This window comes from Marinobacter maritimus, assembly GCF_007671675.1.
In the GTDB taxonomy this organism is placed as follows: Bacteria; Pseudomonadota; Gammaproteobacteria; order Pseudomonadales; family Oleiphilaceae; genus Marinobacter; species Marinobacter maritimus.
The window spans coordinates 57672-114102 of sequence record NZ_VCGW01000001.1 but is presented as its reverse complement, the minus strand read 5'-3'; the positions used below and the strand labels follow the sequence as shown (position 1 = coordinate 114102).

The following is a 56431-nucleotide window of genomic DNA, read 5'->3' as shown; positions in this document are numbered from 1 at the left end:
ACCAGATATATGATCGAGTAGAGCCGCTTCTGAGAATTTTTGACCGACGCATGGCTGCGACGCCGCGCGAAGATGCTCCATCAAGCTCGCAGGGACACGATGTGATCCTGTTCGGGCTCGGGCGCTACGGCCTTGGTATTGCGGGCGTGCTGCGGGAGGCCGGACTGAGAGTGCTTGGCGTCGACTTCAGCCCCACGGCGGTTCGCCATGCCCGAATGGATGGATACGATGTGATTTTTGGCGATGCAACGGACCCGGAGTTTCTTGCACACCTGCCGCTTGGTGCGGCCAAATGGCTAGTGCTGGCAGTGCCCGAACATGAAACCGGGCTGACCCATGACGACCCGCGCCGTGCGCTGCTCAGGTCGGTGCAGGACCTTGGCTATCATGGCAAGGTCGCCGTTGCCGCACACAGTGAGAAGACGGCGGCAGCGCTTGCGCGCGCCAAGGCAGACATTGTGCTAATGCCCTACCGCGATGCGGCCATTGCTGCAGCGCGTATGATCCTGAATGGAGAAGCCGTAGCGGACACGCCTATGAAAGACCCGACCGGCCAAAAAGAATTCATTGAATGACAGACCAGCCGTTGCCTATAAACGCCTGAGTGAGGCCTCCAGGGCCTCCCCTATTCGTGCATTCAGTTTAAGGTCCGCCAGCTCTTCCGCCCGGGTCCGGCCCAGGTTAAGGGTGGCGACAGGTTTGCCGAATTCTTTGGCATACCGGCAGAAACGAAAACCCGAGTACACCATCAGCGATGATCCAATCACCAGTAAACCATCACTGGCGTTAAGCGCCTCTATGGCTGACTGTACTCGCTGCTTCGGGACATAATCCCCGAAAAACACCACATCCGGCTTCAGTATGCCGCTGCACCTGGGGCAATCTGCCAACTGAAATCCTGAAAAATCCACATCCAGATCCGCATCTCCGTCCGGTGCGGTGTCGGCTTTGTACTGTCCGAAATCCGGATTGAGACCGGCACAACGTGCGTGCACATCATCCCGGGGGCAGCGATAGCCACAGCTCATACACACTACTTCATCCGCTCGGCCATGCAGATCACACACACCGCGCGTACCTGCTTTTTGATGCAGGCGATCTACATTCTGGGTGACCACCAGGCTGGCATGATTACGCAGTTCGAGGTCGGCGATGTAGTAGTGAGAGGGGTTTGGGGTGGCATTGCGCATGACAGGCCAGCCAATCAAGCTGCGCCCCCAGTAACGCTGACGGGTTTCAAAGCTTTCCATGAAATCCCGATGCTGTACCGGTTGTTTGCGCTTCCAGGCGCCGTCGCCATCGCGATAATCCGGAATGCCGGAATCGGTGCTGACGCCCGCGCCGGTCAGAATCATGAGTTTGGGATAGCGGTGGATAAATTCTGCCAGCAACTCACCTGCCTGTTCCGGCCCGTGCAGAACCAGCGCCTCACTCAACTCCGGGAGGCGCTGGTTCGAACTGAAGGGACGAGTTCGGTGGGTTGTCTCTGGCATACAAACTCCGGCTGATTCAGCCCGGTTTGCGGGCCACATAAACGGTGTTGAAAGACTCTCTGTTCTGGAATGGGTTATAAAAGCTTACAACATGGCAGACTACTTCGGTGAACACATCCCGCAGTATATCCATGAATACGGCATCTTCGCTTTCATTGGACCACATGGCAAAAATACCCCGTGGTTTGAGTTGACGGGCCATGCGGCTGATATTTTCGGTGGTGTAGAAGCTGGCGTTGGAATCATTCAACAAGGCACGAGGCGAGTGGTCTATATCGAGGAGAATGGCATCGAACTCTTTGCCCGGGGTTTCGGGATCAAAACCGCCGTTTTCGGGATCGGTGACGGCCAGATCAAAGAAACTTCCGTGAATGTAGCGGCTGCGAGCATCTGCGTTGATGTCTTTACCAAGGGGCACATATTCTTGCTGATGCCAGCGGATAACCGGCTCCAGATACTCGACAATCAGCAACTCTCCGACCCGTTCGTGCTTGAGCGCGGCCACGGCGGTATAGCCAAGCCCAAGGCCACCAACGACAACGCTAAGGTTGTCGCCTTCGGTTTCACTCAATCCTAGATCGGAGAGCGCGACTTCGGCGTCCACAAACATGCTGGACATGAGAAATTCTTCGCCGAGCTTTACTTCGAAAATGTCTCTGTCGCCCAGTGCCGGTATGCGTCGGCGGCGGAGTGTGATTTCGCCGATTTCGGAGGGTTGGCTATCAATCTGCTCGAAAAGACGTCCCACTTTGGTTTACTCCCCTGTGTTCTCTACTGCCTTCAAGCACCCGGCCAAGATATCTCGCATTTTGTCGGCGCCAAGTTTGTTCATCAGTTCAATATTGCGCTGAGGTACGCCGTCTACGTCTGGGTGGCTATCAATCGCGGCTTCCAGACTGGCTTCCCGTAACAGATGGAGCATAGGGAACGGGGAACGGTTGGTGTAGTTCTCCGCTGCATCCGCTTCAGCGTTCGCAAACTGGTAATCCGGGTGGAAGCTGGCGATCTGGTATACACCTTCCAGATCCAGATAGGTTAACAATCCGTCCGCAGCACCCAGAAACTGATTGTAGTCCGCAAAACTCTGCAATACGTGAGGATGAATCAGGAGCGTGGTTTCGGTTTCCGGTTCATCGTCCAGGCGCAAGAGTTCAGTTTGCAAGGCTTGAAGCAATGAATCTTCGTTATCAGCCTCGGAAACAACAAACCGAACCCGGTCCCTGACCAGTTCCCGTTTGGCAAACGGGCACAGGTTGTATCCGACGACAACGTCTTCGACCCATTCTCTGGTTGCTTCAATTACTGATTGTTCTTCCAAAGCAGTTTCCTTCACTGAGTCACGGCCACCCCAAAGTTCGGGAGGGGGCGCGGGTGGGGCGCTCCAAAAATGTGCGGAGCCATGGATGGCGGAGCCAAGCGTACACGGACGTATTCACAGCGGTTTTTGGAGCGCCCCACCCGCGCCCCCGCTTCTCACAAGTAGCCTTGGCTGCGCAAATAGTCGTCGTAAGTCCCACTGAAGTCAGTAATACCATCAGACTTAAGCTCAATAACCCGGGTCGCCAGTGACGAAACAAACTCACGGTCGTGGCTGACAAAAATCAGCGTGCCGGGATAGTTCTCAAGTGCCAGGTTCAGCGCCTCAATGGACTCCATATCCAAGTGGTTGGTGGGCTCATCCATCAGCATCACGTTTGGCTTCTGCAGAATCAGCTTGCCAAACAGCATGCGTCCCTGCTCACCACCGGAGATTACCCGCACCGATTTCCCAATGTCGTCACCAGAGAACAGCATACGGCCGAGCGTGCCTCTTATCAGTTGCTCGCCTCCTGTTGTCCACTGCGCCATCCACTCAGTCAGCGTATCGTCATCTGCAAAATCCGCCGTGTGGTCCTGGGCGTAGTAGCCCACTTCGGCGCTGTCGGTCCACTTCACCTCACCGCTGTCAGGCTCATAAGCACCGGCCAGGCACTGCAGCAACGTGGTTTTACCAATACCATTGGGGCCGATGATGGCTACGCGCTCGCCGGCTTCAACCTGCAGGTTCAGCTTGTTGAACAGCGGCTTTCCATCGAAACCCTTGGTCAAGTCCCGGATCGTTACGGCCTGACGATGCAGCTTTTTGCCTTGCTCAAATCGGATGAACGGGCTGATACGGCTGGACGGCTTTACTTCATCCAGCTGGATTTTGTCGATCTGTCGCGCACGAGAGGTGGCCTGCTTCGCTTTGGAGGCGTTTGCAGAGAAGCGGCTGACGAACTGCTGCAGCTCCGCAATCTGGACTTTTTTCTTTGCGTTGTCTGAAAGCAGGCGCTCGCGGGCCTGGGTGGCAGCCGTCATATACTCATCGTAGTTGCCCGGGAACAGCTTCAGCTCACGGTAGTCCAGATCCGCCATGTGGGTGCACACGCTGTTCAGGAAGTGCCGGTCGTGAGAAATGATGATCATGGTACTGCTGCGGGCTACCAGAATGTTTTCCAGCCAGCGAATGGTGTTGATGTCCAAGTGGTTGGTGGGCTCATCCAGCAACAGCACGTCCGGATCGGAGAACAGAGCCTGGGCCAGCAGTACCCGGAGTTTCCAGCCCGGAGCCAGGCTGCTCATGGGCCCCTCGTGTTGTTCCAGGGGAATATCCAGACCAAGAAGCAATTCACCGGCACGGGATTCGGCGGTGTAGCCGTCCATCTCCGCAAACTGTACTTCCAGGTCGGCGACTGCCATACCATCTTCTTCACTCATTTCCGCCAGCGAATAAATGCGATCACGCTCTTTTTTAACGTTCCACAGCTCTTCATGGCCCATGATCACGGTGTCCATGACCGAGCAGGTCTCGTAGGCGAACTGATCCTGGCGCAACTTACCCAGGCGAACGTTCGGCTCCAGCATAACCTGGCCAGCAGACGGCTCAAGGTCGCCACCAAGGATCTTCATCAGAGTGGATTTGCCGCTGCCGTTAGCCCCGATAAGGCCGTAGCGATTGCCGTTACCAAACTTGGCGGAAACATTTTCAAACAGGGGTTTAGCCCCGAATTGCATGGTGATATTGGCAGTAGAGATCAAGAAACAAACCTGTATATGTGAGGGCCAGCGCCGCGCTGGCTAAATAAAGCCGGCATTGTACAGGTTTGCAGGGATAACCGTGAGGCCGCAGAAACACCGATAAAAAGGCTTGCCTCAGGCGAAGGGTACGGGCAGCATTCTTTCTCTGAAGTACCCATTCATTTTATGTAAGGACAGTTACCATGGCACAGGCAACCGCACGCCACATTCTGGTAGACAGCGAAGCAAAGTGTGAAGAGCTGAAGAAAGAAATTGAAGGTGGCAAGGATTTCGCGGAAGTAGCGAAGCAGCACTCTTCCTGCCCGTCCGGCCGTAACGGCGGTGATCTGGGCTCATTCGGACCCGGCCAGATGGTGCCAGAGTTCGATCAAGTGGTCTTCAGCGGCGAAGTTAACAAGGTTCTCGGGCCGGTAAAAACCCAGTTCGGCTATCACCTTCTGGAAGTAACCAGCCGCAGCTAAGGGGTCTTCGACCACAGGCGGGGGGCTCTCCTGCTGCGGATTGTTGATTGGCTCCTGATCGCATCAGGAGCCAATTCATCCAGCGCAGTATGCTCGTGCTGCACCCGCCCTATTTTTGCGGAGAGAGGAAACGCGCCATCTGGTTGCCGATGGATTCAATCGGATCGGTAATGGCTTGTTGAATGCTCCGGGTAACGGTTTTTGTAAACGCAGTCCCAGGGCCGCTCTCCAGAAAGTCGATATACAACCCCATTTCCTGCGAACTGATTTTTTCATAGGTGTGCAGGTAGCTGTCATACACCTGCTGCTCAACAATGCCGCGGATTTTTCCGCGCTGGTTTTCTATGCTCTGCTTGAGCTCATCGTAATTCGCTGAATCACTGCTGAATGCAGCCATGGCGGTTGCCAACCCGAGCTGCACTGCAATGGTGGTATCCACAGCGCTTTCCGTGGCGCGGGATGCACGATCAAACCGCTCAAAAGCCCGGGCGCGGTCTGTACCTTTATACTTCTCGTTCAACTCCGCCGCCCTGGCCTGAATCTGCTTCCAGGCGCTCGGATCGGAGGCCGCAATTTCCGCCGCCGAAATTTTCCGGGCAACCGGGGTGTCATACCAGTCCTGTACCGCTTCCAGCTGCTTTCCGGAAAGCTCACTCTCCAGATTTTTAACAATCTGCTGCTCTATATCCGCCGCACGAAAGCTGTTGGTAACGACGTATCCAATAGTATCAGCAACCATGGGGGGCAGCTGCGGGCTGCGCTTCAGACCCTCGCGGATGCCCTCGCTCATCATGGCGGGGTATCGATCAACAATGTCGTCAATAGGCGACGCAGTCAAAACCTGCTGAGCAGTGGGTGCAGCCATAACGGGGCCAGCCAGAAACAGGCCGGCGATTAAAAGAGGTTTAACTAGGGTGCCAAGCTTCATTTAATTATCATCCTGTTTGGTGGGTGATGCGTTTATGACACGCGCACCCTCCCCTGAGCAAGCAATCCATGGGTTCCGGAGATGACAGTTTGGTAGGAAAATTCTGGAAGCCGGCACGACCGCGCAGGCGACGCCGCCAAACGCGCCGTGATCAATGGCGATCCCGCGTTAAATGGTACGGGCTTCCGGTTCTGGGTTTGATTATCGGAACCTGGGCGACGCTGCGCTTCAGCTTACTGGCTCCGGATCCACCCGTTAACCCCGAGAATCTGTGCGAAATTTTCCGAGAGCACACCGTCTGGTATGACTACGCGAGCAACTCCCAGAAACGCTGGGGAACGCCCATTGCCACGCAGATGGCTTTCGTTTACTACGAGTCTTCGTTTCGCAGCCACGCCCAGCCACCCAGAACTCGGCTATGGGGCTTTATACCCTGGCGCCGGCCAACAACCGCCTATGGCTACGCCCAGGCTCTGGACCCTGCCTGGGGGGAATATCTTGCGGCTAATGGTGACGGTTTGTTTACGGTTCGTACCGATATGGAATACGCGCTGGATTTTGTGGGCTGGTATAACCATCTCACTCATCGAGAGCTCGATATCGCCTTCCACAAGCCTCGCGAGCTCTACCTGGCATACCACGAGGGTCGCGGCGGCTACGCTCGAAAATCCTTTACCCGTAAGCCGGCAGTAACGGCTCTAGCGACAAGAGTTCAGAACCGGGCCTTCCGGTACGACAATCAGCTCATGTCCTGCGAGCAGGAATTCCAGTGCTGGCGCTGGTATCAGTTCTGGCCATTCTGCGGCTGAGCCAGGTTCATCTCAGGCTGCCGGGCTGAACTCGATGGCCGCCGCCTGGGACCGCAGGCGGTCCACCAGGAACTCCATCACAATACGAACTCTCGCCATTTGGTGCGTGTCCTGACTGACATGCACCCACAGGTCGACACTTTCACCCTCAAGGGGGTCTGACAGGCGGCGCAGTTCTTTGGTGCCCTCACCCAGGTAACAAGGCAGTACTGCCAGACCGGTTCCGGAGCGAGCCAGCGCGTGCATCGCGTGCAGGCTGTTGCAACGGATGACTGACGTAGCGTTTTTCAGGTGCTTGCGATACCAGCGACCCGTCGCCAGATGGCTGAAGGTGTCGTCCGGGATAATCCAGATACAGTCCTCGGGGTGGTTTTCAATATCCATATTGCGGTGGCGCCGGCAGTAGCTGGCAGAGCCATAAACAGCCGATTCAATCGCGGCGATCCTCTCACCTTCCAACGTTGCCTGAGGTTTGTTTTCAGGGCGCAACGTAAGGTCCGCCTCCCGGTGCGTGAGGTTGGTCACGTCGTTATCCGTGAGCACTTCCAGTTCAATATCCGGAAACTCGCGTACCAGATCCGCCAGCACCGATCCGAGCAGTTCGCTCATCATCGTGTCCTCTGCAGCCAGGCGTACCTTACCCACGGGCGCCGCATCCTGCCCTACCAGCTTGCGCTCGAGGTTCTCCATCTCAACAGCGAGCTTCTCCGCGTTCCGAAAAGCAGTCTCACCCACCGGCGTCAGCTGCAATCCGTCCCGATTGCGCTCAAAAAACTGCACGCCCAGAGATTCTTCCATCTGGTCCAGCCGGCGCAAAACCGTGGTTTGGTGAACGCCCAGTATTTCTCCGGCTTTTGCGAGGGTTCCACCTATTGCCAGAGCGTGTATATATCGAAGATAATCCCAGTCCATAGTTACTGCATATTTGCAACGTGAGTAAGGAGTTTAACGTATTTACGCTGCAAAAAAATACCCCTATAATTTGTGTATATTCGGGCCAACCCTTTTATTCATTTTTAAATAGCAACTCACCAGACAAGGAGGAAGTCGCTATGACACAAAGACATATGGCAACCGTTCAACCGCTACCATCCAGTATCCTCCACAACAGTACTGCGGTGAGAAGCCAGCACACCCGTGCGGCTGCAAAGATGGCAATGCAATTCATGAGCAGCAAACTGCGCTCCTTTAATCGCAAAGCTGCCGCAGTAACTGATATCACCCAAATGCAGGGTGGCCACTGATTCCAGCCGGGCATACGTAAAGAGCTGCGCCAATAGCGCAGCTCTGAAACCAAAAGCCAGACTGAAAGCGCCGACGATTCTCAAGAGGATCCGTCGGCGTTTTGCATTAGACGTTCAGAACTCCCAGATCACCTTCTTTTTCTGCTCGAACCAGTCGTCCATTTTACGGTTGTAGACGTCTTCGATCACATTGCGCTTGATCTTCATGGTGGGCGTAAGCATTCCGTTCTCCATGGTCCAGGGCTCCTTCACTGCAACCACGAACGCAATTTTTTCGTGGGCCTCACAGGTTTCGTTCACTGCTTTCAGTTCGTTCGCCAGCTCCTGTTCCAGCTCATCCCGGCTCTTGCCGGTCGCAAGCGCAGCTCGTGTCTCTTCCGAGAGCAATAACATCAGGCACGGTTGAGGCTGGTTGGCACCAGCAACACAGACAACTTCTACCGCAGGGTGGTTAAACCGATTCTCAATAGGCACAGGCACCACATATTTGCCTTTGGAAGTTTTGAACAGGTCTTTCACCCGTCCTGTAATCCGCAGATAGCCGTCGGCATTGATTTCGCCCATATCGCCGGTCTTGAGAAAGCCGTCAGCGGTAACGTCTTCCCGGGTTTTCTCTTCGTTTTGATAGTAGCCCAGCATCATGCCAGGGCTTCTTACCTGGAGCTCGCCGCCGTCACCAATGCGATGCTCAACGCCAGGATTCGTAACGCCCACAAATCCGATTCTGGCCTGTCCTGGCCGACTGGCATGAGAGTAGCCAAAGTTTTCCGTCATGCCGTAAACCTCAAGCAACTCCAACCCAAGGCTGCGATACCAGCTGATGATTTCCTCAGACAAAGGCGCCGCTCCGGTAAGTGCGGCACGGCAATGATCCAGACCCAGTTGCCTGAGCACCTTCTTCTTCACCATGGAACTGACAAACGGAATACTGAACAGTAATTTCTGTTTTTTGGGCGGTAGTTTGGCGTTAACACCGAGGTAAAACTTCATCCACAGTCGGGGAACAGAGAAAAACAGCGTGGGTCGGGCACGCTGCAAATCCTGCTGAAACGTGTCCAGCGTATTGGCAAAGTAAATATGAAAACCGAAATACAACGTCTGGGTTTCTACCGCCGCCCGTTCTGCCACGTGAGCCAATGGCAGGTACGAAAGCATCCGGTCGTCTGATGAGGCGGTGAACATCTGCTGCAAACCGTCCGCGACCGACATCATGGCCCGAAAACTGTGCATAACCCCTTTGGGGCGACCGGTGCTACCAGAGGTATAAGCAATCGTCGCGAGCGTGTCCGGATCGGGTAACTCAGGAGAAACTGGCTGATGTTCAGCAATAATGTCCAGCCACTTGGGCGTATCATTTCGCGGCGACATCGGTAGAGAGACAATTGGAAGGTCCGAAGGGATATGTCCTTTTATATCGTTCCAGCCATCCGCCGTTCCATCGAGCTTGCCCAGAAACAGCAGCTTTACTCCGCTGTGCTCAAGTATATAGGCAGCGGTTTCACCGTTGAGTGTGGGATACAACGGCACAGATACATGCCCTGCGGCCCAGATGGCCAGGTCCGACAGGATCCAGTGCGCGCTGTTCTTGCCCAGCACTGCAATATTGCTGCGCTCCGGCAATGCCAGGCTGTTGATGTGGGCAGCCATGCGCGAAACCTGATCAGCTGCCTGCTTCCAGGTAATGTCTTCCACTGTGCCATCAGGATACGGCTGGGTAAGGTATAAATTGTCCGGGCTTAGCTCTGCCCAGTAATACAGACAGTGCAAGGAAGTCTGCCTACGGGAATCCACTGCCATGAAAAGCTCCTTATTATTGTTAAGGCTTGCGAAACTGAAACCGCGATACAGGAATCAAAATCCGAATTGGTTTTATAGTAGCGTGATTCATAAAGACCTCAATGACATTAAATGCCCTACCTGATGGCAAAACCCATCGCATGACAAACAGTCGAGGTGAAAACCATTTATTTTTTGTGACATTAATCAAGATTGGTCTAGAGTAGTAAATGCAGCGTACCGCATTCCATAACTCATAGGAGATCACCATGAGACAGTCGAGTCGCTCTTTCCTGATTTTCCCAGCCTGGGGACTTATCCTGCTCGGCTCCGTGGCTTTCTTGTATAGTGCTTTCTCGGGCATGCTGGGCTCCTGATATTGCACGTATAAAATTAGCTAAGGAAAGGCGCCTAACGCCGAAAGCGGGTTTCCAGCACCACGGCCGAGTTAGTGCGCTCAACGCCTTCCAGATTTCCAATCTCATCTAATACGGTGCTCAGTTCCTCCAGGGATTGAGCCTGCACAATGGCTATAAGGTCGTACTCACCACTTACCGAAAATAATTGCGACACCTGACTGATGCCCTTAAGTGCCGAGTTTGTTCTAGCCGTCAGTTTCTGAGCAACTTTTATCGAGACATGAGCCTCCACCTGGCTGGATGAAAACGCCCCTCCCAACTGTACGGCATACCCTGCAATGACTCCGCTCGCTTCCAGCTTGGCTATGCGGTTCTGTACGGTTGAGCGAGACAAATGCAAAGCCCTCGCCAAATCCGAAATGCTGGCACGCGCGTTCTGTCGCAACAGCATAAGCAGCTTCTGGTCTCTATTTCCGATCATTTTGGTCACTCTCTTGGTTATTATGAGAGAAGCTTAGCCCATTTTGCTCAAATTGAATCTGCAATATGACAGAGCATCCCTTCATACTGTCCCGAAATAAAGTCAGGTTGCAGCCCATGATCATTCGACCGATTGCCGACAGGGATCTGGACGCTCTTTTCCTCATAGCGATGGAGTCCGGCCCCGGGTTTACTTCCCTGATGCCAGACAGAGATGCTCTGGCACGAAAAATCTCCCACTCCATGGCCAGTTTTGAGCGCCGGGTTACCAACCCAAGTGACGAGCACTACCTTTTCGTACTGGAAGATGAAGCGACCGGAGCCATTATGGGTACCACGGGCATTGAGGCGAATGCCGGCCATACCCGTCCGCTTTATCACTTTCGACGCAACACGGTTACCCGTCACGCCCGCGATCTCGACCTTCGCAGAAGTGTGGAAACCCTCACCCGTTGTAACCATTACGCCGGCTACTCCGAGATCTGCTCGCTTTATTTGCGCCCGGAATTCCGCCGGGCCAACGCCGGAAAACTGCTCTCCCGAGTGCGTTTCCTGTTTATGGCACTTCACCCGGAACGCTTTTCAGACCATGTCATTGCCGAAATGCGCGGTGTTTCCGATGCTGCAGGACAGTCGCCTTTCTGGGACTGGCTAAAAGCTCATTTCGTTGACATGGAGTTTTGCCAGGCAACCCATCTGGTTGGCACCGGCTATACTGATTTCATTGATGAGCTGATGCCCTCTCATCCTCTATACACTTGCATGATGAGCCCTGAGGCCAGGGCGGTCATCAGCCAGGTACATGAACACACCCGGCCGGCCCTGCAAATACTGGAAGCAGAGGGGTTTCAGCATAAAGGTTTCATAGATCTGCTTGATGCGGGTCCAACGGTTGAGTGTGCCCTGGCCGATATTCATAGCGTAAGAGCCTCCTCTGCGTGCCGGGTCGTAATAGAGGGAACAGATAAATGTAGGGGCGTTCACAGCAGCCACGAACACGCACGCTATCAGCAAAATGAGCCAAGTCTGATTACCAACACAGGCCTGGTGGACTTTCGGGCAACCATCACATCCGAAGTCTTTGACCGGCCTGAGACTGGCAGCGCAGGTGGCTCGCAGCCAGGTACGCTGATTGTTCCCTCAGCACTCGCTGCAAAGTTGAACCTGGCAGAAGGTCATCTCGCACGCATTCTGCCTTTAAACCGGGCCGCACCCGCACGAACCCACAAGACAGCTACGGAGTTAAGTTATGCATACTGATCGCAACGCCCTCTTCGAGAAGCTCTGGCAGAATTATCGCAGCGTTACCCCGTCGGCGGCGAAAATCCACCGCATTCTGGGAGCCGAGGAAGGCCACGCCATCATTAACGATCACATTGCCCTGCGAACCTTCAACCTGTCACCCGTAGGCCTGGATGCGCTTGCGGAGCATTTTCTTGCTCTCGGATATCGCGAGGGGGGGGAATATCATTTCAAAGGCAAGAAACTCTATGCCCGGCACTATGAGCATGCGGACCCGGAAGCGCCCAGAGTGTTCATTTCAGAGCTGCTCACAGAACAGTGCTCACCGGAACTTCAGGCGACCGTAAAAACACTGGTAGCCGGGATGATGAAAGAGCAGGTTGCAGCGGACGACTTTCTGTATTCAGGCAGACACTGGGATCTGGATTACGACACCTATCGCAAGCTACTCGAAGAGAGCGAGTATGCAGCCTGGCTGGCAGCCTGGGGCTACCGGGCTAACCATTTCACAGTCAGCGTTAATCGCTTGCAGAACTATGAAACAGTTGCCGATATCAATCAGCTTCTGAAAGACAACGGCTTTACCGTGAATGCGTCCGGTGGAGAAGTGAAAGGCTCTCCCGAAGACCTTCTTGAGCAGTCATCCACCATGGCAGACCGGGTTCCCGTGCAATTTCGTGACCGTGAAACCACTATTCCCAGCTGCTTCTATGAGTTCGCTCTGCGCTACAGAAACCCCGACGGGCATCTCTACAATGGTTTTGTAGCAGCCTCCGCAGACAAGATTTTCGAGAGTACTAACGCGGGCATGTAGGGCCCGTGCAAACTGGCTGACAGACGGCTTACCTGCAGTTACAAAAACCTCACCTTTTTACAACGGCGCGGACAGTGAACCTTGTCTACTTTTTAGGCATCTGGGCATTTCATAGGCGGCCGATCAAGCACCGTCGTGAACTGCGTAATAACAAAAACATGGCGGTGAAGCCAGAGAGAGCCCTGCCTCCGCCAAGGAGAAAATATGTCTGCATCCGCCAATCACCTCGACGAGCGCACCCGGGATTCCGGCGAACTGCTTGAGGACATCATGCCTTCGGCCATCACACTTGCCATGATGTTACGCCACAAAAAAATGGCTGCCTGGCTACGCTCTGAATTCGATGGTTATCAGGATCGTGACGCCGCCCCTTCTTTTCGCCTGGACTTACCGGGACACATAGTCGCGAAATCCCCGCAATATGGATGGATTCCAGCGCCCGTAACGGATCAACATAAACTTGAGTTTGGCCACATTGATCTCATAGAGGGCACAAAGGTGCTGGAGAAAATCTGCGTCAACAGCAAAAAAGGTGACGGCAACCGGTTGCTGCTGGATACCGACGATATGGCGGTTCTGCAGAAACAGATCAACCTGAGTGCAGAGCTGGCCATCAACCTCAGCCGCGATGTTTACTCACGCCTGTTAAAGACCGTAAGAGGTGCCGTTTATCTTTGGGTACAGGCGCTAATGGAAAAAGGGCTGGAAGGAGAGCACAATCACTACAGCCCCGAAGAGCGCGCGCTGGTTGCAGAGCTGGACACCCCGGAGCACTTCTGGCGCAAAGCCATGGATGAGATAGACAGCCTGCCTATGCCAGATGTTCGTTCCGCGGGCTTTTTCGAGCGGATGTTCGGCCGGGCAAGCTAAGCGACGCTGCGCTAAACTAACTCCTTGTTCCCGAACAGCACGACGCCCAACGAAACCCGGATGACAAGGAGCACACCCATGCGTTATCTCGTTCTCGCCCTCTCGCTCGTCGCCTGCTCCGCCACCGCCAGCCCCGCTGAGCGCGAAGGCTGGGCGGTGATCGAAACGAACCGTACCTATCAGAATCTGATCGACAGGGTGAAAACGGCGGCGAAGGCCAACAAGATGGGCATCGTCACTGAAGCTGGCCCGACCGAGGCCGCGGCCAATCGCGGTGTCACCATCCCCGGCAACCGGGTGATCGGTGTCTACAACAACGACTTCGCGGTCCGGATGCTGGAAGCCTCCGAAGCCGCAATGATCGAAGCCCCGATCAGGTTCTACGTCACCGAGCAGGAGGATGGAACCGCGACACTGAGCTACAAGACGCCGAGCCTCGTCTTCTCCCCCTACGCCGAAGACAGCCCCGAAGTGATGATAATCGCAAAGGAGCTTGACACAGTCTTCGGGAAGATCGCCGAAGACGCGGTGAAATAGGCGGCGATCGCCGAGAGGTGACAGCGACATTTTTTGTTCAGCCAATTCACCTCCTTTAATACCCGAACGGGTACCCAGGCATCCCGAATCTGATCTAAACTGACGCCTTGTTCCCGAACAGTCCCATTTTGTTCAATGCGACAAGGAGTAACGATGAAGCCTGTCGTCACGATTCTGCTGGCCTGCCTCCTGATACTGACGGGCTGCCAGTCGTTATCAGACAAAAAGCCGGTCAGTGAGCCAGACAGCCGAAATCCGCCCGCAAGCACTGAAGCCAGTGGCCGCAATACCGTCCTCCTCAGCGCGCAACACTGCCTGAGCGAATACCTGCGTGAGCAACAAAAAGTTCATTATGGCCCGTGTCTCAAAATCATAAGCGTAGACGGCGACACTCCGCAGGTTCGGGGTGATGACTTCATAGAGCTACCTATAGGCACTTCTGTGACTCTTGGCACCAGTTGTGTTTACCGCCATGCCGACGGCTCGCCCATTCCCGCAACAATGGAAACAAAAGATTTCCGTGTCACTCCGCAAACGTTTGCCCAGCCCGGAAAGCGCTGGTACTTGCACGCGCAAACTCAAGCCAGACAGGTAATTGGATGCGAGCCTATACTCTCGCGCTCGAAAAACCCGACTCAGGCAACCGATTGAAACACCTGATTCTGCGCGATGGTCGCACAATGGCCTATACCGATCTTGGCCACCCGCAAGGCTACCCGCTTATTTTTGGCCATGGCATGCCCGGTTCCCGGCTACAAGGCAGGCTTTTCCATAATCAGGCGCTGCGCCATGGCTTCAGGTTTCTTACGCCTGACCGCCCTGGCATCGGAAGCTCTAGCGATCAACCCGAGCGCCGATTGCAGGATTACCCTCAGGATATTCTGCAACTGGCTGACGCCCTTGGCCTGGAGAGATTCACTCATATCGGCTGGTCCAGCGGCGGCTCGCGCGCCCTTGCCTGCTGCCATAGCCTGAGCGACAGGATGGATCTGGGCGTGTGCCTTTCCGGTTATACAAACTTTTCAGAGTATGACGGGCGCCATACATTACTTGAAAAAACCCGCTGGCCAGGCCCTCTGCTTGCACGTTACAGCCCAAAGCTGACGACACTTCTGGTGCGCTTAGTGGCCTGGCTCTCCCTGAGGTATCCGGGGCTTTATATGCGGGAGGCCAGGAAAATGGTCAATGCATCAGATCGCGATCTGATGGGCGTCTTGCTCAGTGGGAATACCTTTCGACAGGACCAGTTAGTCTGTCTGGAAAGCGGTGGCAAAGCGATTGCAGCCGACCTGCTTGCCGAGCTCAGCGACTGGGGCTTCAGCCTGAAGCAAGTGTCCACTCACGTTCTCATTTTTCAGGGCGAGCAGGACGCTTTCGTACCCTTGGAGTACGCCCGCCATCTCGCAGAACAACTTCCCAACGCGGAATTGATATTGCTGACCACGGCCGGTCATCTTTACCCCCTGGACGAAAAATTTCAGGCCAGACTTTTCGAACGCATCCGACGACAACTCACAGATAGAACGATTCAAAAGAGAGTCCAGCCTTCATGATTACCGATATCAACATCATCGGGCTTGGTGCTCTGGCAAGCCTGCTCGCTGGACTGGCAACCGGCATTGGCGCCGCAGCCGTTTTCTTCATCAAGCCGCCGTCTGACCGAATGCAGGACAGCATGCTCGCGGGAGCGGCCGGTGTGATGTTGGCTGCGTCTTTCTTTTCGCTATTGCTGCCGGGGCTGGAACATGGGGAGGCACTACTGGGCTCATCCTGGGCCGCCGCCTTGCTGGTGATCTTCGGCGTACTTTCCGGCGCGGGCGCTCTTTACTTCCTGCATCAGAAACTGCCCCATGAACACTTTAACCTCGGACCGGAAGGACCTGACGCCGCACACATACGCCGTATCTGGCTCTTCATTATCGCCATTACGCTACACAATTTCCCGGAAGGCATGGCAGTTGGAGTCGGCTTTGCAGGTGGGGATGTGCGTAATGGATATGTTCTGGCCATAGGCATCGGCATCCAGAACATACCCGAAGGACTTGCTGTTGCGCTCTCACTGATGGCTATTCAGTACTCCCGGGCGCGGGCCTTCACTATCGCCCTGCTTACCGGCTTGGCCGAGCCCATAGGTGGCGTATTTGGTGCCGCTCTGGTTTGGCTCGCGGAACCCGTCATGCCCTGGTCTCTGGGCTTCGCGGCAGGGGCTATGTTGTTCATCATAGCCAATGAAATTATTCCCGAAACCCACCGGAACAGTTACAAAACGCAGGTAACCTTCTCGCTGCTGGTGGGTTTTGTTGTGATGATGTTCCTGGACGCCACATTGGGGTAATGTGACGTAAGATCACTACTTGAATCAGGCGACTATTTAAACCAGGTCTCTATAAAAAAAAACGATCACCTCGGAGAAACCACCTTGCCCGATAACAATAAAACGCCGGGTCCGTTTGAGTTTGACTACATCGTAACTGGCGCAGGAACAGCCGGCTGCCTGCTTGCTAATCGTCTGAGCGCCAATCCGGAGAACCGGGTACTGCTGATCGAAGCCGGAGGGCGGGACAACTACCACTGGATTCACATTCCGGTAGGCTATCTCTACTGCATCAACAATCCACGTACCGACTGGTGTTTCCGCACCGAGCCCGCACCGGGGCTCAATAACCGGTCGTTGATATATCCCCGTGGCAAAACCCTGGGAGGCTGTTCCAGCATCAACGGCATGTTGTACATTCGCGGGCAGGCAAGAGATTACGATCGGTGGGCAGAGATTACAGGCGATGACGCCTGGAGTTGGGACAATTGCCTGCCTGATTTCATGCGCCATGAAGATCATCATGGTTTGGACACTGGCGACCATGAAGATAGTACTCACAAGCTTTTCCATGGCCATGGCGGCGAATGGCGAGTGGAGCGCCAGCGCCTGAAATGGCAGGTGCTTGAAGACTTTGCAGAGGCGGCGGTTCAGGCGGGCGTTCCCCGCACAAGCGACTTCAACCGCGGCGACAACGAGGGCGTGAATTATTTCGAGGTAAACCAACGTGCCGGTTGGCGCTGGAATACGTCCAAAGCCTTTCTGCGAAGCGCTTCGAAACGCCCCAACCTGACCGTTTGGCATTCTACCCAGGTACTGGGCCTGGAAATGAACACAGATGGAGAGCAGCCAAGGTGCACCGGCGTGCGCGTAGCAGCCGCAAACTCCGGCAACGAAACGCTCGCAATGGCCAGCCGCGAAGTTATTCTCTCTGCCGGCTCGATTGGCTCGCCTCAACTGTTGCAGTTATCCGGGATAGGGCCGTCTGATCTGCTTCAGGGATTAAATATTCCGGTGGTAGCAGATTTGCCAGGGGTAGGCGAAAACCTTCAGGACCACCTGCAAATTCGATCTGTGTACAAGGTAAGCAATGCAGTTACCCTGAACACCATGGCCAACTCCCTGCTGGGCAAGGCGCGAATTGGCCTCGAATATCTGCTTAAACGTTCAGGCCCCATGAGCATGGCGCCTTCACAGCTATGTGCGTTCACCCGCAGCTCAGATGAATTCGACTACGCCAATATCCAGTACCACGTTCAGCCACTGAGCCTGGATGCCTTCGGCCAACCCCTGCACGATTTCCCGGCCATTACCGCCAGCGTGTGCAACCTGAACCCCACCAGCCGGGGCACTGTGCGCATCCGCAGCCGCAACCCGATGGAAGCGCCGGCCATTGCGCCCAATTATCTCAGCACCCAGGAAGACCGGAAAGTCGCGGCAGACTCATTGCGAGTAACACGCCGTATCGCCGGCCAACCCGCGTTCTCAAAATACCAACCTGAGGAATACAAGCCCGGGCCGCAGTACCAGACTGACGACGAGTTAAGCCGCCTGGCCGGCGACATCGGCACCACTATTTTTCACCCGGTGGGAACCACCCGGATGGGGCGGCCGGATGATGCACTGGCGGTGGTGGACTCCCACCTGCGGGTAATAGGCGTAACAGGTTTGCGCGTTGTGGACGCAGGCGTGATGCCCGTGATTACCAGCGGCAACACCAATTCACCGACATTGATGATTGCCGAGAAAGCGGCAAGGTGGATTCTGGCCGGCGATTAGGCTGGCTGGGCTGCCAACTCAACAATATCCCGGTATTCCCGGATCTGAACCACCTGTTCGGCAGCAGCTTCGGATGTCAGGGTGCAAACCTCATTTACCATGGCACTGGCAACCGTCGCCGCTTCGATGCCACGGTATTTTTCCAGTGGGCCAACAAGCGCCCTATTGATCAGTGGCATGGCTTTGACGCCCATCGCTTCTCCGAGGCGGTGCTCGAGCCTGTCGCCCAGCAACAGGCTGGGGTGATAAATCGACAGGTAAGGAAATCCAAGCCCTTTTACAGCGTTCTCAAGCTCGCCTTTAACCCGATTGTAAAAAATAGTCGATGAAGAGGATGAGCCTATGGCGGACATCAAAATAAACGCGCGGGTACCTGCCTCCCGGCCCAGCTCAGCGGCTTTCAGGCCGTAGCCATAATCCACTTTGCGGAACTGTTCCTGAGAGCCGGCTTTTTTAATCGTCGTACCGAGGCAACAGATGATCACATCCACCTGAAAAAGCTCGGCATGCTCCTCCAGACAATCAAAATCAATTTCCTGTTGGCGCAATTTGGCGTGAACCGTCTTCAATGGTTTCCTGACGGGCACGACCACCGTCTCAACTTCATCGCGGGCCAGCAGACCGTTCAGCACATATCCACCGGTCAAGCCGGTTGCACCCAATAACAACACTTTCATAAGGTTCTCGTTCTTCAGCAGATGCGACCATCCTATCAAAGACTCAACGCGACCGGGCAGCATCTTGTCTATCCAGGGAGCCTCTGTAAGGCGCTCATAACCGCTTCAGGTACTGCAACCCGGAGAGTTGGTCCATCTGACCACGAATCCAGAATATCCGGTCCCGAACATAGGGCGATGGAGAGGCAACGCTCAGAACTTTGGGGTTAGGTAAAACCGCTGCAAGTCTCGCAGCCTGCGCGGCGGACAACTGGCGGGCAGGAATACCAAAGTAGAGCTGGCTCGCTGCCTCCACACCGTATATCCCCGGGCCAAACTCGGCGATATTGAGGTACACCTCCAGAATCCTCCGTTTCGGCCAAAGCCCGTCCACGGCCAGCGCCAGCCCTGCTTCCAGTGTTTTTCGAACAAAACTGCGGCCATTCCAGAGAAACAGGTTTTTCGCTGTTTGCTGAGTAATCGTACTGGCACCTCTGAGCCCTTCACCGGCACGATATTCCGCCAACGCCTTGCGAATCGCCGCAAAATCCACTCCCCAGTGATCCGGAAACCGCTGATCTTCGCTGGCAACCACTGCAAGCGGCATCCACGGGGACATATCCGAAAAGCCCACCCATCGTTGCTGCACGTCCTCATCCGGGTTCGCAAAGCTATAACTGAGCATAAAGGCAGAGGTCGGAGGATTCACATAGCGAAACAGCAGCAGTAAAGAGACAAACAACAGAACGAGAGCAAGGAACGCCCAAACAACCGTGCGGGATAATCTTTTTACGATCGATATACGAGCCATAAGCGCTTTACCCTTACCCTGCCCTCAACCGAACTCAATCTGTTCGTTGTCAGCCTTGCCCGTGCTCACAACCGATGAACCGATGACCCTCAGACAATGCTTGCGACAGATCGCGTGTAGCGGCGTCTTTCCCGCTTCGTCGCCATCCACCGTAACGGTCTTGGGCCGGGAGGTCAGAACATCGCAGCGCTTACCTTTCAGATGCACCAGGGTGCTGGTGCGTTTTGGGGATTTGCCGGCAAGCTGAACCATCACGAACGTCAGTAGCAGTTGTATCAGTGGGCGTGGTTTAACGGCAATAACGTCCAGGAACCCATCATCTGCCGTCGCTTGCGGAATTTCGTTACCGCCTCCGAAAAACGCGCCACTGGAAACCGCGATAGATAACCAACGCCCGCTCACGAACGCCTGGTCACATTGTATTTCTGCGTGGAATCCCCGTTTGGCGCTTACCCGGCGCAATAATTCGAGGCCGTAACTGAAACGGCCAAACAGCTTTTTGGCTGAACCCTGGGACTCTCTGGCAGGGAGCGTGCCCAAGCCAACATGGGCAACATTCAAAAACAGGCCGTCGCCAAATTCAGCCACATCAACCAACTGCGTAACACCGCTTTTCACCAATTCGCAAATAGCTTCCGGCGCCTCCGGCAAAGCGAGGTTGCGCGCAAAATCGTTGGCAGTGCCAGATGGCAGAACGGCCAATATCGCATTGCGTTCGAGGCACAAGCCTGCACCGGTGTTAACAGACCCATCACCGCCTGCAACCATCACGACATCGTTTGGCTGTACTTGCTCCTTCCAGCTCTGTTCCAGGAAATCACAACATTCCGGATTGGTAACACCTGCATCTGCCAGTTTTTCAAGCCAGAACTCACGGCCTCTCTGGCCATCGCCCGCCTTGGGATTCGCTACCAGCCAATAGGTCATATCATTTATATCTCTGTATCTGGGTCCGATATTTCGGCGACGTCACTGTTTCAAAGATACCTCAAACACGTATCTTCTGACGTTACGATCAGGACACACGGCCAGTCCCAAAACCTGCAGCTTCGGGACTTCAGATAGCGTTCATTAACTCCGGCGCTTTTGCGATACCACCAATGCAACGCCGGTAATAGAGATTATTCCACCGATAATTGCCAGTGGCCCCAAGCGCTCATCAAAAAGCCAAAAGGCCTCAAGAGCGGTTACCGGAGGCACAAGATAGAACAGGCTCGCCACCTGGGATGCGGCTCCGCGGCGAATCAGCCACATCAGAAGCAGTATCGCACCAATGGATACGCCCAGAACCAGCCAGGCCATGGAAAGCTGCAGCTGCACAGACCATTCCACCTCGCGGGTTTCCAGCATCAACGAGCCCACCGCGAAGAACGTGGCTGCAGCGCCGTACTGAATGATGGTGCCTGATACAAGATCTGCAGTGGTGCCGTGGCGCTTCTGGTACACCGTGCCCAAAGAAATACCAGCCAAGGCAAGCGCCGCCCAGATTAATGTCCACAACGGGAAACCCGAACCGGGGTTACCGGCCCCGCCAAACTTCTCCAGGAGAACCAGCGTTACACCCAACAGACCGAGCCCCAGCCCCGACCATTGTCGCCATGAAACAGCCTCTTTCAAAACAAGAACAGCTACACCCGCAGTCACAAGCGGCTGCAAACCCACCACCAGCGACACGATGCCCGAAGGCATCCCACCCTGAATCGCGTAGTAGACGCCGCCAAGATAGCAGCCGTGAACCAGTAGGCCGGTTACGGCCAGGTGTCCAGCGGCATGCCAGCCGGGCCAGCGGGCTTTGAGCAAGAACGCCAGCACAAAAAGCAGTGCCAATGTCAGTAGCATGCGGATCAGCAGGAGGGTAAAGGGCTCCGCATAGGGCAAGCCGTACTTGGCACCGATAAAACCAGTGCTCCACAACCATACAAAAAGTGCGGGGACAAAAAAGGAATAGAACATCGTGCGCATAAACGGATAGCCGGAATGAGGTATTTGGGCGTTCAGCCAGTGTAGAAGCTCATGCGCATGCAGAACAGATACAGACGCCCTGCCAGGCAACCATTACAGATGCCCGCCTGGCCGGGACACTGCCTATCAGGTTGTCAGAATGGATTGAAGCTTCTGCGCCAGCTCTACAGCTTCACTGCCCATGGGCGTCAGATAGCCTCCATCATCCCGGGTAATCAAACCCTTGGAGAAAAGCCGCTCTGCGGCCTGAACAGTCTCAGGTGCGGCATCCTGCCGGTGTACTTTGATACCAGCCTGACCTGAGGAAGACTCAAACTGGGACAACAGGTTAAGCTCGGCAATATGGTCTGGAGAAAATGGCATTGTGTTTCCTTGTCTGGTTTTGGTGGTCAAATACTTTTGGCTTTCTTGTCCTGATCAAGGGTCAAATCCCGCTCAGTCTTATTCCATTGATCGGAAAGCGCGTCGTAGGCATCCGAGAACCCTTTTTTGGCTCGCTCCCACGCCGAAGCTGAACTGGCTTTGAGTTCGTTATACCAGGTTTGTACTCGTTCACGCTGCTCCCGCAAAGATGCCAAGCTTTCCTGCGAACGCTCCCGCGCTGCATTGCTCATGTCATCCCAATTTTCGGAAAGCTCGTCTTCCAACTCAGCAATACGCTTATCCAGTGCTGTCAGCGTTCGATTAATGGCATCTTCCGCCTGATCCTTCTGGTCGGCACCGTAGTCCTGCAATTTCTCGCCCAACTCCTGGCTTTTCTGCTTGAGTTCGTCCACCGATGAATCGGTTGATTCCGCCTGCAGAGACGCCGCAAATGTACATGAGGCTGCGACAAGCAGAGCGAAGGTAATGCGTTTCAAGATCATAAATTACTCCCGAACTACGTTGTTTAAGAATAGCAGTAGCACAACAATAACAATATCCCGACCATCGGCTTATCTTATAAAACCTTAATTAACTGCTAATAAAGCCTGACTACATCAATAAAAACATAATGTTGAGGGAATAAAAATTATGTGAATCCCGGCCTTGGACAACTCGCGATTTGTGCTTCCTCGTAGCCTGTGCCACTTTTAAATGGAATCCAAACAAGGAGGAAAGGCCATGCTTTATTGGGCTGTAGTTTGTCTTATCATCGCAATTATTGCGGGTGTCCTGGGTTTCGGGGGCATTGCAGGTACAGCGGCAGGCATCGCCAAAATACTGTTCTTTATCTTTCTCATTCTGCTGGTGATTACTCTCGTCGCCAATGCTGTTCGTGGGCGGGGACCGAAGATCTAGCGTTCTGAATGAATCTGATCAGCCTTTCGGCCCGGGCATTTGCAGCACGCCCGGGCTCTTCCCTTCTTTCTCCCGGTAACATTTCACCGACAAGACGTAATGTCATTTCTCTCCGGTAACGCCGTATAATCTTTGTCACGCCTGTTTTAAAATAGCTTGCAGTATGACTATTGATAGCGCTTTCCGTGAGTAGCCAATGATACGTCCCAAACATATCGCCCTGCCTGTCCTTATCGCGCTGATCTGGCTTTCTGCTCCGGCTACGGCAGACAGCATCAAACGTATTGTTCACCCTGATGGCCGCGTTGAATTTACCAATGTAAAAAGTAACAACTCGGGACGTGCCTCCAGCAAAAACGAGACCGTGTTCCGTTATAAAGACGATAATGGCATTGTTGCTTACAGCGGAACCCGACCTTCGGTTGAAGATTTTGATGTCATCAGCTTCCATTGTTACGCCTGCAACCCGAACTCTCGTGTTAACTGGCGCACCACACCGCTATTCCTGAGCCGCTATCAAACGGAAATCAAAACAACGGCTGACAAGTACGGTGTAGATCCGGCTCTGGTACGTGCGGTTATTCATGCAGAATCTGCATTCAACGAAAAGGCGCTGTCACCGGTAGGGGCTCAGGGGCTAATGCAACTGATGCCGGGAACCGCTCTGGAAGTGGGTGTGCAGAATGCCATGGTGGCGGCGGAAAACATTCGTGGCGGGGTCACTTACCTTGCCAAAATGCTGGAGCGCTTCAAAGGCGATATCAGACTGGCAACCGCTGCCTACAACGCTGGCCCGGGTGCCGTAAGCCGTTATGGTGGGATCCCGCCTTATGCTGAGACCAAAGCTTACGTGGAACGCGTTGGCATATTGCGCGAGCGCTATGCTAGCAACTGATTGCTGACATGCGAGAGATACCGGCGATAACTCCCTTCCCTGGGAGCGCCTGCCGGTTACTGCGGTCGCTTTATTCAGATGCTGCAATCAGGCTGGCGTTACCGCCGGCCGCGGTTGTATCCACACAAAGGTGCCGCTCGATCACAAATCGCTGATCAAGCGTGTGCTCCGTAATGAGGGGCACCAATGCGCCGTCGCGTTTAGCCAACGCCAAGCGATACTTCCGCAGAAGCGGCTGCTCAGCACAACTCACGACCGCTTCGAATCCACTGGCAGTAGCCAGTGCTTCCGGCTCAAGATTGCCTTCAACGCCTGCAATCGGCAGCCCGGCTTGCGCAGCGCGACTCACAGCGTCACCAATACCCGGTGCGACCACCACCACCTTGTTGCCCTGCGACAGCGCCATAGCGGCCTGCGCCAGCGCTGTTTCCTTGTCGGGACCAAGGCATAACACAACCCCACGAGCATGGTTGGTAAGGCGATTAAGCTCACCCGTTGGCCCAGGCAACTCTTCAGCATGGGCATCCAACGGCTCGGGCACCTTCCCGAAAACCGGCTCCAAAGCTTCAATTCTGGCTTTTGGAGCAGGCGCTTTGAGCTTGCCCAAATTGCCAATCAGCCCCTCCAGCTTCTTGCCATCAACCGCTTTCCCACCGGACTCCGCTGGGCGCTCTGCGGTGGGCCCTCTCAGAAAGCGACGAACGTATTGCGGTCCGCCCGCCTTCGGCCCTGTCCCTGAAAGCCCTTCGCCACCAAATGGCTGGGACCCGACAATCGCGCCGATCTGGTTCCGGTTAACGTAGGTGTTGCCAACCTTGATCCGGCTGGAAATCCGGTCAACCCGGTTATCAACCCGGCTGTGGATACCGAACGTCAGCCCGTAACCCTTGGCGTTTATGGCATCAACAACCTTGTCAATGTCCTTGGCCTCAAAGGTAGCCACATGCAGTATTGGTCCGAAGATTTCCTCTTCCATATCCTGAATGCCGCTGACCTGCAGTACAGCAGGTGAAACAAACAGGCCCTTTTCCGGCACGGGGAGTTTTTTAAGCAGGCGACCTTCGCGCTCGAACTTATCGCAGTGATCTACGATCTTCTTTCGGGCGGCCTCATCAATGACCGGACCCACGTCTGTGGAAAGCGCCCAGGGATCACCAATTCCCAGCTCTTCCATGGCGCCGTACAGCATTTCCAGGAGGTTATCCGCGATGTCTTTTTGCACATACAGCATGCGTAGCGCAGAGCAACGCTGGCCGGCGCTCTGAAACGACGATGCCAGCACGTCCCGAACCACCTGCTCAGGCAGAGCCGTCGAATCAACAATCATGGCGTTGAGGCCGCCGGTTTCCGCCACCAACGGCGCATCCGGGGCCACGTTTTCTGCCATCACCTTGTTGATGCGCTGAGCGGTCGCTGTGGAGCCGGTAAAGCACACACCGGCTATCCGGGGGTCAGAGGTCAGTGCGGTACCCACCGTAGCGCCCGAACCCGGCAGAAGCTGAATGGCATCTTTTGGAATGCCAGCTTCGTGCATCAATTCAACTGCTCGAGCGGCAAGCAGTGACGTTTGCTCCGCTGGCTTGGCAACGACTACGTTGCCAGCTGCCAGATTCGCCAGAACCTGACCCGCAAAGATCGCCAATGGGAAGTTCCACGGCGAGATACAACAAACAACGCCAATTGCATCACCGCTGTCGCTGTTGCGCGCACCTTCGTTGGCGTAAAACTGGGAGAAATCCACCGCCTCGCGAATTTCTGCAATGGCGTCCAGCAGTGATTTACCGGCTTCCCGGGTTGTCAGTGCAAACAGTTCGTGGGCGTTCTCTTCCAGAAGATCACCGACTCTGCGAACGCAGGCGGCACGTTCTTCCGCAGGCATGGCAGACCAGGCCGTGAAACCTTGCTGGGCAGCAGTAATGGCAGCATCGACATCGGCTTCATTGGCCTGGGTCATGTGCCCAACCAGATCATCCGGATTGGCCGGGTTTTTAACATCGATCACTTCGGTGCCGGTGATGTCAGCGGCGATAAGCGGGCCACCCGACCAGAGATGGCTGCGGAATGCATCTCGACCTTCATTAATACGGGCAACGGTGACCGGGTCGGTAATATCCCAACCTTTGGAGTTGCGGCGATTAGCACCGAACAAATCCGCAGGCCGCGTAATCACCTTGCTGGATAGATTTTCACCCAGCTCCTGTACAGCATCAATCGGATCCTTGGCAATCTCCTCAGGGGTGATACTGGTGTCTACAATCTGGTTAACGAAAGAGCTGTTGGCTCCGTTTTCGAGCAAACGACGCACGAGGTAAGCCAGCAGGTCGCTGTGTTTGCCTACGGGGGCGTAGATCCTGCACGGCACTCCACTCTCTTTGAGAACCTGGTTGTGCAAGGATTCTCCCATACCGTGTAAGCGCTGGAACTCGTAGCTCTTAAGACCTGCGGTTTTAGCCAGTTCCAGAATGGCCGAAACCGAGTGCGCATTATGGGTGGCGAACTGCGAATAAATACGATCACTCATGCCCACCAGCTTTTTGGCACATGAGAGATAGGCAACGTCACTGCACGCCTTGCGCGTGAATACAGGGAAATCACTCAGACCCATCACCTGGGCGCGCTTGATCTCGGCATCCCAATAGGCGCCCTTTACCAAGCGAACCATTATGCGACGGTCGAGTTTTTCAGAGAGAGCGTATAGCCAGTCAAGCGTGTATGAAGCACGCTTGGCAAACGCCTGAACCACCACGCCAAAGCCGTCCCAGCCAGCCAGTTCCGGGTCGGATAGAATGCCTTCGATAACATCCAGGGAAAGGTCAAGGCGATCCTGTTCCTCGGCATCAATATTAAACCCCATATTGGCAGCTGCCGCTTTCTTGGCAAGCATCAAGGCTCTGGGCAGTAACTCAGCCATCACCCGGTCTTTATGACCATACTCATAACGGGCCAGCAGAGCAGATAGTTTGACGGAAATGCCGGGGTTCTTACGCACATCACCTTTGCAGTTTTTGGCGATGCTATCGATAGCGTTGGAATAGGACTCGAAATAGCGTCGGGCGTCTGCATCAGTACGCGCAGCTTCGCCAAGCATGTCATAGGAATAGGTGTACCCCTTCGCCATGTAAGACTTGGCTTCACTCTGCGCCTCTTCAATGTCACGACCCAGAACAAACTGACGGCCCATTTCCTTCATGGCCTGGCCTGCAACTGTGCGAACCACCGGCTCACCCAAACGTTTGACCAGCTTACGCAAAGTCTCACCGACTGTGTGACGCTCGGAATCCTTCAACAGGTTACTGGTCATCAACAGCGCGACAGTGGTGGAGTTGATAAATGACGACGTGGCTTTGCCGACGTGCGCACCCCAGTTGCCAGAGGTAATCTTGTCTTCAATCAGCGCATTAATCGTTGTGTTGTCGGGCACGCGCAAAAGCGCTTCCGCCAGGCACATAAGCGCTACGCCCTCTTTCGTAGTGAGACCGTATTCCGCTAGAAATTTCTCCATGATCGTGGACTTTGCGCTTTCACGAACGCTGCGCACCAGACCGGCCGCACGGGCAGAGATCGCTTCGCGCTCTTCCCGGGACAACTGAGCCTCAGCAATCATCTCGTGAATCACTTTGTACTCATCCTGGAGATAATAATCGCGGATTGCCTGCCGGCTTTTGGCAAGTTCGGGAGTCACTGAATGCTGCGATGACATAGCTGTACCCTCTCAATTGTTTGTCTTTTCCGCATTCTACCTACAACGACAAAGACTGTTTCACCGTAAAAGCCGTAAACACATACCATTTCGGCTTTATTGGGCGACTAAAATTTATTAATTCTCTTTTATGGAATACCATCTCAGGAAAAACAACTTCGGGCATGCAAGTCAAACCCGGCCCGAAGCCTTTAAGGTATCTGGCGATTTCAGCCTACAGCATAGCGTCCCGGCTGAAGACTTGCCCAAAAGAGATGGTTTTACTGCGTCGGGGTGTCTACGACAGGAACGACGGGCAAGATCAGGTGGCTACAGCCAGACAGAGGACACGATAAGATGAGCGAGCTTGATCGAATCGATCATTCTATTATTCGAGAGTTGCAGAAGAATGCCCGGATTACGATTACTGATCTAGCCTCCCGCGTCGGCCTCTCCAAAACTCCGTGCCAGGTGCGTATGCGGCGGCTTGAGGAACAGGGCTTTATCACCGGCTACACCGTGCTGGTTAATCAGACCAAGCTGGGGCAAAGCCATATTGCCTTCGCCCAGATAACACTGAGCGACACCAGCAGCGATGCACTGAAGGCTTTCAACGCAGCCGTTAAAGAGATTGCGGCTATTGAACAGTGCCACATGATTGCGGCCAACTTCGATTATTTGATAAAGGTGCGAACCCGCAACATGGCCGAGTATCGGCAGGTGCTGGGCGAGCAAATTTCTGCCCTGCCCCATGTGCTGCAAACGAGTACTTTTGTGGTGATGGAAAACGTAAAAGATGCAGGGCTCTAAAGAAACTGGCAGTGGAAACAAGCTACTTGTTGACTTTGGCCAGCCCCAGGGACAACACATGCAAGCCAAGTTCGCTGCGGTAAAGCGCATTACCGATACCCAATACAATGTTCTCGACTGAAAAGTTCGACGACACAGCGGTTGCACCGCCTGTAGAACGGGACTCCAGCACAAGCACCAGACGTAGCAAATCAAGAAGCCGGATCACCAGATCCAGAATACCGAAATCTTTTGGCGCATCATCAATGCGGGATACAACGTAAGCCTTGGCCGCCTCTACCACAAAGGTTTCATGGTTGGTCAGGTGCTCAGTGCCCAGGCATTTGATTGACTCCACACGCTGCTCCCGCTCACGCCTGATCGCCTCCATACAAACCTGGCCGGAGTTCTCCGGCGAATCACCACCACGCAGAATACCCGCGAGCCGAAAGTCCACTTTGCCCTCGCTGCGCATCTGATCATATTCGTTTTTGAGGCTTTCTTTTGCGTGTGGCAGATACCTGCGTATCGCCGTTTCGCGGGCTCGCTCCAGATCTTCGAATGTCGCCAGCCCCACCAACGAACTCATCACGCGCACACAGTGGAGCAGGTGCTGCCAGCTAGCCGGCTCAATTGAGTGCGGGTTATCCGGCAGTACCCGATTGGCAGACACAAACTCGAAATAAAGGGCCGTCACTTCCTGCTCCGAAAAATCAGATGTGCGAATAATCCGCCGCAGACCCAGCTTCTCAATATCCCGCAAAAGACTGGGGATCAGCATCAGGACGTAATGTTGCGCGCCTTCCGATATCGACATGTCTGATTACCGCTCCGATTTGATCCTGTTCTTACCATAGCATCAAGGCAACTCAAAATGCGCCAGCTTATGGACGAAACAAAGCACAAAGCGTATAGGTTAGCCAGAAACCTCATTTCCACCAATAACAATGGCTTTCCATGAGCCCGAAACGCTGTGCTGCAACAAACCCATTCTGCTGGTGATTGCGACCGCTCTGCGCACCCTCGGAGTACACCTTCTACTTGCCCAAACTGTTTTCGTTGATCTGCTGATTGGAGCGGTCGGCCAGAAGGACCTGCTATTCAGCGATGATCTGAGTTTCGAAGGCAGCAAACTGGACCTGATCAGCTTCTTAACGATGCCGGACAAGCCCCAAGGGACATTCAGTATCGTGACGCCCTGACACCAGCGAGTGCCTCAGGAGCAATTTTGTACAATACCCGGTAGCACGACCACGCCAGACTCCTCCCTCATTGTCCCGAGATGAGGAGCCTGTCGATGTCTCTGCCACTGATTCTGCCCATGGCAGCCTTTGCGCTTGCAGCGTCCATTTCACCCGGCCCGGTGAATCTTGTCTGCCTGAGCAGCGGCACCCGCTATCCTCTGCGCCAGGGCTTATGGTTTGTGTCCGGAGCGACACTGGGATTTGTCGCACTGTTTCTTGCTATCGGGCTGGGTTTGCACTCAGCTTTGGCGTGGATTCCGGGGTTTGATCGATTGCTCACCTGGGCAGGCATCGCGTTTCTGCTTTATCTAAGCTACCGGCTGGCCATAGATAACGGAAAAATCTCGGACAAGGCTCTGGGAGACGCTCCCGGATTCTGGACGGGCGCCATGATGCAGTGGTTGAACCCGAAAGCCTGGTTCGCCTCCGCATCGGGTATCGGCGCCTACACATCGGGCGGTGACCTCACACAACTGGTCATATTTTCCAGCCTGTACTTGCCCGTTTGCTGGCTGTCACTCTCTACTTGGGTACTGGCAGGGCGCTTTCTGCGCCAATATGTTCAGCGGCCAAGGCTACTTCGAAGGGTAAACTGTGTGCTCGCAACCTTACTGTTGGCCAGTTGTCTTTATCTCATACTCGGTCAGGAGCCCGCTTTGGCGGCCGGCCATACTGGCCAGGGGTAGCGGCAACCAGCCGTTTGAAAACCTTTTGGAAATGCGGCTGATCAAAAAAACCGGCGGCCAGAGCTGCATCGGCAATGGGAGCACCCCGCCGAATTGCCCGTTGCCCGAGCTGAACTCGTCGATTGATCTGATAGGCATGGGGTGTCATGCCAAAGTGCTTGCGGAACACCCGAACCAAGTGGGATGGAGACAACCCTGCACGCTCCGCCATCCATTCAACAGACAACTCATCCGTGCAGTGACCATCAAGATACCGGGCCAGTTCCTGTAGCGTTTCAGGTGCGGGTGGAAACGGCTGCTCGGCTTGTTCAGCCGCACCGGATATCGATACCATTACCTCAGACAGAAACGCTTCTACGTCATTCCGTTTCTTCTTTGACGGCACAAAGTCATCCTGCAGCCTTAGGGCCAGGGTCTGGAAGCCAGAGTACAAAACAGCGGACGAACTGATATCGCAATGAATATCCCGCCAGACCGGCGCGTCCAGCAGTCCCAGACGAACCCTCAAACTGGCAAGCCAGCCTGCATCCACATACAGCATCAGATAGGCCCAGGGCTGGTTATCCACCGGATTGCAGGCATGGACCCACTCAGGGTTCATGAACACCAGCGAACCTTCGCTGACGTGATAGTGGCGCCCTACATACTCAAAGGTGCTCTGTCCGCCGGTAATGGCGCCCATCGACCATTGAGTGTGGCTATGGGGCTCGTAACAGACAGCACGGCCATCGCTGACCTGTCGCAACTCAACGTGCGGTAACTCACTGTCCCGCCAGAAAACCGGCTGAGCCGACATCGGATTGCTCATCGGGCCGGCTCCATTTCCCTGCCCTTGGCCTGGCGCGCCAGATGAAGCATAACCACACCCAGCGCCATCACCAGCAGGGTAAGCCAAAGACCATTGGTATAATTGCCTTCTATGTCAGCCAGATAACCCACAACAGCGGGCGCCAGCATCTGGGCGATACCATAACTGAAGGTAAGCCGGCTCATAGGCCGGGAGGGATTTTCCGGGAACACGCGCCCCACCATCGCCAGCATCATACTGACAATGCCGATGAAACTGGCCCCGTAAATAACGGCACTGAGCATAACGCTGGCCATGCTCGTGTTGAGTATCAGCATCAGAATACTGACAGAATTGAGCAGGTAGGCTATATAGAGCGCCGTCCACTGCCCCCAACGCCGGGAGAACACATCCCATAGCCAGCAAGCGGGCGTGGCCGCCAACCCGGCAATCAGCCAGATAAGCCAGCCACGGCCACTGAGTTCCGGCATGGATTCGGCAATAGCCACCAGAAACGTTGCTGTCACCACATATCCGACACCGGCACAAAAATAGGCCAGCTGCAGAATTACGATAAACCGGCTTCGTTCATCATTACTTGCCCTGCCTTCGGTTCGAGGCAAAGCACTGGCGCGATAATCTGGCGTCCAGCGCCAGACAGGAACCATCAGAGCCAACCCGACCAGCCCGTAGATCACCCACTGCTGATCCCAGGTGAAAGACTCCTTGATCAGCTCTGCCAGCACAGCAGTGAGAACAATCCCGAGCCCGATGCCCGAAAAGAACACGCCAAGCTCGGATTTTTCATTGTTCTTTATCAGCCAACTCATCAGCAGGCCAGCGCCCAGCAACATGCCTGCTGATGTGCTCAGTCCGGAAACGAAGCGCAGCAAAAACCACAGCCAGACGTCGGTGGTATACCCCATGAGAACTGTAGAAATCACTGCGACAACCAAGCCAAGCTGGTACAGCTTTACCTTGAGGCCAAGATCACTGATCCGCGTGATCAGAAGCGCACCGGTGAGGTAGCCGGCGTAGTTCACTGTGGCCAGCAAGCCAACGACCGACTGGCTTAGCCCGAGTGCGTCCATCATCTCTGGAATCATCGGCGTGTATGAAAACCGGGCTATCCCGACCATTACCACTACCGCGATCACGCTGGCCGCCAGCACTTTTATTGTTTCTATTGTTTTCACAGGGCCTTCCTGTTTCCGGACAACTTGAGAGCAGTTTCAGATCAGGCGCGGCTCAGGAACTTGCGCTCCTCCACGTTAATCTTGATGCGATCACCGGTAGAAATATGCTCAGGAACCTGAACTACAAGCCCGGTTGCCATTCTTGCCGGCTTGGTGCGCGCCGTAGCAGAACCGCCCTTGACGGAAGGATCGGTTTCCTCAATTTCAAGCTCCACGGTTGGAGGCAACGCGAGTGCCACAGGCGCATCACTGACCAGAATCACCATCACGCCCTGGGTATCCTCACTGATAAACAGCAGTTCATCCGCAATCGCTTTCCCATTCAGGCTGTACTGCGTGAAGTCCTCGGTATCCATGAAGACGTATTCTTCGCCGTCAGAGTAGGAGAATGTGGCCGGCCGGCGCACAAGATCGGCAAGATTCAACATATCGGAATCTTTAAACGTCTCGTCGATTTTGCTACCCGTTACTACATCGTACATACGCATACGGTAGAGACTGCCACCTGCCCGACCCTGCGGAACAGAGCGCTCGATGTCCTTGACGAAATAAACCCGGCCTTCATAATCAACTGCAGAATTCTTTTTGATTTCACTTGCTCTAGGCATTTTTTAAAGCTCCAAAACAATATCTGAACGCATCCATACCGGGCAGACGCCCGCGTGTTTTACAACCTGCAATTCTACCCGCAGGCATGCCCTATCGATACAGGGCGAGCGAACACTATAAGCCATTCGATAAAAAGCTTCCCGGCGCTATAACCAGATTCATATAAGAAACGGCAATTTGATGTAAGCTATGGCCAATTGTGACCATCATTTCGCTTTTGGCTGGCCTCAGCGCTAGGCAACATGCTTGGTCTGCACGTTTATAGCTAAACTGAAAGGTTTTATGAAAGTACCCAAGAGATTGCAGCCCCTGGTCGACGACGGCATGGTGGATGAAGTGCTTTACCAGCTTATGAGCGGTAAAGAGGCACAGGTTTATGTAGTGCGGTGTGGCGAACATGTACGCTGCGCAAAGGTGTTCAAGGAAGCCCAGAAACGGAGCTTCAAGCAGGCCGTTGAGTACCAGGAAGGCAGAAAGGTGCGCAACAGCCGGCGAGCACGGGCCATGAGCAAAAAAACCCGCTATGGCCAAAAAGAGCAGGAAGATGCCTGGCTCAATGCCGAAGTGGATGCCCTGTACCGCTTGGCCGACGCCGGGGTGCGTGTACCCGCACCGATGGGCTTCGTGGACGGCGTGCTGCTGATGGAGTTGATCTCAGATGCCGATGGTAAGGCGGCGCCGCGCCTTGACGATGTCACCCTCACCCCGGAGCAAGCCAGAGAATACCACGGCCGGGTTATCGCAGAGGTGGTGCGCATGCTGAGCGCCGGGCTGATCCACGGTGACTTGTCAGAATTCAACGTGCTGGTAGACAGCAGCGGCCCCGTGATTATTGATTTGCCCCAGGCTGTGAACGCTGCAGGCAATAACAACGCCGAACGGATGCTGGAGCGGGATGTGGACAACATGCGCCGCTATTTTGCCAAGTACGCGCCCGACCTGCTGGTTACCGATTACGGCAAGGAGATCTGGGCACTTTACGAAAGCGGCGACCTGCACCCCGACAGCAAGCTGACAGGGTGCTTTGAGCACGATACCGCCAGTGCTGATGTGGATGAGCTTATGGCAGTGATTGACGCCGCCAAAGAGGAAGAAAGAGATCGGCTGGAGCGCATGCAGGAAGACGACGAGGATTAGTACTCGTCGCCAAGGCGCCTACCAGGCGAGCCAGATAACGTGCTTTGCGCCTTTCCCGGGGCGATGAGCACGCACAGTTACGGCCTCGGCCGAAAGCCCTGCACGCTTCAGGCGCTCGGTAAACGCCGGATCCTGCCCGGCTGACCAGTAGGCCAGAATCCCCTCTGCCCGCAGCGCTTCCTGTGCTGCGGCAATGCCTGCCGACGAGTACAACCAATCGTTTTCCTTACGGGTCAGGCCCTCAGGGCCGTTGTCGATATCCAGCAGAATAGCGTCGTAACTGCCCGGAGAATCCTTGATAAGCTGAACCACATCACCGATGTGCATGCGGGCACGCGGGTCTTTTAGCGGGTAGCCTGAAGCGCCACCCAAAGGGCCCAGGTTCCACTGCTCCACCTCTGGTACCAGTTCTGCAACGGTCACTTCTGCGGTATCACCCAAAGATTGCAAAGCCGCCGCAAGGGTAAAACCCATTCCCAGCCCTCCGATCAGCACTTTCGGGGCGGGATGACCCGCAATGCGCTCACAGGCCAGCGTTGCAAGCGCGTCCTCAGAGCCGTGCAGGCGGGTATTCATCAACTCTCCGCTGGTGCCGGTGATACGGATGGAGAATTCATCGTTGCGCTGCAGCAGGCGCAGTTCTGTGCCCTTTCCGGGTATGATCGCAGTGCCTAGCAACTCGAAGCGAGCCATAAAAACCTCTGAAGATGGAATTTCGGGGTGCGGGTGGGAGTTGGAGCCAATCAGATTTGAGCGAGAATGTTTCGCTCCGTTTGCCCAGGCAGTACACCCGTCAACCAGGCTTCAGTAACAACCTCGCCATGCTGATTGGACAGCACCGCTTCAGCTTTTGCGCGGTTGCGCTCATCTGCTTCGGTAATGGTGAACACACAGGTAATGGTATCGCCAAAATAGACGGGCAGACGGAATCGGAAGTTCATACCGGAGGCCAGCCAGCCAATCTGGCCGCCCACTTCAGTAATCATGCCGCCAACCAGCAAACCATGACAGATCTTGCCCCGAAACCCCTTGGCAGCGGCGAAATGTTCATCGTAATGAATCGGGTTCATATCCCTGCTGATTTCGCCGAATGTTACCGTGTCATTCTCGGTGAAGGTTCGGGTAACCGTAAAAACATCACCAGCCTTGAGACCCCGAACGGTCTGCTCTCGAATGTGCGTCACTCAGGGTTCTCCGGGATCTCGGTATGGCAGTTACTGGATCAGGCTCGCGCGTCAAGGCGACGCTCAACCCATGAATGATAAAGCTTTGCCAGAGTGGGCCGAATCACAGGTAAAGAAATCAGCCACGCCAGCGGTTTCAGCACGAACACTCGCGACATCAACAGTATGTAGGCATCCATCTCACTGTGGATTTCGCCCTGATCGTCCTTCACGTGCAGTTCCCGAAGCGCTTTGTCCGGATCGACGCCCTGTTCGCGCAGCTCGTCGTCCCGGCCTGTGATATCAAGCCATTCGACAGACTCGCCGGTCTTCCCCGCCAGCTTTTCATACCAGCGACGATCCTTGATGCAAGTAGAGCAGGACCCATCATAATAAACGATCAGCTTACCTTGCGCTCGATTCACAAGAGCCCTCCAACTATAACGAAAGCCTGAGTGGCACCTTATCACACCAGCCACCCGGCTTTACTCAGCCAGTGGACTCCAGACCTTCACCAGCAGGTTCTGCCACGTGTTTATTCTCGCTGCGAGCAATAACCGCAGTGCCAACAAGGTCCCCGGTAACATTAAGCCCTGTAGCCCCCATACCCACCAGTGCATCAATTGAAACCAGCAGTGCAACGGTTTCGATAGGCAGACCCACCTGAGCGAAAACGGTGGCAATCATCACTATACCTGCACCGGGCACGCCCGCTGTGCCGATAGAGGTAAGCGTACCTATGAGAACGATCTCAGCCATGGTGAACAGATCCAGCGGAATGCCGACCACGTTGGCGGCAAAGACCGCAGAAATTGCGATACGGATTGCAGCACCGTCCATATTGATGGTGGCACCGAGCGGCAAGCTGAAACCGTAGATCCGTTTTGGGATACCCAGGCGCCGCGCTGCATCCAGCGTTAATGGCAAGGTGCCTGAACTGCTCTGGGTGGCAAATGCAGTGGCCATGGGCGTGCGAGCTTCACGGAAAAACGCCCGCACGCGCACGCCAGACGCACGCATCAGAACGCAGTAAACAAACAGGTGCACCGCCAGCGCGATGTACAGCACCAGCACCATATCGCCCAACGCGAGAATGGTGGCCATCCCCTGCTCACCAGCTGTCTTGGCAACAATCGCAAACACCCCGATTGGCACGTATTGGAGCACGCCCGCCATAACTTTCAGGGTGATCTCGTTCAGCGCTTCAACAACTTTGTAAAGGTGCTCTCCAAGCTCTGCATGGGCTTTTGATTCCCGCAGTTTTAACAACGCTATGCCAAATACAATGGCAATAAAGATGATGCCCAACAAATTCAGTTCAGTGAACGCCGTAAAAATGTTGTCGGGCACAATGTTCAACAACACGCTCGCAATCCCGGGGTTGTCCGGTACTTTTACTTCGGCGTCTTCATTCAGAGCTATGCCACTTCCCGGCTCAAGCAGGCTTGCTACCATCAGGCCGACAACAATAGCCAGCGCGGTTGTTATCACGTAAAACCCGAACAGCTTCCGCCCAACGCGCCCCATGCTGCCGATATTCGCCTGGTTGATCCCTACCATCAGTGTCAACAACACGATGGGCACAATAAGGAATTTGAGCAGGCGCAGCAGCAGCTCACCGAAGGGCGCTAACCAATCTGCGGCCTGCTGCCCGCCAATCATACCGACGGCCACACCCAGCACCAGAGCGATGCTTACACGCAGAATTAGAGAGGCATTCAGATAGCTATGAAAGAGAGCTCTCACCGGATCACCTCCAATGAGATTGGTGTGCGCCTTGGCATAGTAAGTGCTCCTGATACGGGATGGCGCAGATTGTGATGGAAATCATCAGCCGGGTAAACCGCTGGCTCATGCCTGCAACTGGCGCACATCAGCCAGAAACTGATCAACAACCGCCGGTGTTGTGGCCCAGGAGCACATCAAACGCGCGCTGCCACCAATAAAATTGTAGAAACGCCATCCTTTGGCCCTCAGCGCAGCCTGTAAGGCCTCGGGCATTTCTACAAACACCCCGTTTACCTGTCTTGGGTACCTCAGCTTGATTCCCGGTAGCCCGGCCAGTCCATCCGCAAGCCTTTTCGCACTGGCGTTGGCATGGCGCGCATTTTCCAGCCACACGTTATTTTCCAGCAATCCACACCAGGGTGCAGAAATATATCGCATTTTAGAGGCAAGCTGCCCCGCTTGTTTGCAGCGCCATTCAAAGTCCTCGGCCAGGGCTTTGTTGAAAAACACCACAGCTTCTCCCAGAGCCAAACCATTCTTGGTTCCGGAGAAGCACAACACATCAACACCCGCTTTCCACGTAATTTCTGATGGGTGCACATCGAGCGCCGCCACGGCGTTTGCAAACCGGGCACCGTCCATGTGGATATTCAGCTTGTACTGATCCGCCAGCGCGCGAATGGCGCGAAGTTCATCCGGGGTATAGATCGTGCCAACTTCCGTTGCCTGAGTAAGGCTCAGTGCCTTGGGTTTCGGGTAATGAATATCGGTACGCTTGGTGACCAGGTGCTCAATGCTTTCCGGAGTCAGTTTTCCGTTCTCACCCTCACCCAACAGGAGCTTGGCGCCGTTGGAGGCGTATTCCGGCCCCCCACATTCATCGGTTTCAATGTGCGCCAACTCATGGCAGATAACGCTGTGAAACGATTGCCCGATGGACGCCAGAGCCAACGAGTTGGCTGCGGTGCCATTAAACACAAAGTAGACATCGCAATCTGTATCAAACAGAGAACGCAGCCCATCTGCCGCCCGTTGCGTCCAGCTATCCTCACCGTACGCCGGCTCATCGACACGGTTTGCCACCTCCATCGCCTTCCAGGCCTGTGGACAGACACCGCTGTAATTATCGCTGGCAAATTGCTCCGACCGTGACACGGCAACACTCCTTCATCGGCTGATTAAACTTGGTGAAACGTCCGGGCGGTTCGCTCAAACGTCAGGGCCATGCGCTCGAACATACCTTCAATGGTTGCTGTTTGCGCATCCGGCTCTTTGGCATCGTAGATAGCTCTGAGTAGACCGGCGCTCGCCTCCCTGAACCGGGAGTTCATGTTGCCACTCGCACTCATCAAATAGGTGTCTGCAAGCACATGCTGCCACTCGGAAAGCTTTACATCCACCGCAGCACTGCGATAACTCTTTATCCTGCGACGCAAGCGAATAGACATGTGGCCGATGTTGAGGCCGGTAAAGCCCAGGTCCGTCATGACACGGCTGGGATTGCCGGACCCTTGATCATAGTTGGCAAGCCGAAGCAGGCGCTCTCCCATGCGGCCATTAAACCAGTTTTCGGGCCGGCGCTGAGAATCAATGGCGATAAGGTCTCGAGCCGTTGCTTTGAGCAAACGGCGCTGCAGTACCTGACCATCCAGAGGCGTTATCAATTTGAATACCCAGTAGAGAATGCTGATACCCACAAAAAGCCCCAGGGCATTACTGGTTGCGACGTCGGTACTGAATGTCATGTGATTGCCGGGCTGGACGATGAGCGTAAAGGGGATGCAAAAGCCCAGGCCATAAGGCAGCGTAGGCCGCTCTGCGAGCGCCAGAAGGCCGATAAAAAAGGGGCCTGCGAGCACCAGTATCAGCATTTCGAAGTCTCCACTGCTTTTCGACAACACGCCAAGCCCGAAAAACAGCGCCACCGGTACAGCTACAACAACACCGAATAGCAAGCGCCGCAGCATCACCGTCAGCACCGCCAGTGAAAACCGGGCAAACACGACCGAGAACACCACCGGCATGATCATCAGCATAATAGCCGCAGTGCTGCCAGTGCTTAACCATATTGCCGCCCCGATCATGAAGACGACCGCAGTCCGGAAGCCATTGACGGCACCGATCAATGGATCCCGATGGGTTTTCAACTTGGAGGCCTTCAGCAACGTCTGGTCGCGGTTTTCAAGCGCGTTATAAGCTCGCAACACCATCACCAGATCGGCTACCAGTTCCACTGCTGTCTGGCTGAGCCGGGTCACTATCGCAGATTCATCCACATAGGCAGCCTTATGCTCCAGCAGAGCCCGCCTTAGCGCTTGGGCCTGACGGTAGGACTCCTTATAGCTGTTTGCCTCTGCAATTCTGATGAAGTGGCTTCGCATGTCTGCCAGCAACTTACTGAACGCCGGTGAGACGAGGTCCGGATGGTTCCGTGGAAAGCGCCCCATAATCTGCGTGACCGCCAGGAGTGACATCACCTTGTTACAAAGCAGGTTTGCCGCCCTGCTTCGACCGGGCCCCTCAGGCCCTTCGTAGGCAACCGCGCTGGAATCATCGTTCAGTATCACCAGGGTTTCGAGAATCTGATCGGCGTGCTGATGACGCTGCTCGTGGGTGCTGTCCGGATCCAGCTCCAGCGAGAGGTACTCCAACGTTTCATTGATCACGTTGCGGGAATGGCTGCGCAGGCTGTCCTTGACCGTCACCGGCCACAGCAACTGGCTGACCAGCATCGCACAGAGAGCACCCACCGTAATTTCACTGATACGGGACTGGGCAATATCAAACACCGCACGACCGTCAGCCGCACTGGGATCGGCCATCACCATGATGATAACCAGGCCAGCCGTCATTCCCGACATCGCAAATGCGTAAATAAAGTTGGTGTTATGCACCATCGAGGACGCTGCGGAGTTCAGACCGATCCAGAGCGTGAGGCAGGCCAGTGCCAGCAGTGGGTAAGGCATGAAAAATGCCAGAATCAGAATTCCCACACCACCGCCGACCACCGAACCGGAAATCTGGCACAGAGCTTTTTCAATCACCAGCCCGCTTTCCGGACGGATCTGCAGAAAAACAGCGGACACTATCGCCCAGTATGGGCGATCAAGCTCCAGATACATGGCGACCAATAATGCCAGCGCCATGGATATCACACCTTTCAGCGCAAATATCACCGTGCGCCGGTTTGGCGTAAGAAGCTGAGCCACCAGCGGGTGGAGCGTCATGTCTGCCACGCCGCTATTCTTCTTCCAGGTCTGTTTCCAGGTAGATGGAAACCGTCATGCCAGCACTGATATTCACATCATCCGGAAGCGTGTCGAGCGTTATATCGACCGGAATTCGCTGGGCAAGACGCACCCAGTTAAAGGCTTGCTGCACCTGGGGCAACATCTGGTTATCGCTGCTGGTGTTTGAATCCGCAATACCACGAGCAATGCTGACCACCTCGCCACTGAGCTTCTCTCCGCCAGAAAGCAGAGTAATTCGCGCTTTCTGCCCCACTCGCACCAACTGCAGTTTGGTTTCTTCAAAATACCCGGTCACGTAAAAGGAGTCGCTTTTGATCAGCGATAACACCGGCGCCCCTCGGGACACGTAATTGCCCCGGCGCAGGGCAAGGTTGTTAACAATACCGCTCTCCGGGGCAAGCACTTTTGTCCGTTCCATATCGATCCGGGCTGTCTCGAGCTCGGCCTGTGCCAGTTGGTAGCTGGCTTTGGCTGTCTCGGCGCGAATACGGTAAGCCTCCAGGCTCTCCTCACTGATAGACTGGCGATCAGCCATGCGTTGGCGGCGTTCATACTGGTGTTTGGCGAGATCCCAACCTGTGCGCTCCTGAGCGAGGCGCGCTTTACTTTCGGCAAATTTCGCCTGATAACGCGTTTCATCAATGGTAAAAAGAGGATCGCCCTTATCAACAGCCAGGTTGTTCTTCACACTTAATCCCGTTACCCAACCGGAAACATCGGGGGCAATCGTGATAACATCTGCCCGGATCCGGCCATCACGGGTCCAGGGTGAATAAAGATAATGATCCCAGACCCAGGTCCCGGCAAAAACCGCAGCCGCCACAACCAGCAATGTCACTCCAATACGCGCCAGCTTTCCCATGTGAGTCCTTTAATCCCCGAACAGATAAACAATAGCAGCCAGATAACAAACGAACATCGCCACGTCGAACCAGGCTTCCTTCCAGATATAGCGACGCAATTCCAGATAATGCAGAGCCAGTCGCGTAGCCGCCGCAAGAATGAACGCCAACGGCACCAGCACCACCAGCGGGCTGAACAGCATTCCACCAATACTCATCTCGTGAAGCATAACATCCTTACTTTCAACCGTGGCCACCGTGATTCGCTGCCAAGTGTCTGATCATAGGCGCCGTTCGGGCAATTCGCCAATCAGTCTGTGCTAGAGTAGCAGCTGAATTTATCACGCGAGTTTGCAAAGGATGTCCTCCGCAACTGTCTTCGCTGTTTTCGCCGCTGCCTTTATCGCACTGGCCATTTTTTATCTGTTCTTCTACCGCTCCTGGCGGCGAGATCGGGAACTGAAACAACCCTTCCCAAAAGCCTGGCGAAAGCATCTGCAATCGTCTGTACCTTTGTACCGCCAACTGCCAACGCCGCTTCAGAAAACGCTGAGAGAACAAATTCAGCTATTCATCGCGGAAAAGAACTTCTATGGCTGCGATGGCTTTGAGGTGGACGACCGCGTTCGGGTAGCCATTGCCGGACATGCCTGTCTTTTGACTGTCATGCGTTCGTATACCGATTACGATGAGGTGCGCAGCATTCTTGTCTACCCCGATGTATACCGGGTGCAAGCTCCGGAGCGCGACGGCATGGTGGTTAGCGTCAGCAATCAGGTTCGGGCAGGGGAAGCCTCATCGATGGGGCAAGTCGTATTGGCCTGGGCGGAATGCGAAAGCGGAGCCATGCAGGCGAAAAGCGCACACAATGTAATCCTCCACGAATTTGCCCATCAGCTTGATTATCTGGATGGGAGCGCGGACGGTGCGCCACCGCTGAGCGGGGAACAAGCCGATGAGTGGCAACAGACCATGACCATAGCCTACGACAACCTCCGGCACTCTTTGCGGCATCAGCGCAAAAGCTGGCTCGACCCCTATGGTGCTACAAAACCCGCAGAGTTTTTTGCGGTGCTGACAGAAACCTTCTATCAGCAACCACAACATCTGAAAGAACAACAACCCGCAGTGTATGACCTGCTGCGCGACTTCTACAGAATAGACCCTGAAGAGCTGGCCCGGGGCTGACTCTCTTTCCCTTACCGTTAACCTGTCAGGCCCAGGCTCTCAGAATCCTTCTCAATGCTACGATCCAGCAACTCCAGGTAGCCCGCTTTGGTTTTCAGCTTGGTCTGGGCGTGCGCTCTCATATTCAGTTTCCGGAACGCCTGAGCAAGCTCATTAGCGCGGTTCAGGAGCTGATCCGGTGCCACCACTTCATCAAGGAAACCAGCCGAAACGGCGCCCTCAGGGTTATAGATTTCGGCATTGATAACCGAGCGGTAAAAGTGCGCAGGTGCCAAGCGGTGACGGGCAATTTCAATGCCCGCATGGTGCATGGTCATGCCGATGGCCACTTCATTGAGGCCAAGTTTGAAGTTGCCCTCAATACCAATCCGGTAGTCCACCGACAGCATGATAAACGCACCCTTAGCAATTGCGTGGCCGCTGCAGGCACCAATGACCGGAAACGGAAAAGCCGCCAGACGACGGGTGAGCTTTGAGCCTACCGTAACCAGTGCAGATGCTTCCTTCATGCCCTTTTGCATTTCTTTCAGATCGTAGCCACCGGAGAAGATGCCTGGCTGGCCAGTCAGGACAACCACGGCCTTGTCCTGTTCTGCGCGGTCGAGAGCCTGATTCAGCGCTTCAAACACATCGTGGCTCAGAGCGTTCGCTTTCCCGTTGTTAATAACGATTGTGGCGACGCCATCGTTCAGCGTGTAATTTACAAAATCAGTCACCGGCTTTTCCTCTTGGTGGAGTTAATTCTGATTGGGCAGAACTTTGCCAGCTTATGCGGGCCGCCACAAATCATTCTTCACAGGATACCGGTTTCTTTTCAGGCTTTTATAACCGCGCCAAAGGCCGTTTATATGCGGCGTCGGAGCGACAACTTCAGCTGGGCGCTGAAACCTTTCTTCGACGACAGTGGTATCAGATAGTTGTCACCATCCTGCTCGGCCTTACTTCCGCCGCGCTCACTCCACTGTTCATCCGTGGTGACATACCGCAGGTTCCAGCCGTCTCCTGCCGGCGTCATTTTCAGCGTGAGCGTATCCCGGTAAAGGTACTCGCCTTCCACACGATGCTCCGTCCACAGCGCACCATCGATAAAGTAATCCGTCGCGGAAACCGCAAGCTCCACGGTCATAACCATCGTGCGCCCGCGCTCAACGGTAATTTTCGAACTATCAAGAAAAGTTGAGAACAGCATGGGAGAGCGAGCGGAATCCAGCCCTGCCTGCCTGGGTTTCATCATCTCGTCGAACTTGCGCAGCACGGCACTGAAGGTTTCTCTGCGCCTTTCAGTCAAACGAAAACTGCGTGCTCCACGGGGTGATACGGTGGCCTCGAAATAATAGGAGGCCCGTACGCGGCGGCCCTTTTCTTTTGCCTTCTCGACCGAAGGCGGCAGCGGCAGCGATTCCACGTCCATCATACCGTCGACGCGCACATCACCGAACAGGAACCGCACCATGTTCTGGTAACCGTCTTCCGAGTTAACGATGCCATAAGGGCCACTGTGGCTGCGGTACACGAAAGCCCTGGGCGCACCCTGAACCGTCGCATTCTCAATGGCTACGAGGCCGTCACTCATCTTGCCAGCAAGCCACTTTGATACACCTTTGGCCGCTCCATAGTCCTGCTGATTGGTCCCAACCAGGCAAAAAAACCGATCCGGATCGAATTTACCGTCCAGAGAGTCCACCCTTTCGGGCTTGCCGTCTAACCCCAGGTAACCTGCCATGGTCTCGCGATTGAAGTTGTTGATATCCCAGAGCCCGAGGAACGCAGGCACATTGATCCCGGCCATTTCTATGCCGTTGTGTGGCGTGGCATAGGTAAACACCCTATCTACCATTTGTCGTACAGCAGGCGTGTTGACCCCATCATTTTGTAGCAGGCATCGGCATACCAGACCACCCATGGAGTGCGCCACCAGATGCACCCGGAATTCCTCAAGCAATTGTGCATCATCACCACACAAGCGTTGCCGCACATTCAGAATCAGATCTCTTAGCTGGACAGCGGCTGCAGGAATGGAAAGGGGCTTACCTTCACCAAAATCCTTGTCTGCCTGATCGTAATAGCGGTAGATGATGACGGATTTATGGGTAATGTCCCGGTCGATCTCGGCACCATCGGAGAAGGCATCCGTATAACCGTAATCCTTCATCAGGCGCATCATCGGTGATTCAAAGACCTGCTTGTAGATTGTTCCATCCCAGGATTGTCGAACCTTCGTTGCGCCCAGGTTAAAGCCCATATAGGGCATGGATACGGTATCGGCAATTTCACTGGCGGTCATGGCGTAGCCACGAACGTAGATGATGGGATGGAACGGGCTCATGAGGCATGCTTCCTTTCAGGCTGATCCTGCCTGTGGGCATGCGATATCCATTCCGGAAAACGCTTTATGGGGAAATCGCCGATACTTGCAGAATGCAAGTAGAGTTCCGGTTCAGATAGCCTGGAAGAAAGTGTAAAAAAGACTGACGAGCGAAACCGGTTCAGAAAAAATAGTAGCGAATCATCTGCGCCACGATCAACAAGGCCACCAGCGGGAAAATGAACCGTGTGAGGTTGCCATAGTTGCGACCCTCACCTTTCGGAGCGTATTTCTCTACCAGAGGCAAAATAACAATCAGCGCCAGGAACAGAACGGCGAGGATAATGAGCAATGTTCCCATCTGAAAACTCCTTGAGTGCCGGCTTTCGAGCACTCTGTGACTGAACGTGAACTCCCTGCCTGTGACTTATCCCGAAAATCTGTGGATAACTTTGTGAAAAGGCGCGGGACAAGCCAAGTCAGGCCAGTTAAAACGGGCGTTCGGCAAACATGACCGTTAACTGACCAGGTCATTTACTGTCCAGCGGCACCCTGCTGAATTGCCAGCCTGTACGGCCGTTCCAGTGCAGCTCGAACTTCGCCAATGGAAAACACTCGGGCAAACTCACCAAAACGCTGGCCTTCAAACCAGAGATGAATCACTGGCAAGGAAAAAATGCCACGGGCAGCACACAGAGGCGCGGATGCCTGACAATCTACATAGAGCATCACCAGTTCAGGAAACTCGTCCCGCCCCAGCTTCTCCAGTTGGGGTTTCACTGCCTGACAGACCCCACAACCTTCTCCGCCATACAATACGAGGACCGCACTACTCGTACTTACCAGTTTCGCCAACGCCTCTTCGCTGTATATCGCAAGCATGCAACCTGCCATCCTCAGCACCCGTTACTCTGCAGCCACTGGCTTATCTGGCCCTGATTCATCGCACCGCTCTGGCGAGCCAGTTCGCGACCATTACGGAACAGGATCAGTGTCGGGATGCTGCGAATACTGTATTGCCCTGCCGGCCCGGAATGCTCTTCAGTATTGAGCTTGGCAAAACGCACCTTTCCCTGCCAACCGCGAGCCGCCTGCTCAAACTGTGGTGCCATCATTTTGCAGGGGCCACACCAGCTCGCCCAGAAATCCACCAGCACAGGCAAATCGCTGCGGCCAGTGTGAACAGAAAAATTCTGCCCGGTAAGCTCAAGCACGCTTTCTGGCCACAAAGGCTTTTTGCAGGCTCCGCAATTCCCACCGGCTGCCACGCGAGCGACCGGCACCCGGTTTGTCTTGTCGCAATGGGGGCAAACTACATGTTTAACGTCGTCACTCATGGATTCACCTCACAGCACTATTAATAGATCACTTTTGAAGAGCCATTCTAGAAATTGGACAATTCATCTTGCAGATCTTTTTTCAACTCATCCGCCTCGGTTATCCACACGGTTTTATCAACGCCAGGGAACACACCCACCTGCAGCCCGTCTTTCGAAAGGCCCGGCACCCATTTCTTGAAGAAATCCGGCAGCGAGATGCTTTTCGGGGTCAAGTCGCTCGAACCTTTGGCGTACTCAACAGCGAATTCCGAACTGGGCCAGACCGGCAAGTGCGCCACTCCGTCGTCTTCCGAGACGATCGACAGAAAGCGGCTCTCTGAATTAACGAGTATCCAGATCTCCCTTTCTTCCAGCACCATGCTTAAAAAGTAGTCGTATCGTTCTTCGCCGCTCGACTCGAGCACACTCGCTAACTGCTCATCACTCATAATCTGCTTCTCTGTTTAATAAAATGAGGCTTATGGCGTCTGAATACTGGCACGCTGCGCTTTTCGATACATCCAGGCAAGACCCAACAGCGCGAGCCCCAGCCCCATAAAGGCTGCAACCCGCCAGAGACCTTGCAGGCCGGCCATATCAATCAGGAAAATTTTGCCGATGACGATGCCCAACAAAGCCATGCCCGCCTTATACAACATAATATGGGCACTTTTTGCCGAATAAACCGTGGCGTAGATAATGGCCGCTATGGCATAGAGCATACCAACCACCGAATAGGTATACAGCTCACCTTCGGTCATGCCGTTCCAAAGCGCCATATCACTGCCTTGCCAAAGCTGACGAATTTCCAGAGCAGTGAACACAAGAAAACCCGCTACCGCAACACACAGCGACCAGAGCTTAGGCGCGATCTTCGGGAACCGGCTGATCACAAGCGCCAACAGAACCGGACCACCAAAGGCAGGAAGCAGCATATTGAAAATGGGCGTGCTGCCAATAGCGCCGTCGCTCCACCAGGGGTTGTGAAGGGTGAGCAGCATGAGATAGCTGATACTGGAGAGCGCAAGCAGAATCCATGAGAACAATCGGTAGAGCCAGACCAATGACTGGCTCGCTTTCGCCCGAACGGCATAAGTCACACTTAGCGCACCCCATAGCAGCGTATTCATCGTTGCTTCAATAAGGCTGTATTCGTGGACAAAAATATCACCGTCGTACAGCCAGTAACGCAGCTCGGTACCCAGGAATAGCACCAGCAGGTGCAGGGTGGCGCCTTCCAACCAAGGGCGAATCGAATGGCCTTTTTCGGCAAGCCTGGTTGCAACGGCCGCCAGCAAGGTGGCGCCGCCATAAGTCCAAAGCGACCAGTGAACACCCACATCGTAACCCTGTAACCACGGATTGAAGGTAAGCCGTGCGACAACCAGCGCTAACACGCCTTTCAATAACAGGTACAACTCAGACATCTGATAACGCCGAGCCAGCCAAGTGAGGCTGACGAACTGCACCGATAGCGCCAGCGTGAGCGATGCTTCCCGGAAGGCCATTACCGTGGCCAGCGAGTAACTGACGTGCGCCGCCATCAACGCCCAGACAACGCCGTTCCCATAGCGAGCACGCCCCTCCATGCCCCAGGCCAGAACGCCATACACAGCGCCAAGCAGCAGAGTGGCGGTCGCCCACACAATTGACGTTTCACCATAACCATGCAACAAAAGCCAACCAAGCACCAACCACACCAGCGGGGAAAGCAGCGTTAATGAGGCCCACCGCCGCTGACCGGGATAGCGCCCCCACAACCATAAACCAAGGCCAGTAGTGATTATCGCGGCAGCAATTAGATAGCTGATAAAGCCCGCCTGCTGGGCGATGGGAATCTGTAGCAGATAGACAAGATCGCCATCCATCCTGCCCCTATACAGCAACCAGCCGGCAGCGCTAGCCAATACTGCAGCCCAAGGCAAGAACCAGAGTGTTCCACGCCCGAGAACCTCGCGACTTTGAGGAATCAGGGACGCCGCGGGCAGGATGAGAAGCCAACTCCAAAACAGCGGGTTCTCAACTGACTGCTGCGCAATCGAAATACCCCATATCGCCAACAGCGGCAAAAATGCTTCACGCAAACGCGAAGGCGCTGCCCGCTCTGCGCCGGGCAAAAACGCAAACACGACAAACAAGACCGACAGATACCAGGCTGTTGCCAGTTCAGCAGGTGCTGCCGCCACCGTTACCGCCCACCAAAGCAACGCACCTGCCAGAGTGGCGTACCACAACCAGTCACGAAAAACGTAGCGCATTAACAGAAGCGAGCTGAGGGTAATAACACAGCTGTAGGTAAGCACAAAGGCAACACTGCCGCCGTCACCACCAATCAGCAAAGGCACCAGATAGGCGCCGCTCAGGCCCATAATCGCCAGCAGAGGGCCGTGCACCAAAGCCAACGCCATGGTTGCCAGTGAAACAACAGCCAAGAACATTAACCCCACAACAGGGCTGATCAATTCATAGTGGTGGACGCCGGCGAGCAATGCAGCATAAAGGGTAACGCTACCCCCGCCTGCCAGTGCAGCAAACACCTGATCCGTGCTCATATGGCGACGGCGCAAGAACTCCGCGCCTGCATGCAGGGCAAGGCCGGTAGTCAGGGCAAGCAACAATTGTTGCACAGGCCCTATCAGCCCGGCGTTGATGGAGTGGCTGACCATAAAGATGCCGGCCAGCGCGACACTCATGCCGCCTAGCCACACCATCCAGTTTTCTTTCAGGGCAGCAATAACACGAGAAGGCTCACGGGGTTTTCCGGGTTCAACCCAGTTATTCACTTCCGCCTGCGAATCTTGTGGCCCCGCTACAGCTGCTGTCGTCAAGGCGGGCTCTGGCTTTGATTCGCGCTCTGGTTCAGCAAGCTGACCAGTAACAACCTCGCCAGACTCATCCGGAAGCGGCACCTGCATAGATTCCTGCGGGACAGGGGACGGCTGGCTGTGCTTCATTTGCAGGCGCAACTCGTTCACTTCAAGACTGAGCTGTGCAACCTCAAGGTTTAGGGCATCAAAACGAGCCATCTGCTCATTTCGCTTACGATAAGCCAAAAAACCAAGAACAGAGCCTACAGGTATGAACAGTGTGAGGCCGACACCAAGAAGAATCAGTATTGCTTCCAAATCCCTTTACCTTTTTTCAAGAACGTCAAGAATCCTGCCGCGTGCGTAATGAGCCACCGGTGTAGCGCAGTTTATCTTCTCTGTAGCCAACGTCATGTACAAAACGGTAGTTAACCACGTGCACTCGTCACAAGACCAACAACCAGTTAAAAGTCGTGTCGCAGAATACTCGCTGAGAAACTCGAAAACAGTGGCATCAATATATGACGAGAAGAAAAAGCGTTGCTGTCAGGCTCGAGGCGAAGGCAGCCTTACCCTGAAGAGCAACGCTTTTTGAAGTCGGAGGGGGTCATTCCGAAGCGACCTTTAAACGCGGTCGAGAAATAGCTGGGGCTACCGAAGCCATATCTATACACAACTTCTGTAAGGTTTAATCGACCGTTATGGGCCTTGATATAATCCGCACACATCTCCAGGCGCTGGGTTTTCACATACTCTGACAACGTGATCGAATTACCGGAGAACGCGCGATAAAGGCTTCGCACAGAGGTACCAATGGAGCTGGCAACCATGGGTGCATTCAAGCCAGGCTCTCCGATGTTGTCTTTCACAAACTCGGACGCGGCCCTGAACACCTTATCGTACGGATCGCTATTGCGAATGCTCTTCAGAATCGAGGGTTTTATCAGCGTCGCCAGCGAGTCGAGAATCGCGGCTCCTTCCTCTACATCCAGGTTCTCATGCAGTGATGCTTCTATAACCAGCTTGCTGGCAAAACGCGCAATGTGCGAATCCGCAGGGATCTTGACACCCAGTTCAACCTTACTGAGATTCAATATGCGCTCAACAATCTGGCGGGGCAATATAAGCGATATCTGGTGAGAGAGATCCTGGTAGGAAAAGCGGAACGGCAACGCGGAATCGACGAGAACAATATCCCCCTGGGTCAGGTAGGAGCGATTCCCAACTTGCTCGACCAACGAGCACCCCATAATCTGAAAAACACAGAAAAAATCCGGGATACCGCTTTTTTGTATCTCTTTTGGCGTTCGATAAAGATCTGCGCCCTGGATACTAACTCTGGACATATCGAGCGAACCGCCCACTTTCTGGACAGATCCGGAAAATTTTTCGCCTACCGGTCTAGCCAAAAAAGGTCCACATATATCATTGATATTGTTGATCCATTTGTCGAAATCAGCTGTACCGCTAGTGCATGACGACACGCCTGTGACCTCTTACTTTTGTTATGACTATCTGGCTCGAATCTGGCGATAAAACAATCAAAAGTCAAGGAATCCTTCCGGAAACTCTGCGCTGTGAGATCGATACATATTTGCGCACGCAAGGGGGAAACATGTGTCGGGTTGAGAATGCTCTTACAGCTCGCTGGCGCAGGAACGAAACCTTCTGGCAGCAATGAGAAAGCATGGGACAGGATTAGTTGATAAAAATAGAAACCATGGTGGGTGGCTTTCGATCCCGCAAAATCGAGCAGCAACCCAGCGCTACTCCTGAAGCTACACCAAACCTACAACAATAAAGGTTAAACAATGCATCAGAGCAAGCATTTACGACGAGCCATTTTATGCGTTTTCGCGAGCAGTATCGCCATTCCAACAGCCTTCGCTGCTGAAGTTTCGAGTGATGAAAACTACCAGTTGAATGCAGATCTGGAATTGGCTGCCGGTCTTTTCACAAGCGACAAAAGCTACCTGTATGACACCGAACAAGGCGGAGCCCAATGGCAGGAGGGCTACATAAAGTACGGCCTGTCCGGCAGCTATTCTCTGGGTAACAGCACGGCTTTTTATGCAGGCATCAATGCACTCTCGTCAGGCACATGGGGTGATGGCGATGCCGGCGGCTTCAGCACCGGCGATGAAAGCGATACGGATCTCGAAGATGCCTACGTTGGCTTTAAATCTGGCAACCTGCTGCCATTTCTTGGCCAGGACGGTCTGGACATTTCGTTTGGTAGCCAGAGCTTCGCGATTGGCGATGGCTTTTTGATCAACGGAGACGCCCTGAACCTCGGTGAAGGGCTAAATGGCGGCGGTCTCGATTTTGATCGCGGCGGTGCCTACTGGCTTGCCGCAAGAAAAGCCTTCGATAAAACCGCTCTTGTGCGTATTGGTGGTAGTACAGGATTACGCTCAGACCTGTTCTGGATTGAGTCAGACAATAAAGCGCAGGCGGACACCGAGCTAACCGGTATAAATCTTGAGTATGTCTCATCTCACGGAACCTTCGGCCTGATGCACCTAAAAGGCCTGGACGTTAACGAGCCCTACGCTCAGGCGCTTGGCCTGACGGGCAGAGATGGTCAGGACACCACCAGCCTGCGGTATCAGGGTAACGCCGGCGTAGAACCGCTTTTTCTTTCCGCAGAGTTTGTGACTCAGGATCAGGGCGATGCCAGTCGTAAGGACGCTGACGCCTGGTATGCAGAAGCCGGGTGGAGCTTTGAGCAACAGATATGGGCGCCAAGCGTCAATATCCGCTACTCCACATTCGATGAAGGCTTTGACCCATTATTTTTCGGCTTTAATCGCGGCTACGGAACCTGGTTTCAGGGTGAAGTCGCCGCCAACTATGCCGGGCCGTTCAATAGCGACACAGAAGTTCTCCACGTTGGCGTAAAAGCCTACCCCGCTCCCACTGTCGCGGTCGGCGCCTTGTTTTTCGACTTCAGTGACACCGCAGGGGGCAACGGCTCCCTGGACAGCCAGGAGATTGATCTCTACGCCGAGTGGGCCGTCAACGATCACCTGTTCCTGAGCCCTCTTATTGGCTTCTACAAACCCGAAAAACAAGCAGCTGACGGCGGCAGTCAGCTCCTGGACAACGACCTGAACACCTACGCCCAAATAATGGCGGTTATTTCCTTTTAATAACCGCGACCGACCAGGCCGTTCACCTGGAGCCACCAATAGTCGGAGACATCAGAAATGCAGACTTATCGGAATACCCTGAACGGAACGCTTGTTGACCCCGTCAGCTGTTATGAAATTTTCAATCCTGCCAATGGGCAATCTTTGGGAATGGCGCCAGAGAGCGACGAACAAGAGGTCGACCGCGCTGTCCAGTCGGCTAAGCTCGCTCAAAATAGCTGGGCAAAGCAAGGTGACAAGGAGCGACGCGACGTCATTAACAGGGTTGCTCAGATTCTCGAAGAAAATTCCGACTATCTGGCGGAACTGATTACACGGGAACAGGGAAAGCCGTTGTCCGGCCCGGGCTCAAGGTTTGAGATGCAAGCCTGTGTTGGGTGGACTCAGGTTCCCGCGAGCCTCGATCTGCCTCCCGAGATTGTGTACGAGGATGACGAGCGCAAAGACACCTTGCATCGCGTTCCGCTAGGCGTTGTAGCAGCAATCGCGCCATGGAACTGGCCTTTGATGATAGCTATATGGCAAATCATTCCGGCCATAAGAATGGGGAATGCAGTCGTTCTGAAACCTTCTGAATACACACCTATTGCAACACTGGAGATGGTCAGGCTTATCAACCAGGTTCTTCCGGCGGGCGTGCTCAACACAGTAACCGGGGACGGAAGCATCGGAAGCAAACTGACCCATCACCCTGAGATCAACAAAATCATGTTCACCGGCAGCGAATCAACCGGTCGCCGTATTATCGAAGCCTCCGCAAAAAACCTGTCACCTATAACCCTGGAGCTTGGCGGTAACGATGCAGCCATCGTTATGCCCGGAACAAACGTTAAAAACATCGCCAACGATTTGTTCTGGGGTGCATTCCTGAACATGGGACAAACATGCGCCTGTATCAAACGCCTCTATGTTCACGAAGATGACTACGACGCCGTTATGGCCGAGCTCAGCGCAATCGCCAGTCAGATGAAAATAGGTGATGGCATGGATGAGTCTGTGCTGGTTGGCCCCCTCCAGAACAAGATGCAGTTTGAAAAAGTCCAGGAACTCGTATCTGACGCCAAAACAAGTGGTTGCGATGTTCGCGAGTTTGGCGAGGTACCGGACCAAGGCTACTTCATGCCCCTTACTCTGGTTGGAGATATCAAGGACGGCCAGAGGCTGGTTGACGAGGAGCAGTTTGGACCAGCCCTACCGATCATTCGTTACCGAGATCTGGAGGATGCCGTGGAGTCTGCGAACGGGCTTGACGCGGGGCTTGGCGCATCCCTGTGGGCAGACAAGCCTGCAGAAGCAAGCAAGCTGGCTACCCGGCTGGAAGCCGGAACGGTGTGGATCAACCAGCATGGTGCTATCCACCCGATGGTTCCTTTCGGAGGCAACAAGGCGTCAGGCTACGGAGTCGAGTTTGGTATTGAAGGGCTCAAAGCGGTCACACAGAGCAGGGTGGTCAGCTTAAAGAAATAAAAACAGCCTGCTTTGAACCTGGAATTGGAGCAGTGAGCGAATCAGGTGCGGAAGCTGCGATGAAGCACTACGCACCTAAACACCAGAAAAATAACATCGAGGATTGTAATGATGCATCTACCCAAAAAACTGGCGTGCTGCCTGGTGGTAGCGTCCAGCCTTATTGCTGCGAGTGCGAATGCGCGCCTGCCAAACGAAAACGTTGGTAGCACCACTCTGCCGCCGCCAGATGATCACCGAAGCTATATGGTGGATTTTGAGTTCAACAACATGGTTTCCACCCGGGTCGTTGTGATTGATCCCGACGAAAAGAAATATCTTGGAATGGTGCCAACGGGCCACGCTGCTCCCGCTACGCTCTCCCATGATCGGAAAACCATCTATACCGCAGATTTCTTCTATACCCGCTACGTGCGCGGGGAGCGCACCGATGTATTAACTGCCTGGGATAGCCAGACGCTTTCAACGAAATGGGAACTCGAACTACCGAGCCGACGTGCGTTTACCCTGACTGAACGCTTTTCCATCGCGCCCAGTGCAGATGACAAGTTCGTCTATATCTATAACTTCACGCCATCGACGTCGGTGACAGTCGTCGACACCACCAAACAAGAGATGGTTAACGAGATCGCGATCAACGGGTGCATTCTGAACTACCCGGTAGGAGAGAGGCGGTTTGCGTCCCTGTGCGGCGACGGCTCACTTCAGATGATTACGTTGAACGACGAAGGTGAGGAAATAGATCGCACCAAAACCAAGTTCTTTGATCCGGACGTAGTCAAATTGGTCGAAAGGGCTACGGTCGTCGGGGAGACCTACTATTTCGTGACCACATTGGGTGAAGTCGTGCCACTGGACCTGTCCGGAGACGAGCCGAAGCTGCTGCCCCGCTGGTCACTGGTCACGCGGGAAGAAATGGCTGACGGCTGGGCGCCAGGCGGCTGGCAGCTCATTGCAACCGCGCCCGGGATCAACCGACTGTACGTACTGATGCACCCGGACCACAAAGCTTATAACTGGGAAGATCCAAGCCAGATTATCTGGGAGTTTGATCTGGAAACCGGCGAAAAACTTGGAACCCTGGAATCACCTAACCTTATTTGGAGCCTGAGCGCTACATCAGATGACAAGCCTCTTCTGCTTGGCACAAATATTGAAGGCGGCCTGGAGATATTTGACCTCTCCACTGGCGAGCATAACGGGACAATGGAAGGTGTAACCAAAACTCCGACACTGATACTGAACCATTAAGAGGTGACGTGATGATAGATCCTGTTATCAGTACATCGGCCGCTCTGGCGCTGAGCGTTATATTCGCCAGCGCGGCAAGCCATAAACTCAGGCACCCCAGCTGGTTTCGGCGCCAGGTGCACGAATACGAGCTAATTCCAGGGCTGATGGTGCCAGCCGCAGCTCGAACCCTGCCGATCGCAGAGCTCGTGATTGCCGCCGGTCTGCTATGGAGTATCAGCAGGCCTTACGCCGGCGTTCTGGCATTTTTGATGATCTGTGTCTATGCACTGGCCATCGCAATAAATCTGGCCCGAGGCCGCAAAGACATCGACTGCGGGTGTTCCGGCCCGGCGATGCGACAGCCGTTACAGCCTGCCTTGCTCGCTCGCAATCTGCTGCTGGCCATCATTGCTTTGGTAGCTCTGTTGCCCATGCTTGATCGGCCACTAAGCCTGCACGACAACTTTGTGATGATTGCAGCGGGCGTCGTTCTGGTTCTGCTTTACACAGCCACAGATCTCTGGATTGCCAATAGACCGTTACTACTAAAACTGTCAGGAGAAAAATAAGATGCAAGCACTCATCGTTTCAAACATTCTGCTTTGGCTGCTGTTGATAGCCAGTTCGCTGGTGCTTCTTGGCCTTATCCGGCAAATCGGCGTTTTGCACTCACGAATCGCGCCCGCCGGCGCACTGATGCTAGATAAGGGCGTTGAAGTTGGCAAATCTGCACCGCAGGTTACAGCACCAGACCGTTTCGGCCGACCGATCAACATTGGCTATGCCAGCGAACGCTCTACCCTGCTCTTTTTCCTCTCGCCCTCCTGCCCGATCTGTAAGTCGCTCATACCGGCAATCAAGGCCATGAGCCGCTCTGTTAAAGACCTGGATGTGATTTACGTAAGTGATGGAGATGCTCTTGAGCATGACAAACTCATATCTCAGGCCGGACTCGAGAAATCCACCTACGTCGTGAGCCCTGACGTCGGCATGACCTATCAGATTGGCAAGTTACCTTATGCAGTGCTGATTGATCAGGCCGGAACACTCAAAGCCAAAGGCCTCGTTAACTCCAGGGAGCATCTGGACAGCCTCTTTGAAACCGAACTACTAGGCTCATCAACCCTTCAGGATTACATAAAGGCTCAGGCTGAATCCTCAGGTATTCATACGCCTTCCTGATTAAGGAGAATAATAAAATGAAATTTCTTGATCGCTTTTTCGAACGCTCGTCACGCCATGTAGCCAATACAACGGGGCGACGCCAGTTTGTCGCAAAATTTGGCTCATTTTTGGCTGTGGGCGTGGCCGCACCAGCCCTTCTTCCTATCGACCGAACCGGTAAGGCACTGGCTGCCGGCACACCATCAGCCGGCGACCCGGGTGATCCAACCAGTTGTGACTACTGGCGTTACTGTTCGGTTGACGGATTTCTTTGCAGTTGTTGCGGGGGCTCGGCAACCAGCTGCCCGCCGGGAACAGAAGTCTCTTCTGTCACCTGGGTCGGCACCTGCCGCAACCCTGCAGACGGAATCGATTACATCATTTCCTACAACGACTGCTGCGGCAAACATAGCTGCTCTCAGTGTGCGTGTACCCGTAACGACAGCGAAGAGCCCATGTACCGGCCTTTCAACAACAACGATATTAACTGGTGTCTGGGCACAAGCAGCAGCGTTTACAATTGCACCGTATCGGTTATCAAGGGCGTGGCCTCCTGAGGAACATAGCTATGCGCTCGATCTTCTGTGCTTTGGCTTTAACCTTGATCGTTGTCTCCCCTTCGGGGGAGGCACGGGTTATTCCTGACCCCAATCAAAAACCAGCTCCTGGCAATGAGGCCCGACAGACGCCTTTGCATCTGGCCAATTATTCACCGTCGGTGAATTATCAGTTGCAATGCGTGGGTTGCCATCTGACAAACGGCGAGGGCGCACCTCGTAGCGATGTGCCAATGATGAAAGGTTTTGTGGGGAATTTCCTCAAGGTGGAAGGCGGTCGGGAATTCCTCATTCGGGTTCCCGGCTCTTCGCTGTCTGCGCTTAGCAACTCGCAGTTGGCCGAGCTGCTTAACTGGA

At 54.5% G+C, this 56431-nt stretch carries 61 protein-coding genes (2 of these 61 only partly in view); 26 read left to right on the top strand and 35 right to left on the bottom strand.

Features of this window, described 5'->3' with window-relative positions; translation table 11 throughout:
- Positions 1-575 carry the final stretch of a cation:proton antiporter gene (locus FFI90_RS00575; RefSeq protein WP_144775522.1) on the top strand. The gene continues 1144 nt to the left of window position 1, outside the view, so the window shows 575 of its 1719 coding nt (coding positions 1145-1719); the start codon falls outside the window, past its left edge; the stop codon is at positions 573-575.
- Between the two features lie 15 nt (positions 576-590).
- Here FFI90_RS00575 and FFI90_RS00570 read toward each other — a convergent pair whose 3' ends face one another.
- The 4 genes from FFI90_RS00570 to FFI90_RS00555 form a co-directional block, all read right to left on the bottom strand.
- Positions 591-1493, bottom strand: coding sequence for an NAD-dependent protein deacetylase (locus FFI90_RS00570; RefSeq protein WP_144775520.1), 903 nt, complete (start codon positions 1491-1493; stop codon positions 591-593).
- 16 nt (positions 1494-1509) lie between these two features.
- Entirely contained in the window at positions 1510-2241 is a 732-nt protein-coding gene (locus FFI90_RS00565; protein WP_144775518.1) for a polyamine aminopropyltransferase, read from the bottom strand.
- A 6-nt stretch (positions 2242-2247) separates the two neighbouring features.
- A complete protein-coding gene (locus FFI90_RS00560) occupies positions 2248-2811 on the bottom strand; it encodes a DUF1415 domain-containing protein (RefSeq protein WP_144775516.1) in 564 nt (187 codons plus the stop codon).
- A gap of 155 nt (positions 2812-2966) precedes the next feature.
- Positions 2967-4553: an ABC-F family ATPase gene (locus FFI90_RS00555; protein WP_144775514.1), complete on the bottom strand. Its 1587-nt coding sequence runs from the start codon at positions 4551-4553 to the stop codon at positions 2967-2969.
- 182 nt (positions 4554-4735) lie between these two features.
- Between FFI90_RS00555 and FFI90_RS00550 the strand changes: the two genes are divergently transcribed.
- Positions 4736-5014, top strand: coding sequence for a peptidylprolyl isomerase (locus FFI90_RS00550; RefSeq protein ID WP_144775512.1), 279 nt, complete (start codon positions 4736-4738; stop codon positions 5012-5014).
- 109 nt (positions 5015-5123) lie between these two features.
- Here the strand turns inward: FFI90_RS00550 and FFI90_RS00545 are convergent, their stop codons facing one another.
- Positions 5124-5942, bottom strand: a complete 819-nt coding sequence (locus tag FFI90_RS00545) for a DUF2059 domain-containing protein (RefSeq protein WP_144775510.1) — start codon at positions 5940-5942, stop codon at positions 5124-5126.
- An 89-nt stretch (positions 5943-6031) separates the two neighbouring features.
- On the opposite strand from FFI90_RS00545, the gene FFI90_RS00540 reads away from it, so the two are divergent.
- The gene (locus FFI90_RS00540; RefSeq protein ID WP_425463069.1) at positions 6032-6751 is read left to right on the top strand and encodes a transglycosylase SLT domain-containing protein; all 720 of its coding nucleotides are present in this window, start codon (positions 6032-6034) and stop codon (positions 6749-6751) included.
- A 12-nt stretch (positions 6752-6763) separates the two neighbouring features.
- Here FFI90_RS00540 and FFI90_RS00535 read toward each other — a convergent pair whose 3' ends face one another.
- Positions 6764-7663, bottom strand: a complete 900-nt coding sequence (locus FFI90_RS00535; RefSeq protein WP_144775508.1) for a LysR family transcriptional regulator — start codon at positions 7661-7663, stop codon at positions 6764-6766.
- Positions 7664-7803: 140 nt separating this feature from the next.
- Between FFI90_RS00535 and FFI90_RS00530 the strand changes: the two genes are divergently transcribed.
- On the top strand, positions 7804-7995 hold the full coding sequence (locus tag FFI90_RS00530; protein WP_144775506.1) for a hypothetical protein: 192 nt from the start codon (positions 7804-7806) through the stop codon (positions 7993-7995).
- Positions 7996-8109: 114 nt separating this feature from the next.
- Here FFI90_RS00530 and FFI90_RS00525 read toward each other — a convergent pair whose 3' ends face one another.
- Positions 8110-9792 (bottom strand): AMP-binding protein, encoded by a 1683-nt coding sequence (locus FFI90_RS00525; protein ID WP_144775502.1) that lies wholly within the window; start codon positions 9790-9792, stop codon positions 8110-8112.
- A 390-nt stretch (positions 9793-10182) separates the two neighbouring features.
- Positions 10183-10611 carry an Lrp/AsnC family transcriptional regulator gene (locus FFI90_RS00520; RefSeq protein ID WP_144775500.1) on the bottom strand — a complete coding sequence of 143 codons (429 nt, stop codon included), beginning with the start codon at positions 10609-10611 and terminating at the stop codon, positions 10183-10185.
- Between the two features lie 116 nt (positions 10612-10727).
- Between FFI90_RS00520 and FFI90_RS00515 the strand changes: the two genes are divergently transcribed.
- The 8 genes from FFI90_RS00515 to FFI90_RS00480 all read left to right on the top strand — a co-directional run bounded on the left by FFI90_RS00515 (position 10728) and on the right by FFI90_RS00480 (position 18166).
- Positions 10728-11870 carry an arginine N-succinyltransferase gene (locus FFI90_RS00515; RefSeq protein WP_144775498.1) on the top strand — a complete coding sequence of 381 codons (1143 nt, stop codon included), beginning with the start codon at positions 10728-10730 and terminating at the stop codon, positions 11868-11870.
- Positions 11860-12666 carry a DUF1338 domain-containing protein gene (locus FFI90_RS00510; protein ID WP_144775496.1) on the top strand — a complete coding sequence of 269 codons (807 nt, stop codon included), beginning with the start codon at positions 11860-11862 and terminating at the stop codon, positions 12664-12666. The genes FFI90_RS00515 and FFI90_RS00510 overlap by 11 nt, the downstream gene beginning before the upstream one ends.
- Positions 12667-12870: 204 nt before the next feature.
- The gene (locus FFI90_RS00505) at positions 12871-13536 is read left to right on the top strand and encodes an AbiTii domain-containing protein (protein WP_144775494.1); all 666 of its coding nucleotides are present in this window, start codon (positions 12871-12873) and stop codon (positions 13534-13536) included.
- Between the two features lie 78 nt (positions 13537-13614).
- Positions 13615-14073: a DUF302 domain-containing protein gene (locus tag FFI90_RS00500; protein WP_144775492.1), complete on the top strand. Its 459-nt coding sequence runs from the start codon at positions 13615-13617 to the stop codon at positions 14071-14073.
- 153 nt (positions 14074-14226) lie between these two features.
- On the top strand, positions 14227-14724 hold the full coding sequence (locus FFI90_RS00495; RefSeq protein WP_144775490.1) for a hypothetical protein: 498 nt from the start codon (positions 14227-14229) through the stop codon (positions 14722-14724).
- Positions 14673-15626: an alpha/beta fold hydrolase gene (locus FFI90_RS00490; RefSeq protein WP_144775488.1), complete on the top strand. Its 954-nt coding sequence runs from the start codon at positions 14673-14675 to the stop codon at positions 15624-15626. The genes FFI90_RS00495 and FFI90_RS00490 overlap by 52 nt, the downstream gene beginning before the upstream one ends.
- A complete protein-coding gene (locus FFI90_RS00485) occupies positions 15623-16408 on the top strand; it encodes a ZIP family metal transporter (protein ID WP_144775486.1) in 786 nt (261 codons plus the stop codon). The genes FFI90_RS00490 and FFI90_RS00485 overlap by 4 nt, the downstream gene beginning before the upstream one ends.
- Before the next feature lie 84 nt (positions 16409-16492).
- Positions 16493-18166, top strand: a complete 1674-nt coding sequence (locus tag FFI90_RS00480) for a GMC family oxidoreductase (protein ID WP_144775484.1) — start codon at positions 16493-16495, stop codon at positions 18164-18166.
- On the opposite strand, the gene FFI90_RS00475 is transcribed toward FFI90_RS00480, so the two are convergent.
- The 6 genes from FFI90_RS00475 to FFI90_RS00450 all read right to left on the bottom strand — a co-directional run bounded on the left by FFI90_RS00475 (position 18163) and on the right by FFI90_RS00450 (position 22461).
- Positions 18163-18843, bottom strand: coding sequence for an NAD-dependent epimerase/dehydratase family protein (locus FFI90_RS00475; RefSeq protein ID WP_144775482.1), 681 nt, complete (start codon positions 18841-18843; stop codon positions 18163-18165). The genes FFI90_RS00480 and FFI90_RS00475 overlap by 4 nt on opposite strands.
- Positions 18844-18937: 94 nt before the next feature.
- Positions 18938-19633: a monofunctional biosynthetic peptidoglycan transglycosylase gene (gene mtgA / locus FFI90_RS00470; RefSeq protein WP_144775480.1), complete on the bottom strand. Its 696-nt coding sequence runs from the start codon at positions 19631-19633 to the stop codon at positions 18938-18940.
- A gap of 24 nt (positions 19634-19657) precedes the next feature.
- Positions 19658-20560, bottom strand: a complete 903-nt coding sequence (locus FFI90_RS00465) for a diacylglycerol/lipid kinase family protein (protein WP_144775478.1) — start codon at positions 20558-20560, stop codon at positions 19658-19660.
- 144 nt (positions 20561-20704) lie between these two features.
- Positions 20705-21595 carry a DMT family transporter gene (locus tag FFI90_RS00460; protein ID WP_144775476.1) on the bottom strand — a complete coding sequence of 297 codons (891 nt, stop codon included), beginning with the start codon at positions 21593-21595 and terminating at the stop codon, positions 20705-20707.
- A 126-nt stretch (positions 21596-21721) separates the two neighbouring features.
- The gene (locus FFI90_RS00455; RefSeq protein WP_144775474.1) at positions 21722-21958 is read right to left on the bottom strand and encodes a TIGR02647 family protein; all 237 of its coding nucleotides are present in this window, start codon (positions 21956-21958) and stop codon (positions 21722-21724) included.
- 26 nt (positions 21959-21984) lie between these two features.
- Complete coding sequence (locus FFI90_RS00450) at positions 21985-22461, bottom strand: hypothetical protein (protein ID WP_144775472.1); 477 nt, start codon at positions 22459-22461, stop codon at positions 21985-21987.
- 238 nt (positions 22462-22699) lie between these two features.
- Between FFI90_RS00450 and FFI90_RS00445 the strand changes: the two genes are divergently transcribed.
- Both FFI90_RS00445 and FFI90_RS00440 read left to right on the top strand, forming a co-directional pair.
- A complete protein-coding gene (locus tag FFI90_RS00445; RefSeq protein ID WP_144775470.1) occupies positions 22700-22876 on the top strand; it encodes a DUF1328 domain-containing protein in 177 nt (58 codons plus the stop codon).
- A 196-nt stretch (positions 22877-23072) separates the two neighbouring features.
- Positions 23073-23771: a lytic transglycosylase domain-containing protein gene (locus FFI90_RS00440; RefSeq protein ID WP_144775468.1), complete on the top strand. Its 699-nt coding sequence runs from the start codon at positions 23073-23075 to the stop codon at positions 23769-23771.
- 70 nt (positions 23772-23841) lie between these two features.
- Here FFI90_RS00440 and putA read toward each other — a convergent pair whose 3' ends face one another.
- Entirely contained in the window at positions 23842-27471 is a 3630-nt protein-coding gene (gene putA, locus FFI90_RS00435) for a bifunctional proline dehydrogenase/L-glutamate gamma-semialdehyde dehydrogenase PutA (protein ID WP_144775466.1), read from the bottom strand.
- Positions 27472-27807: 336 nt separating this feature from the next.
- Here putA and FFI90_RS00430 point away from each other — a divergent pair, with 336 nt between their 5' ends.
- Positions 27808-28260: a winged helix-turn-helix transcriptional regulator gene (locus FFI90_RS00430; protein ID WP_144775464.1), complete on the top strand. Its 453-nt coding sequence runs from the start codon at positions 27808-27810 to the stop codon at positions 28258-28260.
- Positions 28261-28282: 22 nt separating this feature from the next.
- On the opposite strand, the gene FFI90_RS00425 is transcribed toward FFI90_RS00430, so the two are convergent.
- The gene (locus FFI90_RS00425) at positions 28283-29056 is read right to left on the bottom strand and encodes a hypothetical protein (protein WP_144775462.1); all 774 of its coding nucleotides are present in this window, start codon (positions 29054-29056) and stop codon (positions 28283-28285) included.
- A 130-nt stretch (positions 29057-29186) separates the two neighbouring features.
- Between FFI90_RS00425 and FFI90_RS00420 the strand changes: the two genes are divergently transcribed.
- Positions 29187-29441: a hypothetical protein gene (locus tag FFI90_RS00420; protein WP_144775461.1), complete on the top strand. Its 255-nt coding sequence runs from the start codon at positions 29187-29189 to the stop codon at positions 29439-29441.
- A 101-nt stretch (positions 29442-29542) separates the two neighbouring features.
- Positions 29543-30169, top strand: coding sequence for a LysE family translocator (locus FFI90_RS00415; protein WP_144777161.1), 627 nt, complete (start codon positions 29543-29545; stop codon positions 30167-30169).
- On the opposite strand, the gene FFI90_RS00410 is transcribed toward FFI90_RS00415, so the two are convergent.
- Genes FFI90_RS00410 through efpL form a run of 3 tightly spaced genes read right to left on the bottom strand, consistent with a single transcriptional unit; the run spans position 30117 to position 32760 of the window.
- Positions 30117-30977, bottom strand: coding sequence for a helix-turn-helix transcriptional regulator (locus FFI90_RS00410; RefSeq protein WP_186317891.1), 861 nt, complete (start codon positions 30975-30977; stop codon positions 30117-30119). The genes FFI90_RS00415 and FFI90_RS00410 overlap by 53 nt on opposite strands.
- A complete protein-coding gene (locus FFI90_RS00405) occupies positions 30974-32152 on the bottom strand; it encodes a YbfB/YjiJ family MFS transporter (RefSeq protein WP_144775459.1) in 1179 nt (392 codons plus the stop codon). The genes FFI90_RS00410 and FFI90_RS00405 overlap by 4 nt, the downstream gene beginning before the upstream one ends.
- A 41-nt stretch (positions 32153-32193) precedes the next feature.
- Entirely contained in the window at positions 32194-32760 is a 567-nt protein-coding gene (gene efpL, locus FFI90_RS00400; RefSeq protein ID WP_144775457.1) for an elongation factor P-like protein EfpL, read from the bottom strand.
- A gap of 283 nt (positions 32761-33043) precedes the next feature.
- Here efpL and FFI90_RS00395 point away from each other — a divergent pair, with 283 nt between their 5' ends.
- Positions 33044-33898, top strand: a complete 855-nt coding sequence (locus FFI90_RS00395) for a PA4780 family RIO1-like protein kinase (RefSeq protein ID WP_144775455.1) — start codon at positions 33044-33046, stop codon at positions 33896-33898.
- A gap of 18 nt (positions 33899-33916) precedes the next feature.
- Here the strand turns inward: FFI90_RS00395 and FFI90_RS00390 are convergent, their stop codons facing one another.
- The 8 genes from FFI90_RS00390 to FFI90_RS00355 form a co-directional block, all read right to left on the bottom strand.
- Positions 33917-34591 (bottom strand): spermidine synthase, encoded by a 675-nt coding sequence (locus FFI90_RS00390; protein WP_144775453.1) that lies wholly within the window; start codon positions 34589-34591, stop codon positions 33917-33919.
- Between the two features lie 50 nt (positions 34592-34641).
- Entirely contained in the window at positions 34642-35082 is a 441-nt protein-coding gene (locus FFI90_RS00385; protein WP_144775450.1) for a MaoC family dehydratase, read from the bottom strand.
- 38 nt (positions 35083-35120) lie between these two features.
- Complete coding sequence (locus FFI90_RS00380) at positions 35121-35486, bottom strand: thiol-disulfide oxidoreductase DCC family protein (RefSeq protein WP_144775448.1); 366 nt, start codon at positions 35484-35486, stop codon at positions 35121-35123.
- A 64-nt stretch (positions 35487-35550) separates the two neighbouring features.
- Positions 35551-36807, bottom strand: coding sequence for a dicarboxylate/amino acid:cation symporter (locus FFI90_RS00375; RefSeq protein ID WP_144775446.1), 1257 nt, complete (start codon positions 36805-36807; stop codon positions 35551-35553).
- 105 nt (positions 36808-36912) lie between these two features.
- On the bottom strand, positions 36913-37944 hold the full coding sequence (locus FFI90_RS00370; protein WP_144775444.1) for a threonine aldolase family protein: 1032 nt from the start codon (positions 37942-37944) through the stop codon (positions 36913-36915).
- Positions 37945-37967: 23 nt separating this feature from the next.
- On the bottom strand, positions 37968-40016 hold the full coding sequence (locus FFI90_RS00365; RefSeq protein ID WP_144775442.1) for an FUSC family protein: 2049 nt from the start codon (positions 40014-40016) through the stop codon (positions 37968-37970).
- Between the two features lie 13 nt (positions 40017-40029).
- Positions 40030-40902: an efflux RND transporter periplasmic adaptor subunit gene (locus FFI90_RS00360; protein WP_144775440.1), complete on the bottom strand. Its 873-nt coding sequence runs from the start codon at positions 40900-40902 to the stop codon at positions 40030-40032.
- Positions 40903-40911: 9 nt separating this feature from the next.
- Complete coding sequence (locus FFI90_RS00355) at positions 40912-41112, bottom strand: DUF1656 domain-containing protein (protein WP_144775438.1); 201 nt, start codon at positions 41110-41112, stop codon at positions 40912-40914.
- Between the two features lie 130 nt (positions 41113-41242).
- Between FFI90_RS00355 and FFI90_RS00350 the strand changes: the two genes are divergently transcribed.
- The gene (locus FFI90_RS00350; RefSeq protein WP_144775436.1) at positions 41243-42070 is read left to right on the top strand and encodes a M90 family metallopeptidase; all 828 of its coding nucleotides are present in this window, start codon (positions 41243-41245) and stop codon (positions 42068-42070) included.
- 17 nt (positions 42071-42087) lie between these two features.
- On the opposite strand, the gene FFI90_RS00345 is transcribed toward FFI90_RS00350, so the two are convergent.
- The 8 genes from FFI90_RS00345 to feaR form a co-directional block, all read right to left on the bottom strand.
- Positions 42088-42786, bottom strand: a complete 699-nt coding sequence (locus tag FFI90_RS00345) for a crotonase/enoyl-CoA hydratase family protein (protein ID WP_144775434.1) — start codon at positions 42784-42786, stop codon at positions 42088-42090.
- Between the two features lie 128 nt (positions 42787-42914).
- Positions 42915-44396, bottom strand: coding sequence for an esterase/lipase family protein (locus tag FFI90_RS00340; RefSeq protein ID WP_144775432.1), 1482 nt, complete (start codon positions 44394-44396; stop codon positions 42915-42917).
- A gap of 160 nt (positions 44397-44556) precedes the next feature.
- Entirely contained in the window at positions 44557-44736 is a 180-nt protein-coding gene (locus FFI90_RS00335; RefSeq protein ID WP_144775430.1) for a hypothetical protein, read from the bottom strand.
- A gap of 173 nt (positions 44737-44909) precedes the next feature.
- Positions 44910-45269 (bottom strand): thioredoxin family protein, encoded by a 360-nt coding sequence (locus tag FFI90_RS00330; RefSeq protein ID WP_246123252.1) that lies wholly within the window; start codon positions 45267-45269, stop codon positions 44910-44912.
- Positions 45270-45271: 2 nt separating this feature from the next.
- Entirely contained in the window at positions 45272-45712 is a 441-nt protein-coding gene (gene trxC, locus FFI90_RS00325) for a thioredoxin TrxC (RefSeq protein WP_144775428.1), read from the bottom strand.
- Between the two features lie 47 nt (positions 45713-45759).
- Positions 45760-46143, bottom strand: a complete 384-nt coding sequence (locus tag FFI90_RS00320) for a DUF2750 domain-containing protein (RefSeq protein ID WP_144775426.1) — start codon at positions 46141-46143, stop codon at positions 45760-45762.
- 30 nt (positions 46144-46173) lie between these two features.
- Positions 46174-48819, bottom strand: a complete 2646-nt coding sequence (locus tag FFI90_RS00315) for a DUF2339 domain-containing protein (protein WP_144775424.1) — start codon at positions 48817-48819, stop codon at positions 46174-46176.
- A gap of 251 nt (positions 48820-49070) precedes the next feature.
- Entirely contained in the window at positions 49071-49985 is a 915-nt protein-coding gene (gene feaR / locus FFI90_RS00310; RefSeq protein ID WP_144775422.1) for a transcriptional regulator FeaR, read from the bottom strand.
- A gap of 327 nt (positions 49986-50312) precedes the next feature.
- Between feaR and FFI90_RS00305 the strand changes: the two genes are divergently transcribed.
- The 7 genes from FFI90_RS00305 to FFI90_RS00275 all read left to right on the top strand — a co-directional run.
- Positions 50313-51653 (top strand): alginate export family protein, encoded by a 1341-nt coding sequence (locus FFI90_RS00305; protein ID WP_144775420.1) that lies wholly within the window; start codon positions 50313-50315, stop codon positions 51651-51653.
- A gap of 57 nt (positions 51654-51710) precedes the next feature.
- Positions 51711-53120, top strand: coding sequence for an aldehyde dehydrogenase family protein (locus tag FFI90_RS00300; RefSeq protein ID WP_144775418.1), 1410 nt, complete (start codon positions 51711-51713; stop codon positions 53118-53120).
- Positions 53121-53231: 111 nt separating this feature from the next.
- Positions 53232-54371 (top strand): amine dehydrogenase large subunit, encoded by a 1140-nt coding sequence (locus FFI90_RS00295; RefSeq protein WP_144777159.1) that lies wholly within the window; start codon positions 53232-53234, stop codon positions 54369-54371.
- 11 nt (positions 54372-54382) lie between these two features.
- Positions 54383-54922: a MauE/DoxX family redox-associated membrane protein gene (locus FFI90_RS00290; RefSeq protein WP_222120459.1), complete on the top strand. Its 540-nt coding sequence runs from the start codon at positions 54383-54385 to the stop codon at positions 54920-54922.
- Between the two features lies 1 nt (position 54923).
- Positions 54924-55535, top strand: coding sequence for a methylamine dehydrogenase accessory protein MauD (mauD, locus tag FFI90_RS00285; protein ID WP_144775414.1), 612 nt, complete (start codon positions 54924-54926; stop codon positions 55533-55535).
- A gap of 17 nt (positions 55536-55552) precedes the next feature.
- Complete coding sequence (locus FFI90_RS00280; protein ID WP_144775412.1) at positions 55553-56074, top strand: methylamine dehydrogenase light chain; 522 nt, start codon at positions 55553-55555, stop codon at positions 56072-56074.
- Positions 56075-56085: 11 nt separating this feature from the next.
- Positions 56086-56431, top strand: the 5' portion of a protein-coding gene (locus FFI90_RS00275; RefSeq protein ID WP_144775410.1) for a cytochrome C. It continues 179 nt past the right edge of the window; the window shows 346 of its 525 coding nt (coding positions 1-346); the start codon lies at positions 56086-56088; the stop codon falls past the right edge of the window.

Coding starts and splice junctions, on each gene's coding strand:
- FFI90_RS00430 (WP_144775464.1), top strand. CDS start 27,808: ATGAGCGAGCTTGATCGAATCGATCATTCTATTATTCGAGAGTTGCAG.
- FFI90_RS00295 (WP_144777159.1), top strand. CDS start 53,232: ATGCATCTACCCAAAAAACTGGCGTGCTGCCTGGTGGTAGCGTCCAGC.
- FFI90_RS00500 (WP_144775492.1), top strand. CDS start 13,615: ATGCGTTATCTCGTTCTCGCCCTCTCGCTCGTCGCCTGCTCCGCCACC.
- trxC (WP_144775428.1), bottom strand. CDS start 45,712: ATGAGTGACGACGTTAAACATGTAGTTTGCCCCCATTGCGACAAGACA.
- FFI90_RS00475 (WP_144775482.1), bottom strand. CDS start 18,843: ATGAAAGTGTTGTTATTGGGTGCAACCGGCTTGACCGGTGGATATGTG.
- FFI90_RS00550 (WP_144775512.1), top strand. CDS start 4,736: ATGGCACAGGCAACCGCACGCCACATTCTGGTAGACAGCGAAGCAAAG.
- FFI90_RS00495 (WP_144775490.1), top strand. CDS start 14,227: ATGAAGCCTGTCGTCACGATTCTGCTGGCCTGCCTCCTGATACTGACG.
- FFI90_RS00410 (WP_186317891.1), bottom strand. CDS start 30,977: ATGAGCAATCCGATGTCGGCTCAGCCGGTTTTCTGGCGGGACAGTGAG.
- FFI90_RS00420 (WP_144775461.1), top strand. CDS start 29,187: ATGGCTTTCCATGAGCCCGAAACGCTGTGCTGCAACAAACCCATTCTG.
- FFI90_RS00300 (WP_144775418.1), top strand. CDS start 51,711: ATGCAGACTTATCGGAATACCCTGAACGGAACGCTTGTTGACCCCGTC.
- FFI90_RS00445 (WP_144775470.1), top strand. CDS start 22,700: ATGCTTTATTGGGCTGTAGTTTGTCTTATCATCGCAATTATTGCGGGT.
- FFI90_RS00280 (WP_144775412.1), top strand. CDS start 55,553: ATGAAATTTCTTGATCGCTTTTTCGAACGCTCGTCACGCCATGTAGCC.
- FFI90_RS00305 (WP_144775420.1), top strand. CDS start 50,313: ATGCATCAGAGCAAGCATTTACGACGAGCCATTTTATGCGTTTTCGCG.
- FFI90_RS00525 (WP_144775502.1), bottom strand. CDS start 9,792: ATGGCAGTGGATTCCCGTAGGCAGACTTCCTTGCACTGTCTGTATTAC.
- FFI90_RS00350 (WP_144775436.1), top strand. CDS start 41,243: ATGTCCTCCGCAACTGTCTTCGCTGTTTTCGCCGCTGCCTTTATCGCA.
- FFI90_RS00455 (WP_144775474.1), bottom strand. CDS start 21,958: ATGCCATTTTCTCCAGACCATATTGCCGAGCTTAACCTGTTGTCCCAG.
- mauD (WP_144775414.1), top strand. CDS start 54,924: ATGCAAGCACTCATCGTTTCAAACATTCTGCTTTGGCTGCTGTTGATA.
- putA (WP_144775466.1), bottom strand. CDS start 27,471: ATGTCATCGCAGCATTCAGTGACTCCCGAACTTGCCAAAAGCCGGCAG.
- FFI90_RS00335 (WP_144775430.1), bottom strand. CDS start 44,736: ATGGGAACATTGCTCATTATCCTCGCCGTTCTGTTCCTGGCGCTGATT.
- efpL (WP_144775457.1), bottom strand. CDS start 32,760: ATGCCTAGAGCAAGTGAAATCAAAAAGAATTCTGCAGTTGATTATGAA.
- FFI90_RS00395 (WP_144775455.1), top strand. CDS start 33,044: ATGAAAGTACCCAAGAGATTGCAGCCCCTGGTCGACGACGGCATGGTG.
- FFI90_RS00520 (WP_144775500.1), bottom strand. CDS start 10,611: ATGATCGGAAATAGAGACCAGAAGCTGCTTATGCTGTTGCGACAGAAC.
- FFI90_RS00290 (WP_222120459.1), top strand. CDS start 54,383: ATGATAGATCCTGTTATCAGTACATCGGCCGCTCTGGCGCTGAGCGTT.
- FFI90_RS00440 (WP_144775468.1), top strand. CDS start 23,073: ATGATACGTCCCAAACATATCGCCCTGCCTGTCCTTATCGCGCTGATC.
- FFI90_RS00535 (WP_144775508.1), bottom strand. CDS start 7,663: ATGGACTGGGATTATCTTCGATATATACACGCTCTGGCAATAGGTGGA.
- FFI90_RS00365 (WP_144775442.1), bottom strand. CDS start 40,016: ATGACGCTCCACCCGCTGGTGGCTCAGCTTCTTACGCCAAACCGGCGC.
- FFI90_RS00545 (WP_144775510.1), bottom strand. CDS start 5,942: ATGAAGCTTGGCACCCTAGTTAAACCTCTTTTAATCGCCGGCCTGTTT.
- FFI90_RS00450 (WP_144775472.1), bottom strand. CDS start 22,461: ATGATCTTGAAACGCATTACCTTCGCTCTGCTTGTCGCAGCCTCATGT.
- FFI90_RS00505 (WP_144775494.1), top strand. CDS start 12,871: ATGTCTGCATCCGCCAATCACCTCGACGAGCGCACCCGGGATTCCGGC.
- FFI90_RS00570 (WP_144775520.1), bottom strand. CDS start 1,493: ATGCCAGAGACAACCCACCGAACTCGTCCCTTCAGTTCGAACCAGCGC.
- FFI90_RS00320 (WP_144775426.1), bottom strand. CDS start 46,143: ATGAGTGATGAGCAGTTAGCGAGTGTGCTCGAGTCGAGCGGCGAAGAA.
- FFI90_RS00510 (WP_144775496.1), top strand. CDS start 11,860: ATGCATACTGATCGCAACGCCCTCTTCGAGAAGCTCTGGCAGAATTAT.
- FFI90_RS00460 (WP_144775476.1), bottom strand. CDS start 21,595: ATGCGCACGATGTTCTATTCCTTTTTTGTCCCCGCACTTTTTGTATGG.
- FFI90_RS00485 (WP_144775486.1), top strand. CDS start 15,623: ATGATTACCGATATCAACATCATCGGGCTTGGTGCTCTGGCAAGCCTG.
- FFI90_RS00360 (WP_144775440.1), bottom strand. CDS start 40,902: ATGGGAAAGCTGGCGCGTATTGGAGTGACATTGCTGGTTGTGGCGGCT.
- FFI90_RS00330 (WP_246123252.1), bottom strand. CDS start 45,269: ATGGCAGGTTGCATGCTTGCGATATACAGCGAAGAGGCGTTGGCGAAA.
- FFI90_RS00465 (WP_144775478.1), bottom strand. CDS start 20,560: ATGACCTATTGGCTGGTAGCGAATCCCAAGGCGGGCGATGGCCAGAGA.
- FFI90_RS00530 (WP_144775506.1), top strand. CDS start 7,804: ATGACACAAAGACATATGGCAACCGTTCAACCGCTACCATCCAGTATC.
- FFI90_RS00340 (WP_144775432.1), bottom strand. CDS start 44,396: ATGAGCCCGTTCCATCCCATCATCTACGTTCGTGGCTACGCCATGACC.
- FFI90_RS00425 (WP_144775462.1), bottom strand. CDS start 29,056: ATGTCGATATCGGAAGGCGCGCAACATTACGTCCTGATGCTGATCCCC.
- mtgA (WP_144775480.1), bottom strand. CDS start 19,633: ATGGCTCGTATATCGATCGTAAAAAGATTATCCCGCACGGTTGTTTGG.
- FFI90_RS00490 (WP_144775488.1), top strand. CDS start 14,673: ATGCGAGCCTATACTCTCGCGCTCGAAAAACCCGACTCAGGCAACCGA.
- FFI90_RS00515 (WP_144775498.1), top strand. CDS start 10,728: ATGATCATTCGACCGATTGCCGACAGGGATCTGGACGCTCTTTTCCTC.
- FFI90_RS00390 (WP_144775453.1), bottom strand. CDS start 34,591: ATGGCTCGCTTCGAGTTGCTAGGCACTGCGATCATACCCGGAAAGGGC.
- FFI90_RS00355 (WP_144775438.1), bottom strand. CDS start 41,112: ATGCTTCACGAGATGAGTATTGGTGGAATGCTGTTCAGCCCGCTGGTG.